At 38.0% G+C, this 56,308-nt stretch carries 59 protein-coding genes, 11 tRNA genes and 1 rRNA gene (1 of these 71 cut by a window edge); 47 read left to right on the top strand and 24 right to left on the bottom strand.

Annotated elements, in window-relative coordinates; genetic code table 11:
* The 21 genes from DV415_RS07485 to iscX all read left to right on the top strand — a co-directional run.
* Positions 1-165, top strand: partial view of a cytochrome ubiquinol oxidase subunit I gene (locus tag DV415_RS07485; RefSeq protein WP_114909404.1) — the 3' portion only. Its footprint begins 1,401 nt before the window's first position; 165 of the gene's 1,566 nt are visible here — the last part of the coding sequence; the start codon falls outside the window, past its left edge; its stop codon occupies positions 163-165.
* 14 nt (positions 166-179) lie between these two features.
* Positions 180-1,316: a cytochrome d ubiquinol oxidase subunit II gene (cydB, locus tag DV415_RS07480; protein ID WP_005645224.1), complete on the top strand. Its 1,137-nt coding sequence runs from the start codon at positions 180-182 to the stop codon at positions 1,314-1,316.
* Positions 1,317-1,426: 110 nt separating this feature from the next.
* Positions 1,427-1,720, top strand: a complete 294-nt coding sequence (ybgE, locus tag DV415_RS07475) for a cyd operon protein YbgE (RefSeq protein ID WP_005630082.1) — start codon at positions 1,427-1,429, stop codon at positions 1,718-1,720.
* A 78-nt stretch (positions 1,721-1,798) separates the two neighbouring features.
* The gene (gene ybgC / locus DV415_RS07470) at positions 1,799-2,209 is read left to right on the top strand and encodes a tol-pal system-associated acyl-CoA thioesterase (RefSeq protein ID WP_118790802.1); all 411 of its coding nucleotides are present in this window, start codon (positions 1,799-1,801) and stop codon (positions 2,207-2,209) included.
* 17 nt (positions 2,210-2,226) lie between these two features.
* Positions 2,227-2,913 (top strand): protein TolQ, encoded by a 687-nt coding sequence (gene tolQ, locus DV415_RS07465; protein WP_005626973.1) that lies wholly within the window; start codon positions 2,227-2,229, stop codon positions 2,911-2,913.
* A gap of 64 nt (positions 2,914-2,977) precedes the next feature.
* Entirely contained in the window at positions 2,978-3,397 is a 420-nt protein-coding gene (tolR, locus tag DV415_RS07460; RefSeq protein ID WP_005634116.1) for a colicin uptake protein TolR, read from the top strand.
* Positions 3,398-3,411: 14 nt separating this feature from the next.
* Positions 3,412-4,575, top strand: coding sequence for a cell envelope integrity protein TolA (gene tolA / locus DV415_RS07455; RefSeq protein ID WP_118790801.1), 1,164 nt, complete (start codon positions 3,412-3,414; stop codon positions 4,573-4,575).
* Between the two features lie 41 nt (positions 4,576-4,616).
* Complete coding sequence (tolB, locus tag DV415_RS07450) at positions 4,617-5,900, top strand: Tol-Pal system beta propeller repeat protein TolB (RefSeq protein ID WP_065245853.1); 1,284 nt, start codon at positions 4,617-4,619, stop codon at positions 5,898-5,900.
* 25 nt (positions 5,901-5,925) lie between these two features.
* Positions 5,926-6,387, top strand: a complete 462-nt coding sequence (gene pal / locus DV415_RS07445) for a peptidoglycan-associated lipoprotein Pal (RefSeq protein ID WP_005626966.1) — start codon at positions 5,926-5,928, stop codon at positions 6,385-6,387.
* Between the two features lie 153 nt (positions 6,388-6,540).
* Positions 6,541-6,616, top strand: a tRNA-Lys gene (locus DV415_RS07440).
* 23 nt (positions 6,617-6,639) lie between these two features.
* Positions 6,640-6,715 (top strand) — tRNA-Lys (locus tag DV415_RS07435).
* A 116-nt stretch (positions 6,716-6,831) separates the two neighbouring features.
* Positions 6,832-7,551: a tRNA (cytosine(32)/uridine(32)-2'-O)-methyltransferase TrmJ gene (gene trmJ / locus DV415_RS07430; protein ID WP_118776286.1), complete on the top strand. Its 720-nt coding sequence runs from the start codon at positions 6,832-6,834 to the stop codon at positions 7,549-7,551.
* Between the two features lie 56 nt (positions 7,552-7,607).
* The gene (gene iscR, locus DV415_RS07425; protein WP_118776285.1) at positions 7,608-8,057 is read left to right on the top strand and encodes a Fe-S cluster assembly transcriptional regulator IscR; all 450 of its coding nucleotides are present in this window, start codon (positions 7,608-7,610) and stop codon (positions 8,055-8,057) included.
* A gap of 78 nt (positions 8,058-8,135) precedes the next feature.
* Complete coding sequence (locus DV415_RS07420) at positions 8,136-9,350, top strand: IscS subfamily cysteine desulfurase (RefSeq protein WP_118776284.1); 1,215 nt, start codon at positions 8,136-8,138, stop codon at positions 9,348-9,350.
* A gap of 57 nt (positions 9,351-9,407) precedes the next feature.
* Positions 9,408-9,791 carry a Fe-S cluster assembly scaffold IscU gene (gene iscU, locus DV415_RS07415; RefSeq protein ID WP_005626962.1) on the top strand — a complete coding sequence of 128 codons (384 nt, stop codon included), beginning with the start codon at positions 9,408-9,410 and terminating at the stop codon, positions 9,789-9,791.
* Positions 9,792-9,844: 53 nt separating this feature from the next.
* On the top strand, positions 9,845-10,168 hold the full coding sequence (gene iscA, locus DV415_RS07410) for an iron-sulfur cluster assembly protein IscA (protein WP_005626961.1): 324 nt from the start codon (positions 9,845-9,847) through the stop codon (positions 10,166-10,168).
* A gap of 12 nt (positions 10,169-10,180) precedes the next feature.
* Entirely contained in the window at positions 10,181-10,702 is a 522-nt protein-coding gene (gene hscB / locus DV415_RS07405; protein ID WP_053466234.1) for a Fe-S protein assembly co-chaperone HscB, read from the top strand.
* Between the two features lie 30 nt (positions 10,703-10,732).
* Positions 10,733-11,419 (top strand): DUF2625 domain-containing protein, encoded by a 687-nt coding sequence (locus tag DV415_RS07400; RefSeq protein WP_118790800.1) that lies wholly within the window; start codon positions 10,733-10,735, stop codon positions 11,417-11,419.
* A gap of 18 nt (positions 11,420-11,437) precedes the next feature.
* Positions 11,438-13,297 carry a Fe-S protein assembly chaperone HscA gene (hscA, locus tag DV415_RS07395; protein ID WP_118790799.1) on the top strand — a complete coding sequence of 620 codons (1,860 nt, stop codon included), beginning with the start codon at positions 11,438-11,440 and terminating at the stop codon, positions 13,295-13,297.
* Between the two features lie 40 nt (positions 13,298-13,337).
* Positions 13,338-13,679 (top strand): ISC system 2Fe-2S type ferredoxin, encoded by a 342-nt coding sequence (gene fdx, locus DV415_RS07390; RefSeq protein ID WP_005629440.1) that lies wholly within the window; start codon positions 13,338-13,340, stop codon positions 13,677-13,679.
* On the top strand, positions 13,679-13,873 hold the full coding sequence (iscX, locus tag DV415_RS07385; protein WP_005630102.1) for a Fe-S cluster assembly protein IscX: 195 nt from the start codon (positions 13,679-13,681) through the stop codon (positions 13,871-13,873). Before fdx ends, iscX begins: the two co-directional genes overlap by 1 nt.
* A gap of 49 nt (positions 13,874-13,922) precedes the next feature.
* Here the strand turns inward: iscX and DV415_RS07380 are convergent, their stop codons facing one another.
* The 6 genes from DV415_RS07380 to rlmN form a co-directional block, all read right to left on the bottom strand.
* A complete protein-coding gene (locus DV415_RS07380) occupies positions 13,923-14,537 on the bottom strand; it encodes a YfgM family protein (RefSeq protein ID WP_118790798.1) in 615 nt (204 codons plus the stop codon).
* A gap of 17 nt (positions 14,538-14,554) precedes the next feature.
* Positions 14,555-15,826: a histidine--tRNA ligase gene (gene hisS / locus DV415_RS07375; protein ID WP_118790797.1), complete on the bottom strand. Its 1,272-nt coding sequence runs from the start codon at positions 15,824-15,826 to the stop codon at positions 14,555-14,557.
* Positions 15,827-15,835: 9 nt separating this feature from the next.
* Positions 15,836-16,942 (bottom strand): flavodoxin-dependent (E)-4-hydroxy-3-methylbut-2-enyl-diphosphate synthase, encoded by a 1,107-nt coding sequence (ispG, locus tag DV415_RS07370; protein WP_118790796.1) that lies wholly within the window; start codon positions 16,940-16,942, stop codon positions 15,836-15,838.
* 11 nt (positions 16,943-16,953) lie between these two features.
* Positions 16,954-17,865 carry a RodZ domain-containing protein gene (locus DV415_RS07365; RefSeq protein WP_118790831.1) on the bottom strand — a complete coding sequence of 304 codons (912 nt, stop codon included), beginning with the start codon at positions 17,863-17,865 and terminating at the stop codon, positions 16,954-16,956.
* A gap of 70 nt (positions 17,866-17,935) precedes the next feature.
* Positions 17,936-18,478, bottom strand: coding sequence for a type IV pilus biogenesis/stability protein PilW (gene pilW, locus DV415_RS07360; RefSeq protein WP_005630116.1), 543 nt, complete (start codon positions 18,476-18,478; stop codon positions 17,936-17,938).
* A gap of 100 nt (positions 18,479-18,578) precedes the next feature.
* Positions 18,579-19,730 (bottom strand): dual-specificity RNA methyltransferase RlmN, encoded by a 1,152-nt coding sequence (gene rlmN, locus DV415_RS07355; protein WP_192879109.1) that lies wholly within the window; start codon positions 19,728-19,730, stop codon positions 18,579-18,581.
* Between the two features lie 246 nt (positions 19,731-19,976).
* On the opposite strand from rlmN, the gene DV415_RS07350 reads away from it, so the two are divergent.
* Positions 19,977-20,855 (top strand): D-alanyl-D-alanine carboxypeptidase family protein, encoded by an 879-nt coding sequence (locus DV415_RS07350; protein WP_118782430.1) that lies wholly within the window; start codon positions 19,977-19,979, stop codon positions 20,853-20,855.
* A gap of 92 nt (positions 20,856-20,947) precedes the next feature.
* Here the strand turns inward: DV415_RS07350 and DV415_RS07345 are convergent, their stop codons facing one another.
* Positions 20,948-21,412: a hypothetical protein gene (locus DV415_RS07345; RefSeq protein ID WP_118776275.1), complete on the bottom strand. Its 465-nt coding sequence runs from the start codon at positions 21,410-21,412 to the stop codon at positions 20,948-20,950.
* Positions 21,413-21,769: 357 nt separating this feature from the next.
* On the opposite strand from DV415_RS07345, the gene DV415_RS07340 reads away from it, so the two are divergent.
* Genes DV415_RS07340 through DV415_RS07325 form a run of 4 tightly spaced genes read left to right on the top strand, consistent with a single transcriptional unit; the run spans position 21,770 to position 25,231 of the window.
* Positions 21,770-22,651, top strand: coding sequence for a metal ABC transporter substrate-binding protein (locus DV415_RS07340; protein WP_118790794.1), 882 nt, complete (start codon positions 21,770-21,772; stop codon positions 22,649-22,651).
* Positions 22,651-23,571: an ATP-binding cassette domain-containing protein gene (locus tag DV415_RS07335; protein ID WP_118782428.1), complete on the top strand. Its 921-nt coding sequence runs from the start codon at positions 22,651-22,653 to the stop codon at positions 23,569-23,571. Before DV415_RS07340 ends, DV415_RS07335 begins: the two co-directional genes overlap by 1 nt.
* A gap of 3 nt (positions 23,572-23,574) precedes the next feature.
* Positions 23,575-24,423, top strand: coding sequence for a metal ABC transporter permease (locus DV415_RS07330; protein ID WP_118790793.1), 849 nt, complete (start codon positions 23,575-23,577; stop codon positions 24,421-24,423).
* Positions 24,416-25,231, top strand: a complete 816-nt coding sequence (locus tag DV415_RS07325; protein WP_118776272.1) for a metal ABC transporter permease — start codon at positions 24,416-24,418, stop codon at positions 25,229-25,231. The genes DV415_RS07330 and DV415_RS07325 overlap by 8 nt, the downstream gene beginning before the upstream one ends.
* A gap of 351 nt (positions 25,232-25,582) precedes the next feature.
* Here DV415_RS07325 and DV415_RS07320 read toward each other — a convergent pair whose 3' ends face one another.
* Both DV415_RS07320 and rnhA read right to left on the bottom strand, forming a co-directional pair.
* Positions 25,583-26,629, bottom strand: coding sequence for a porin (locus DV415_RS07320; RefSeq protein ID WP_114909382.1), 1,047 nt, complete (start codon positions 26,627-26,629; stop codon positions 25,583-25,585).
* A gap of 263 nt (positions 26,630-26,892) precedes the next feature.
* Positions 26,893-27,357 (bottom strand): ribonuclease HI, encoded by a 465-nt coding sequence (rnhA, locus tag DV415_RS07315; RefSeq protein ID WP_118790792.1) that lies wholly within the window; start codon positions 27,355-27,357, stop codon positions 26,893-26,895.
* 60 nt (positions 27,358-27,417) lie between these two features.
* Here rnhA and dnaQ point away from each other — a divergent pair, with 60 nt between their 5' ends.
* The 3 genes from dnaQ to DV415_RS07300 all read left to right on the top strand — a co-directional run bounded on the left by dnaQ (position 27,418) and on the right by DV415_RS07300 (position 28,452).
* Positions 27,418-28,188, top strand: a complete 771-nt coding sequence (dnaQ, locus tag DV415_RS07310) for a DNA polymerase III subunit epsilon (protein ID WP_118790791.1) — start codon at positions 27,418-27,420, stop codon at positions 28,186-28,188.
* 87 nt (positions 28,189-28,275) lie between these two features.
* Positions 28,276-28,352: transfer RNA gene (locus DV415_RS07305), tRNA-Asp, on the top strand.
* Between the two features lie 23 nt (positions 28,353-28,375).
* A tRNA-Asp gene (locus DV415_RS07300) sits at positions 28,376-28,452 on the top strand.
* Between the two features lie 133 nt (positions 28,453-28,585).
* Here DV415_RS07300 and DV415_RS10485 read toward each other — a convergent pair.
* The gene (locus tag DV415_RS10485) at positions 28,586-28,645 is read right to left on the bottom strand and encodes a hypothetical protein (RefSeq protein WP_371316042.1); all 60 of its coding nucleotides are present in this window, start codon (positions 28,643-28,645) and stop codon (positions 28,586-28,588) included.
* A gap of 225 nt (positions 28,646-28,870) precedes the next feature.
* On the opposite strand from DV415_RS10485, the gene der reads away from it, so the two are divergent.
* On the top strand, positions 28,871-30,385 hold the full coding sequence (gene der, locus DV415_RS07295) for a ribosome biogenesis GTPase Der (protein ID WP_118790790.1): 1,515 nt from the start codon (positions 28,871-28,873) through the stop codon (positions 30,383-30,385).
* Positions 30,386-30,464: 79 nt separating this feature from the next.
* On the opposite strand, the gene DV415_RS07290 is transcribed toward der, so the two are convergent.
* From DV415_RS07290 to udk, 4 genes are read right to left on the bottom strand one after another with little or no spacing between them, the layout of a single operon-like run.
* Positions 30,465-31,655, bottom strand: coding sequence for a sugar transporter (locus DV415_RS07290; protein ID WP_118790789.1), 1,191 nt, complete (start codon positions 31,653-31,655; stop codon positions 30,465-30,467).
* Positions 31,655-32,830, bottom strand: coding sequence for a hypothetical protein (locus tag DV415_RS07285; protein ID WP_118790788.1), 1,176 nt, complete (start codon positions 32,828-32,830; stop codon positions 31,655-31,657). The genes DV415_RS07290 and DV415_RS07285 overlap by 1 nt, the downstream gene beginning before the upstream one ends.
* 3 nt (positions 32,831-32,833) lie before the next feature.
* A complete protein-coding gene (gene dcd / locus DV415_RS07280) occupies positions 32,834-33,421 on the bottom strand; it encodes a dCTP deaminase (RefSeq protein WP_046939517.1) in 588 nt (195 codons plus the stop codon).
* An 8-nt stretch (positions 33,422-33,429) separates the two neighbouring features.
* The gene (gene udk, locus DV415_RS07275) at positions 33,430-34,068 is read right to left on the bottom strand and encodes a uridine kinase (RefSeq protein ID WP_192879108.1); all 639 of its coding nucleotides are present in this window, start codon (positions 34,066-34,068) and stop codon (positions 33,430-33,432) included.
* 165 nt (positions 34,069-34,233) lie between these two features.
* Between udk and DV415_RS07270 the strand changes: the two genes are divergently transcribed.
* From DV415_RS07270 to DV415_RS07245, 7 genes are all read left to right on the top strand, one after another.
* Positions 34,234-35,274, top strand: a complete 1,041-nt coding sequence (locus DV415_RS07270; RefSeq protein WP_005630149.1) for an ABC transporter substrate-binding protein — start codon at positions 34,234-34,236, stop codon at positions 35,272-35,274.
* Between the two features lie 123 nt (positions 35,275-35,397).
* Entirely contained in the window at positions 35,398-36,432 is a 1,035-nt protein-coding gene (locus DV415_RS07265; protein WP_118790787.1) for an ABC transporter substrate-binding protein, read from the top strand.
* Positions 36,433-36,495: 63 nt separating this feature from the next.
* Entirely contained in the window at positions 36,496-38,553 is a 2,058-nt protein-coding gene (locus DV415_RS07260) for an ABC transporter permease (RefSeq protein WP_192879107.1), read from the top strand.
* A 24-nt stretch (positions 38,554-38,577) separates the two neighbouring features.
* A complete protein-coding gene (fbpC, locus tag DV415_RS07255) occupies positions 38,578-39,627 on the top strand; it encodes a ferric ABC transporter ATP-binding protein (protein ID WP_118794469.1) in 1,050 nt (349 codons plus the stop codon).
* A gap of 243 nt (positions 39,628-39,870) precedes the next feature.
* Positions 39,871-40,068, top strand: coding sequence for a hypothetical protein (locus DV415_RS10135; RefSeq protein ID WP_153063410.1), 198 nt, complete (start codon positions 39,871-39,873; stop codon positions 40,066-40,068).
* A 37-nt stretch (positions 40,069-40,105) separates the two neighbouring features.
* Positions 40,106-41,542, top strand: coding sequence for a hypothetical protein (locus DV415_RS07250; protein WP_118794468.1), 1,437 nt, complete (start codon positions 40,106-40,108; stop codon positions 41,540-41,542).
* Positions 41,543-41,665: 123 nt separating this feature from the next.
* Positions 41,666-41,869: a YadA-like family protein gene (locus DV415_RS07245; protein WP_118790784.1), complete on the top strand. Its 204-nt coding sequence runs from the start codon at positions 41,666-41,668 to the stop codon at positions 41,867-41,869.
* Between the two features lie 86 nt (positions 41,870-41,955).
* Here DV415_RS07245 and DV415_RS07240 read toward each other — a convergent pair whose 3' ends face one another.
* Positions 41,956-43,272 (bottom strand): NCS2 family permease, encoded by a 1,317-nt coding sequence (locus DV415_RS07240; RefSeq protein WP_118790783.1) that lies wholly within the window; start codon positions 43,270-43,272, stop codon positions 41,956-41,958.
* 233 nt (positions 43,273-43,505) lie between these two features.
* Between DV415_RS07240 and DV415_RS07235 the strand changes: the two genes are divergently transcribed.
* Positions 43,506-44,036: an inorganic diphosphatase gene (locus DV415_RS07235; protein ID WP_005630160.1), complete on the top strand. Its 531-nt coding sequence runs from the start codon at positions 43,506-43,508 to the stop codon at positions 44,034-44,036.
* A 118-nt stretch (positions 44,037-44,154) separates the two neighbouring features.
* Here the strand turns inward: DV415_RS07235 and DV415_RS07230 are convergent.
* The 5 genes from DV415_RS07230 to DV415_RS07210 all read right to left on the bottom strand — a co-directional run bounded on the left by DV415_RS07230 (position 44,155) and on the right by DV415_RS07210 (position 45,862).
* A tRNA-Lys gene (locus tag DV415_RS07230) sits at positions 44,155-44,230 on the bottom strand.
* 50 nt (positions 44,231-44,280) lie between these two features.
* Positions 44,281-44,367: transfer RNA gene (locus tag DV415_RS07225), tRNA-Leu, on the bottom strand.
* Positions 44,368-44,371: 4 nt separating this feature from the next.
* Positions 44,372-44,447 (bottom strand) — tRNA-Gly (locus DV415_RS07220).
* A gap of 154 nt (positions 44,448-44,601) precedes the next feature.
* The gene (gene pgsA, locus DV415_RS07215) at positions 44,602-45,159 is read right to left on the bottom strand and encodes a CDP-diacylglycerol--glycerol-3-phosphate 3-phosphatidyltransferase (protein WP_118790782.1); all 558 of its coding nucleotides are present in this window, start codon (positions 45,157-45,159) and stop codon (positions 44,602-44,604) included.
* A 100-nt stretch (positions 45,160-45,259) separates the two neighbouring features.
* Positions 45,260-45,862: a peroxiredoxin C gene (locus tag DV415_RS07210; RefSeq protein WP_005625599.1), complete on the bottom strand. Its 603-nt coding sequence runs from the start codon at positions 45,860-45,862 to the stop codon at positions 45,260-45,262.
* A gap of 137 nt (positions 45,863-45,999) precedes the next feature.
* Here DV415_RS07210 and metC point away from each other — a divergent pair, with 137 nt between their 5' ends.
* Entirely contained in the window at positions 46,000-47,187 is a 1,188-nt protein-coding gene (gene metC / locus DV415_RS07205) for a cystathionine beta-lyase (RefSeq protein WP_118790781.1), read from the top strand.
* Positions 47,188-47,235: 48 nt separating this feature from the next.
* Here metC and DV415_RS07200 read toward each other — a convergent pair whose 3' ends face one another.
* The gene (locus DV415_RS07200; RefSeq protein ID WP_118790780.1) at positions 47,236-47,829 is read right to left on the bottom strand and encodes a hypothetical protein; all 594 of its coding nucleotides are present in this window, start codon (positions 47,827-47,829) and stop codon (positions 47,236-47,238) included.
* A gap of 146 nt (positions 47,830-47,975) precedes the next feature.
* Between DV415_RS07200 and mpl the strand changes: the two genes are divergently transcribed.
* The gene (mpl, locus tag DV415_RS07195) at positions 47,976-49,337 is read left to right on the top strand and encodes a UDP-N-acetylmuramate:L-alanyl-gamma-D-glutamyl-meso-diaminopimelate ligase (RefSeq protein ID WP_118790779.1); all 1,362 of its coding nucleotides are present in this window, start codon (positions 47,976-47,978) and stop codon (positions 49,335-49,337) included.
* Positions 49,338-49,444: 107 nt separating this feature from the next.
* Positions 49,445-49,951, top strand: a complete 507-nt coding sequence (locus DV415_RS07190) for a DUF2301 domain-containing membrane protein (protein WP_118790778.1) — start codon at positions 49,445-49,447, stop codon at positions 49,949-49,951.
* 47 nt (positions 49,952-49,998) lie between these two features.
* Here DV415_RS07190 and znuA read toward each other — a convergent pair whose 3' ends face one another.
* From znuA to mltA, 3 genes are all read right to left on the bottom strand, one after another.
* A complete protein-coding gene (znuA, locus tag DV415_RS07185; RefSeq protein WP_118790777.1) occupies positions 49,999-51,009 on the bottom strand; it encodes a zinc ABC transporter substrate-binding protein ZnuA in 1,011 nt (336 codons plus the stop codon).
* A gap of 178 nt (positions 51,010-51,187) precedes the next feature.
* Positions 51,188-51,958, bottom strand: a complete 771-nt coding sequence (tcdA, locus tag DV415_RS07180; RefSeq protein ID WP_192879106.1) for a tRNA cyclic N6-threonylcarbamoyladenosine(37) synthase TcdA — start codon at positions 51,956-51,958, stop codon at positions 51,188-51,190.
* A complete protein-coding gene (mltA, locus tag DV415_RS07175; protein WP_118790775.1) occupies positions 51,958-53,070 on the bottom strand; it encodes a murein transglycosylase A in 1,113 nt (370 codons plus the stop codon). The genes tcdA and mltA overlap by 1 nt, the downstream gene beginning before the upstream one ends.
* Positions 53,071-53,256: 186 nt before the next feature.
* Between mltA and DV415_RS07170 the strand changes: the two genes are divergently transcribed.
* From DV415_RS07170 to DV415_RS07145, 6 genes are all read left to right on the top strand, one after another.
* Positions 53,257-53,333, top strand: a tRNA-Met gene (locus tag DV415_RS07170).
* A 130-nt stretch (positions 53,334-53,463) separates the two neighbouring features.
* Positions 53,464-55,599, top strand: coding sequence for a bifunctional 23S rRNA (guanine(2069)-N(7))-methyltransferase RlmK/23S rRNA (guanine(2445)-N(2))-methyltransferase RlmL (gene rlmKL, locus DV415_RS07165; protein WP_118790774.1), 2,136 nt, complete (start codon positions 53,464-53,466; stop codon positions 55,597-55,599).
* 148 nt (positions 55,600-55,747) lie between these two features.
* Positions 55,748-55,824: transfer RNA gene (locus tag DV415_RS07160), tRNA-Arg, on the top strand.
* 26 nt (positions 55,825-55,850) lie between these two features.
* Positions 55,851-55,926: transfer RNA gene (locus DV415_RS07155), tRNA-His, on the top strand.
* A gap of 21 nt (positions 55,927-55,947) precedes the next feature.
* A tRNA-Pro gene (locus DV415_RS07150) sits at positions 55,948-56,024 on the top strand.
* 175 nt (positions 56,025-56,199) lie between these two features.
* Positions 56,200-56,308: ribosomal RNA gene (locus DV415_RS07145) — 16S ribosomal RNA — on the top strand; the annotation flags it as partial.

The following is a 56,308-nucleotide window of genomic DNA, read 5'->3' as shown; positions in this document are numbered from 1 at the left end:
GCGTCTCAGTTAAGTACTGGCGATTTATGGTTCTCTATTGGTTTAATTTGTGCGCTTTATCTTGCGTTCATTATTGTTGAGATGTATTTGATGTTTAAATATGCGCGTTTGGGTCCTAGTGCGTTAAAAACCGGCAAATACTACTTTGAACAATCATCTAAATAAGCAGGAGATGAATTATGATTGATTATGAATTTCTACGTTTTATTTGGTGGGTGTTAGTCGTTGTATTATTGATCGGTTTCTCTGTAACTGATGGATTTGATATGGGGGTGACCGCACTTTTACCTGTAACAGGTAAAAAAGAAGTGGAACGCCGTATTATGATCAACTCTATTGCCCCACATTGGGATGGTAACCAAGTTTGGTTGTTAACTGCAGGCGGCGCAGTATTTGCGGCATGGCCAATTGTATATGCAGTTTCATTCTCAGGTTTCTACATCGCTTTAGTATTGGTTTTAGCTGCGTTATTCTTACGCCCATTGGGTTTTGAATATCGTGCAAAAATTGATAACCCGACTTGGCGTTCTGTTTGGGATTGGGGACTATTCGCAGGTGGTTTTGTTCCATCATTAGTATTTGGTGTGGCTTTTGGTAATTTATTACAAGGTGTTCCATTCCATTTCAACGAATTGACTCAAGTAACTTATACCGGTTCATTCTTTGAATTATTAAATCCATTTGCATTATTGTGTGGTGTTATTAGCTTATCAATGCTTGTAACTCACGGTGCGAACTGGTTACAAATGAAAACAACCGAAGAATTACGTGATCGCGCTCGCTCAGTGAGCCAAATCGGTGCGATTGTGACTTTAATTGCATTTGTATTAGCTGGTGCATGGTTATACTTTAAAGAGGGTTATGTAGTAACGAGTGTAGTGGATCATTACGCGCCATCTTCTCCAATGAATAAAGAAGTTGCTGTTGAAACTGGTGCGTGGTTTAGAAATTTCAATGAAATGCCAATTCTTTGGATTTTCCCTGCATTAGCAGTAGTTGCTGCGCTATTAAATGCGGCATTTTCTAAAGCTAATCGTTGTGGTTTCGCATTCTTTTTCTCTGCATTAACAATGGCTGGTGTAATTATTACTGCAGCAGTATCTATGTTCCCATTTGTGATGCCTTCAAGCTCACACCCTGAACAGAGTTTGTTAATGTGGGATGCAACTTCAAGTGAATTAACATTAACGTTAATGTTGATTTTTGCACTCATCTTTGTGGCTATTTCTTTGGTTTATACCATTTGGTCTTATTCGAAGATGTTTGGTCGCTTAGATGCGAATTTCATTGATGAAAATAAACACTCATTATACTAAGGAGATTAATATGTTATATGTAATTTGGGTAGTGGGTGTGCTATTAGCTATATTTGCCAGTGCAAAATTAACCATTGGCAAAGAAAAAGCAGGAAAATTTGACGAGTAATATGATTCATTCACTCTATCAATTAATTAATAAGGGTTCGTTTCGAACCCTTTCATTTATTTTAGCGCTAGGACTAACAGCCGTATTTTTCTTTAATATTGATAATTTTTCAACGTTGTTACGAAATGATTCTCCTTGGTGGATTTTGATGATCTTTTGGGGATTGATTACGGTTTGGATTCATGGAATCGGATTTGAAATTAAAAGCGTAATTTGGAAACTAATTTTCTTACCTTATATCGCTTATATCATTATATTTATTAGTGCTGTAGAGCATTTTTATTTACGAGGATGATTTTTTTCTTCGGCATATTGCTTATCTAAAAAACAGGTTCTAAAATATCTGACCTATTGCGGTGGGCAAAGCTTAATAATGTCAGAAAAAACCTTCTATCTTTCCGTTCGAGTATATTATGAAGATACTGATGCTGGTGGCGTTGTGTATCATGCTCGTTATTTGCATTTTTTTGAGCGGGCTAGAACAGAATATTTGCGAGCGTTAAATTTTACGCAGCAAACTTTATTACAAGAACAACAACTCGCGTTTGTTGTCAAATCGCTCGCTATTGATTATTGCGTTGCGGCAAAATTGGATGATTTACTCACGGTAGAAACAGATGTCATAGAGATAAAAGGTGCAACAATCCTTTTTGAGCAAAGACTTATGCGTGATACGGTGATGTTATCAAAGGCTACAGTCAAGGTAGCCAGTGTTCATCTTGGCAATATGAAACCTGTGGCTCTTCCTAAAGAAGTAAAAGCTGCATTTTACAACCTAAAATAAACTTTTCGGAGTATGCAATGACTGCAGAATTGAATTTTTTAGATCTTTTTCTAAAAGCAAGTATTGTTGTTCAACTTGTAATTGTGATTTTGATTTCATTCTCAATTATTTCTTGGGCGATTATTATCCAACGTAGCCGAGTTTTAACGGCTGCTTTAAAAGAAGCGAATACTTTTGAAGACCGTTTCTGGTCTGGTGAAGATTTGAATAAGCTATATGAAGGATTATCAAATCGTCGTGATATTTTAACGGGTAGTGAGCAAATTTTCTTTGTTGGTTTCAAAGAGTTTTCTCGCTTGAAACAAGTGAATCCTGATGCGCCTGAGGCGATTATTAAAGGAACTACGCGAGCAATGAATCTTACAATGAATCGCGAAGTTGAAAGCCTTGAAAGCCGCGTACCATTTTTGGCTACAGTAGCTTCTGTTAGCCCTTATATTGGTTTATTCGGAACCGTTTGGGGTATCATGCACGCTTTTATGGCATTAAGTGGTGCTAAACAAGCAACTTTACAAATGGTCGCTCCTGGTATCGCCGAGGCATTGATTGCTACTGCAATCGGTTTGTTTGCTGCGATTCCAGCTGTAATGGCTTATAACCGTTTAAGTTTACGTGTGAATGCTATTGAACAGAATTATGGTAACTTTATTGATGAATTTACGACGATTTTACATCGCCAAGCTTTCGGCAAAGCACCACACTAAAATATAGAAAAAATACACCGCACTCTTTCGTTAAGTGCGGTGAAAAATAAGAGAGATTTGAATTATGGCTCGTCGTCAGCGTAAAGATATTAAATCTGAAATTAATATTGTCCCGTTTTTGGATGTATTGTTAGTGCTTGTGTTGATCTTTATGGCAACAGCACCAATTATTAGCCAAAGTGTACAAGTGGAATTGCCGGATTCAGTGCAAAGTCAAAATGTGTCTAATGAAGATAAAGTGCCGGTAATTCTTGAAGTTTCAGGGATTGGACAATATGCGATTTCTATTGGCGGAGAACGTCAAGAAGGGTTAACGGAAGAAATGGTGACACAGTTATCTCGACAAGAATTTGATAAAGATAATAACACACTATTTTTAGTGGGTGGAGCTAAGGAAGTTCCCTATGAAGAAGTGATTAAAGCACTTAATCTGCTCCACCTTGCTGGAATTAAATCTGTTGGTTTAATGACAAACCCAATTTAACTAAGTAGGTAACCGTGCAAAATAATCGACAAAAAAAAGGCGCAAATGCATTTGTTATTTCTATAGTGATGCACCTTGTTTTGTTTGGATTGTTGATTGTCAGCTCTTTCTACCATACAGTTGAAATTATGGGTGGTGGAGAAGGTGATGGTGATGCTATGGGGGCAGTAATGGTCGATACTGGCTCAGCAGCGCAAGAATGGGGTAGAATTCAACAACAGAAAAAAGGGCTAGCGGATAAACAGAAACGTCCAGAACCCGTTGTTGAAGAAAAACCGCTACAACCTAATCAAGAAGAGATTAAGCGTCAACAGGAAGTTCAACGACAAGAAGAGTTAAAACGTCAGCAAGAACAGCAACGTCAGCAAGAAATAAAAAAACAACAAGAGCAAGCTCGTCAAGAAGCGTTAGAAAAACAGAAACAAGCTGAAGAGGCAAAAGCTAAACAAGCGGCTGAAGCTGCAAAATTAAAAGCAGATGCAGAGGCTAAACGTTTAGCTGCAGCAGCAAAACAAGCTGAAGAAGAGGCGAAAGCTAAAGCGGCAGAACTTGCAGCACAAAAAGCAAAACAAGAAGCTGAAGCCAAGGCAAAAGCAGAGGCTAAAGCGAAAGCTGAAGCCGATGCAAAAGCTAAAGCAGCTGCTGACGCTAAGGCAAAAGCTGAAGCCGATGCAAAAGCTAAAGCCGCAGCTGATGCTAAAGCAAAAGCTGATGCAGAGGCGAAAGCTAAGGCTACTGCAGATGCTAAAGCTAAAGCGGATGCAGCAAAACGAAAAGCGGACCAAGCCAGTTTAGATGATTTCTTAAATGGCGGAGATATTGGTGGCGGTAGTGCATCTAAAGGCGGAAATGCGAATAAAGGTGGAACTCAAGGTAGCGGTGCTGCGCTTGGTTCTGGCGATGGTGGCAAAGTAGGAGATCAATACGCTGGAGTGATTAAGAAAGAGATTCAACGTCGTTTCTTAAAAGATCCAAGTTTTGCAGGAAAAGTTTGTCGTATTAAAATTCAATTGAGTCGAGATGGAACAATCTTGGGATATCAAAAAATTTCAGGCCCTGATGATATTTGTACAGCAGCATTAAGTGCGGTTGCTAGAACGAAAAAAGTTCCAGCTGCGCCATCAGATGAAATTTATGAAAAATATAAATCGCCAATTATTGACTTTGATATTCGATAATTCTTTAGAAAAATTTATTGTTAAATTTTAAAGGTAACAAAATGAAATTATTAAAACGTTTAGTGAGCGTATTAGCGATTGTACTTGCTGTTGCAAGCAATGCATTCGCAGATGATGAAGTTCGCATTGTAATTGATGAAGGGGTTGATGGTGCACGTCCTATAGCTGTTGTGCCGTTTGCCGGATCTGCACCAGAAGATATTAGCAAAATTGTTGCTGATGATTTACGTAACAGTGGTAAATTTAATCCTATTGCAGTGTCTCAGATGCCTCAACGTCCAACTTCAGCAGCTGAAGTAAATCCTGAAGCTTGGTCTAATATTGGAATTGACGCAATTGTGGTCGGACAAGTTGTTCCATCTGGTAATGGTTATAGTATTACTTATCAATTAATTGATACCGTTGGTGCATCAGGTACGCCAGGGGCGGTATTAATGCAAAATAGCTATACAGTGACAAATAAATGGTTACGCTATGGTGCTCATACTGTTAGTGATGAGGTTTTTGAAAAGTTAACTGCGATTCGTGGTGCGTTTAGAACTCGTATCGCTTATGTCGTGCAAAAAAATGGTGGTTCACAGCCCTATGAAGTTCGTGTTGCAGACTACGATGGCTATAATCAATTTATCGTAAATCGTAGCTCTCAACCAATTATGTCACCAGCTTGGTCTCCAGATGGTCAACGTTTAGCATATGTATCTTTTGAAAATAAAAAATCACAACTTGTTGTACAAGATTTAAATTCTGGTGCTCGCAAAGTGATGGCTTCTTTCCCTGGACATAATGGTGCTCCTGCATTCTCTCCAGATGGTTCACGTTTAGCCTTCGCCTCTTCACAGGATGGCTCATTAAATATTTACGTGATGAGTTCTCACGGCGGCGCTCCGACTCAATTAACTCGTGGTGCAGGTAATAATACAGAACCATCTTGGTCTCCGGACGGTAGCTCAATTTTATTTACATCCGATAGAAGTGGTTCACCACAAGTTTATCGTATGAGTGCAAACGGTGGTGGTGCAACACCGGTTGGTGGTCGCGGTAGTGCACAAATTAGCGCTGATGGCAAAACCCTTGTGATGATTAATGGAAACAATAATGTTGTTAAACAAGATCTCACATCTGGTGCATCAGAAGTACTTAGTACCTCTTTCTTAGGCGAAAGTCCAAGTCTTTCACCAAATGGAATTATGATTATTTATAGTTCTACACAAGGCTTAGGAAAGGTGCTACAATTAGTTTCTGCAGATGGTCGCTTCAAAGCGAGCCTTCCAGGAAGTAATGGCCAAGTGAAATTTCCTGCTTGGTCGCCATACTTAACTAAATAAAGAAAACTCATTGAGGAGAAATCTAATGAACAAATTTGTTAAATCATTATTAGTTGCAGGTTCTGTAGCTGCATTAGCTGCTTGTAGTTCATCTAACAACGATGCTGCAGGCAATGGTGCAGGCCAAACTTTTGGCGGTTACTCTGTTTCTGATCTTCAACAACGTTACAACACCGTATATTTCGGTTTTGACAAATACAACATCGAAGGTGAATACGTTCAAATCTTAGATGCACATGCAGCATATTTAAATGCAACTCCAGCTGCTAAAGTATTAGTAGAAGGTAACACTGACGAACGCGGTACACCAGAATACAACATCGCGTTAGGTCAACGTCGTGCAGATGCAGTTAAAGGTTATTTAGCTGGTAAAGGTGTTGATGCTGGTAAATTAGGCACAGTATCTTACGGTGAAGAAAAACCTGCAGTATTAGGTCACGATGAAGCTGCATATTCTAAAAACCGTCGTGCAGTGTTAGCGTACTAATTCTTAGTATTTCTAATGCCTGAAAAACAGGATCCATTTTTATTGGATCCTGTTTTGTTTTCATCGTTTGTAATTTAATCAATTAGCTTGAAACAATGAATTTATTCTTTTGATTCTAAAATAAATGCGCTATCATTAGTTCATCAACACAGTGGGTCGTTAGCTCAGTCGGTAGAGCAGCGGACTTTTAATCCGTTGGTCGAAGGTTCGAATCCTTCACGACCCACCACTCTCTGATTTAGTTGTCCAGTTGGGTTGTTAGCTCAGTTGGTAGAGCAGCGGACTCTTAATCCGTCGGTCGAGAGTTCGAGCCTCTCACAACCCACCATTCTTATTTTTATTATTCATCTCTAATATTTTAAATTTCTTTAACTTTCTTAAATTCTTGACTATTTTTAGCGGTTATTGTGGTAGAATATCCTTAAATTTTAGTCGGGCATCATTATGTTGGAAAATATTCGTATTGTTTTAATTGAGACTTCGCATAGCGGTAATATTGGTTCTGCTGCTAGAGCAATGAAAACAATGGGATTGACCCAGCTTTGTCTTGTTTCACCAAAATCTGTTGATGAACAATCTTATGCTCTTTCAGCTGGCGCAGAAGATATTGTAAAAAATGCTAGAGTTGTCGATAGTTTTGATGAAGCCGTCGATGATTGCTCTTTGGTGATTGGAACAAGTGCTCGTTTACGTCATTTACAAAGTACCTTGATCGAGCCTCGAGAATGCGCGGAGAAAGTTGTAGCGCATGAAGGCAAGATAGCTATTGTGTTTGGTCGTGAACGTATTGGATTAACGAATGAAGAGTTGTTGAAATGTCATTACCATTTGAATATCCCAGCTAATCCTGATTATTCTTCTTTAAATTTGGCAATGGCGGTACAGTTGGTAAGCTATGAATTGCGCATGGCATTTTTAGCTCAAGATAAGAAGGAAAATTCACTTTCTTTAATAGAACAAAACTATCCAACCGCAGAACAACTCGCTTATTTTTTTGACCATACTGAGCGTGTATATCAGTCACTCGGATTCATTCAAAATCAAGGTGTTATACATAAATTAAAGCGTTTATATTATCGCGCTCAACTTGAAAAAAATGAATTAAATATTTTAAATGGCATGCTAAGTGCGGTCGAAAAACGAATTGATCTTGATTTAGATTAATTGACTGATTTAGTAGGATATGTAAATATTGCAACATCACTTTTTAGGAACACTTTATGAAACTTACATCGAAAGGTCGTTATGCAGTCACTGCGGTTTTAGATATCGCTTTAAATGCAGAAAAAGGTCCTGTGAGCCTTGCAGATATTTCTGAACGTCAACATATTTCGTTATCTTATTTAGAACAACTTTTTGCTAAATTACGTCGTGATGGATTAGTAAAAAGTGTTCGTGGACCTGGTGGAGGTTATCAGCTAGGTTTACCAAGTGATCAAATTTCAGTGGGAATGATCATTTCAGCGGTAAATGAAAATATTCATGTGACAAAATGTCTTGGTCGTGGAAATTGTCAAAATGGCGTAGAATGTTTAACTCATACATTGTGGGAAGATCTGAGTAATCGCATTGAAAGTTTTCTCAATGAAATTACTTTGGCTGAATTGGTGAGTAAACGTGAGTCAAAACGCCAAACTCATAGCGATTTTGAGAATTTAATTAATTGTTAATCAATAAAGGAAAGTAGTCCGTACAGTGCAAAATGCATTAAAAGTGCGGTCAAATTTAGAATGATTTAGGAGTGAAAAATGAAATTACCTATTTATTTAGACTATGCAGCAACTTGTCCTGTGGACGAGCGTGTTGCAAAAAAAATGATGGAATTTTTAACCATTGACGGTATATTCGGTAACCCAGCTTCTCGCTCGCATAAATTTGGTTGGCAAGCAGAAGAAGCGGTTGATGTGGCTCGTAATCAAATTGCGGATCTTATTGGTGCCGATTCTCGTGAAATTGTGTTTACTTCTGGTGCGACAGAATCAGATAACCTTGCAATTAAGGGTGCTGCGCATTTTTACCAAACTAAAGGCAAGCATATCATCACTTGCAAAACCGAGCATAAAGCCGTTTTAGATACTTGTCGTCAATTAGAGCGTGAAGGTTTTGAAGTGACTTATTTATCACCCGAGTCTGATGGTTTAATTGATTTAGAGAAATTTAAAGCCGCACTTCGTCCCGATACTATTTTAGTTTCAATTATGCATGCCAATAATGAAATTGGCGTGTTGCAAGATATTAAAGCTATTGGTGAGCTTTGTCGTGCAAATAAAACGATTTTCCATGTGGACGCAACTCAAAGTGTGGGCAAGGTTGCGATTAACTTGGAAGAGTTGCCAGTTGATTTATTATCTATGTCTAGCCATAAACTTTATGGACCTAAAGGTATTGGTGCGTTATACGTTCGTCGTAAACCACGTATTCGTTTAGAAGCGATTATTCATGGTGGTGGTCATGAGCGCGGAATGCGTTCAGGTACATTACCTGTCCACCAAATCGTGGGAATGGGCGAGGCTTATCGAATTGCAAAAGAAGAAATGGCAACAGAAATGCCACGTTTAAAAGCTCTTCGTGATCGTTTATATAATGGCTTAAAAGATATTGAAGAAACCTACGTAAATGGCTCAATGGAGCACCGTTTAGATAGTAATTTAAATATTAGCTTTAACTATGTTGAAGGTGAATCTTTAATGATGGCATTGCGTGATATTGCAGTATCTTCTGGTTCTGCTTGTACATCAGCTAGCTTAGAGCCGTCTTATGTATTACGTGCACTTGGTTTAAATGATGAATTGGCACATAGTTCAATTCGTTTCACACTTGGTCGTTACACCACTGAAGAAGAAATTGATTATACAATTAATTTAGTAAAAGGTGCGGTGGAAAAACTTCGTGCATTATCGCCATTATGGGATATGTTTAAAGAAGGCATCGACCTTAGTACAATTGAGTGGTCAGCTCACTAGGATTTAACTGCTATTATTAAATGGCGTTTCTCAAGGATTTAAAAAAGGAAAGTTAAAATGGCTTATAGCGAAAAAGTAATCGATCATTATGAAAATCCGCGCAATGTGGGTTCTATGGATAAAAAAGATAGCAATGTTGGTACTGGCATGGTGGGGGCGCCAGCTTGTGGCGATGTAATGCAGTTACAAATTAAAGTAAATGATAACGGCATTATTGAAGATGCAAAATTCAAGACTTATGGTTGTGGTTCTGCTATTGCATCTAGCTCATTAATTACCGAATGGGTGAAAGGTAAATCTTTAGAAGAAGCAGGTGCTATCAAAAATAGCCAAATTGCAGAAGAGTTAGAATTGCCACCAGTGAAAGTACACTGTTCCATTTTAGCAGAAGATGCAATTAAAGCGGCAATTGCTGATTACAAATCCAAAAAAGGCGAATAATATGAAAAAGTGCGGTCGGTTTTGACCGCACTTTTAGTGGTTTTGGGGGATATATGAGTATTACATTAACAGAAAAAGCCGCTCAACGAGTGAAAGCTTTTTTGGATAATCGTGGCAAAGGTATTGGTTTACGTTTAGGTGTTAAAACATCAGGCTGCTCTGGCTTAGCTTATGTGCTTGAGTTTGTTGATGTCTTAAATGAAGAAGATCAAGTTTTTGAACAACATGGTGTGAATATTATTGTCGATCCAAAAAGCTTAGTTTATCTCAATGGTATTGAGTTGGATTATGTGAAAGAAGGCTTAAATGAAGGCTTCAAATACAATAATCCAAATGTAAAAGAATCTTGTGGCTGTGGTGAAAGTTTCCATGTTTAAGGTAATAATCTGATGTTAAATCCTTTTCAAATTTTTGATTTACCTGTTGATTTTCAGTTAGATGAGAAGGCGCTAAATACACGTTATTTAGAATTACAAAAGGCTCTACATCCTGATAATTTTGTATCAAGTAGTGCGTTAGAACAACGCGTTGCGATGCAAAAATCCACCGAAGTGAATGATGCCTTAAAAACGTTAAAAGACCCAATTTTACGAGCAGAAGCTATCATTGCTCTTAATACGGGTGAACAGATAGATCTTGAACAAAAAAGTACGCAAGATGTGGCGTTTTTAATGCAACAGTTACAGTGGCGAGAACAACTAGAAGAACTTGAAGATCAGAAAGATGAAGAAGCATTAAATGCTTTTGCAAAAGAAATTAAACAAGAAACTCAGTTATTATTGACCGCACTTTCTGAGAGTCTGACATCCCAACAATGGACGAAAGCATCTCAACTGTGTGATAAATTACGTTTTACTCGTAAGCTTTCTGAAGAAATTGAACGTGTAGAAGAACGCCTTTTTGAACTGTAATAGATCTATATCTCAATATCCCTTGATATTATGCAAACTCTCGAACAACTAATATCTCCAGACAACTCTGTTTGGCCTATACTTTCCCAATGGATTGAAAGTGCACGTAATCATTGTTATGTCATTAAAAAAGATCAATCAAGTGCAGAACGTGAACTTTTTACCATGCAAATGCCAACATCATCACCAATGGGGGCTGTGATTTATGAAACAGGTGGAATTTTAATTCATTATGGTTGGTTGCGTATTTTAGGTTCAGGAAGTTTTAAATTACCGCGTGGATTGATGGATTGGAATTTTAGTAAGTCTTTTAGTCAGTCTGGTGAAAAACCAAAATATTTATTGGTTGCAGATGATGTGATAGGCGGTTACTTTGCATTAAATGGTGGTTCGTTAGGCGATAACCTTGGCAAAATTTATTACTTTTCACCAAAAGATCTCACTTGGCATAATTTAAATTTTACTTATACAGAATTTTTAGCTTGGGCATTGAATGGTGATTTAGAGGCTTTTTATCAAGGTCTATTTTGGCAAAATTGGCAAGATGATGTGAAACAATTGGATGGTAATCAAATTTTTGTATTCTCGCCTGACTTAAGCGAAGAGATAAAAATAGCGATTGATAAACGTCAAAAGCACGAAGTCAATATTGAAACACATTACCAATCAAGCTTTGCAGAAAAAAATAAATTTGATTTGGCGTATTCCGTCGCATAACCAGTAGAAAAATAGCATATGGCATTATTACAAATTGCAGAACCCGGACAAACAGCTGCTCCGCATCAACATCGTTTAGCCGTTGGGATTGATTTGGGAACAACCAATTCTTTGGTTGCATCCGTGCGTAGTGGGCAATCCGTGATTCTTAATGATGAACAAGAGCGTAGTCTTTTACCATCAGTTGTTCATTATGGCGTTGAAGAAAAGAAAGTTGGTTTGGAAGCCTTTGAACAAGCCTCACTTGATCCAAAAAATACGGTGATTTCAGTAAAACGTCTAATTGGTCGTAGTCTTGCTGATGTTCAGTCTCGTTATTCTAGTTTGCCTTATGAATTTGTAGCGAGTGAAAATGGATTGCCTTTAATTGTTACGGCACAGGGCCCCAAAAGTCCAATTGAAGTATCTTCAGATATTTTATCGCATTTAAATCATATTGCAGAACAACGCCTTGGAGGTGAGCTTTCTGGGGTTGTGATTACGGTTCCAGCTTATTTTGATGATGCCCAACGTCAAAGCACTAAGGATGCTGCGCGTTTAGCTGGGCTAAATGTATTACGTTTATTGAATGAACCTACTGCAGCTGCAGTTGCTTATGGATTGGATAGCGGGCAGGAAGGGATTATTGCTGTTTATGATTTAGGTGGCGGTACATTTGATATTTCAATTTTACGCTTATCAAAAGGTGTGTTTGAAGTTCTAGCCACGGGTGGAGATACTGCGCTAGGTGGTGATGATTTTGATCATTTAATTGCAGATTGGGTCGTTGAACAAACCAAACTAAAACCACAAACCCCAAATCAACAGCGCGAACTGATAACCCTTGCGAGCCGAGCCAAAATTGCTTTAAGTACTGAGAAAAGTGCGGTCATTTCTTGGCAGAATTTTTCAGTAGAAATTTCACGAGAACAATTTAATGCGTTGATTCATTCGCTTGTAAAACGTTCATTGCTAACTTGTCGCCGAGCTTTGAAAGATGCCAACGTTGAATCTGAAGAAGTGCAAGCTGTGGTGATGGTTGGTGGTTCAACTCGAGTGCCATATGTACGAGAGCAGGTTGGTGAGTTTTTTGGTAAAACACCACTTACTTCCATTGATCCAGATAAAGTTGTGGCACTTGGTGCCGCAATTCAAGCGGATATTTTAGTCGGTAATAAAACTGATTCTGATATGTTGTTGCTCGATGTCGTGCCGCTTTCTTTAGGCATTGAGACGATGGGTGGATTAGTGGAAAAAATTATTCCACGTAACACAACAATTCCTGTAGCTCGTGCACAAGAGTTTACTACTTTCAAAGATGGCCAAACAGCAATGACCGTTCATGTTGTACAAGGCGAACGTGAGCTGGTAGATGATTGTCGTTCTTTAGGGCGTTTTACTCTACGAGGTATTCCAGCGATGGCTGCGGGTGCCGCTCATATCCGAGTGACTTATCAAGTCGATGCAGATGGTTTATTAAGTGTGACTGCAATGGAAAAATCGACAAAAGTGCAGGCATCAATCCAAATTAAACCTTCCTATGGTTTAACTGATGAAGAAGTGACAGCAATGATTAAATCTTCTTTTGATAATGCGCAAGAGGATTTACAAGCTCGCGAATTAGCTGAGCAACGAGTGGAAGCGGATCGTGTGATTGAAAGCGTAATTGTTGCGTTACAAGCAGATGGGGCTGAATTGCTGAGCACAGAAGAATTTCATCATATTGAAAGTGTGTTAAAACAATTAATGGATGTAAAACAAGGTTCAGATCGTGATGCAATCGCGCAAGGAATTAAAGCCTTGGATATTGCTACCCAAGAATTTGCAGCACGTCGAATGAATGTATCGATTAATAAAGCTTTGACTGGCAAAAATTTGTCAGATATTGAAAAACCGTAAAAGTGCGGTCAGATTATTAAATAATTTTGAGGAAAGTGTTATGCCAAAAGTGATTTTTTTACCTAATGAAGAATTTTGTCCCGAAGGTATGGTTGTTGATGCCGCGGCAGGTGATAACTTATTAGAAGTTGCCCACAATGCAGGAGTAGAAATTCATCATGCTTGTGATGGCTCCTGTGCTTGCACAACCTGCCATGTCATTATCCGTGAAGGTTTTGACTCTCTAAATGAAACGAGTGATCAAGAAGAAGATATGCTGGATAAAGCTTGGGGATTAGAAATGGATAGTCGTTTATCTTGCCAATGTGTAGTGGGAGACGAAGATCTTGTAGTAGAAATTCCGAAATATAACATTAACCATGCCAATGAGGCCGCTCACTAATGAAATGGACTGATGCCCAATTAATTGCAGAGGAACTTTATGATCGTAATCCAGATTTAGATCCAAAAACAGTTCGTTTTACTGATTTACATAAATGGATTTGTGAACTTGAAGATTTTGATGACGATCCTAATAAGTCAAATGAAGCAATTCTTGAAGCAATTTTATTGAAATGGTTGGATGAATTTGAATAATCAGAAATTTGATTGAAAAATACCCGCACTTTGGTGCGGGTATTATTTTTTAAAGGTTGTTTAATTTCATTTTTGCCATTTGTTGTTCTAATTGGCTACCACTTTGTTGTGCTTGCTCAAAGCTGTTTTTGGCCGCAACTTTATCTCCTTTCGCGACTTGGATGTCGCCGGTTAAAATTGCTTTACGAGCATTAAAACTTTCACCCTTCACTTGATTTAAGGTGGTTAATGCATTGTCTAATTGACCCAATTGAAATTGTACAGCACTGAGACGTAATGCAACAATAGATATTAATACTTCATCTTGAGATTGGGTTAATGCTTGATTTAAGTTTGCTTCTGCTGCTGCAAAGTCTTGTTTCTCTGTCGCTTTTTTCGCTTCATCTAATAAAGCAAATACAGCGTATGCAGTTTTGCTGTTAGCTTGCACAAATTGTTCTATATTTGCTTTTTTAGCTTGTTCATCTTGTTGTGCAGAATAGATTAACGCATCATACTGTGCCGAAGCTTGAGCGATTTGTTCTGCTTGGTGCGCTTGCCAATAACGCCATCCAAACATACCACCAACCCCTAAGATAAAAGCGACAATAATTGTTTTGCCATTTTCTTTCCACCAGTCTTTCAACTGGTTAATCTCTTGTTCTTCTTCAATAGAATAAGCCATGTTTTTCCCCTTTTAAATTAAAATTGAGTTTGAATATAGTCGATTACATTCACTAAATCTAAGGTTTGCTGATCTGCGCCACCTTGCAAGTGTTTAATAACGACTTGTTTATTTTGTACTTCGCTTTCGCCGATAACTAATGCCAATGTTGCACCAGATTTATCTGCACGTTTAAATTGTTTTTTGAAATTACCGCCAGAGCAGTGCAACATCGTATTTAAGTGCGGTAATTCTGAGCGTACTTTTTCCGCTAATTCAAAAGCGGCTAATGTTGCGCCTTCACCTTGATAAACAACATAAATATCCACCGCACTTTTCACAGGAATATTTGGATTAACTTCTTGCACCAACAAGACTAAACGTTCTAATCCCATCGCAAATCCGATGCTCGGTGTTGCGTGTCCGCCAAGTTGTTCCACTAAACCGTCATAACGACCGCCACCACATACAGTACCTTGTGCGCCAAGAGCAGAGGTTACCCATTCAAATACAGTTTTGTTGTAATAATCTAAGCCACGCACGAGTTTAGGATTAATTTCATATTGAATACCCACTGCATCTAATAATGAACATAATTGTTCAAAATGCTCACGGCTTTCGTCATCTAGATAATCAAGTAATTTTGGCGCGTTATCTAATACTTTTTGTAATTCTGGATTTTTGGTATCCAAAATACGAAGCGGATTTTTTACCAAGCGATCTTTTTCTTCATCGCTCATTAAATCTTGATGGTTTTCTAAGAATCCAACCAAAGCTGAACGATAATTTGCGCGTGCTTCTAAAGAACCAATTGAGTTAAGTTGAAGTGTAACATGTTGATCGATACCTAACGCTTTCCATAAACGATAGGTAAGCATGATTAATTCTGCATCGATTTCTGGATTCGCAATACCAAATACCTCAACACCTGCTTGATGGAATTGACGGTAACGACCTTTTTGTGGACGTTCATGACGGAACATTGGCCCCATATACCACAAGCGTTGTTCATTGTTATAGATCCAACCGTGTTCAATGGCGGCACGCACGCAACCTGCAGTGCCTTCAGGGCGTAAGGTTAATTGTTCATCGTTATCCCAAAATGTGTACATCTCTTTTGAAACAACATCTGTTACTTCACCGATTGCACGAGCGAATAATGGTGTACTTTCTACAACTGGCATACGCACTTCGGAATAACCGTAGTTGTTTAATACTTGGCGTACTTGCGCTTCAATCCATTGCCATAATGGAGATTCAGTAGGGGAGCAATCGTTCATTCCACGAATTGCTTGAATAGTTTTAGCCACGAGCTTTCCTTAAATAATTCTGTTTTTTGGATCTTGTTGTGCGACTTTTGCACGAATTTTTGCTTCTAATTGGTTAACAATATCTTCGTTATCAAAGCGTTCTTTTTGGCGTTCGCCATTAAGATAATAACCGCTTTTTTTGTTACCGCCGGTTACTCCGAGATCAGATACGAGCGCCTCGCCTGGACCATTCACTACACAGCCGATAATTGATACATCCATTGGTGTAATAATATCTTCAAGGCGTTGCTCTAACGCATTTACTGTACCGATTACATCAAACTCTTGGCGAGAGCAGGTTGGGCAAGCAATGAAGTTAATTCCTCTTGAACGAATCCGTAAAGATTTCAAAATATCAAAACCGACTTTGATTTCCTCTACAGGATCTGCCGCCAAAGAAACGCGCAGCGTATCGCCAATTCCCTCAGCTAATAACATTCCTAAACCCACCGCAGATTTTACCGCACCTGCACGCGCACCACCCGCCTCTGTAATCCCTAAATGCAATGGCTGTTTGATAGATTTAGCAAGTAAACGATAAGCTTCTACCGCTAAGAAGACATCGGAGGCTTTTACACTCACTTTAAATTGATCGAAGTTAAGACGATCTAGAATTTCTACATGACGTAGCGCTGATTCTAATAATGCTTCTGGTGTTGGCTCGCCGTATTTTTCTTGCAGATCTTTTTCTAAAGAGCCTGCGTTTACGCCGATACGAATCGGAATATTTTTGTCACGAGCACAATCAACAACGGCACGGATGCGATCCTCACGACCAATATTGCCTGGATTGATACGTAAACAATCTACTCCATATTCTGCGACTTTTAGCGCGATACGGTAGTCGAAATGAATATCTGCTACGAGAGGGACATTCACTTGCTGTTTAATTTGTTTAAATGCTTCTGCAGCATCCATTGTTGGAACGGATACGCGAACGATATCTGCACCAACACGTTCTAATGATTTAATTTGAGCAACTGTCGCTTCCACATCAGTGGTGCGAGTATTTGTCATTGATTGCACGGCAATTGGCGCATCACCACCAACTGGTACATTTCCCACATAAATTTTTGTCGATTCACGACGCTTAATGCTTGGTTGAAAAGCTGACATCTTTTTCCTTATTAAGGTTGTGAAAGTTTGAATTTTGCAATGCGGCCATCCACTTTGAGTGGATAATTTTCGCCTTTATAGGTGATCCGTACATTACTTGGTGCGCCAACAATTAATGAAAACTCATCTCCATTAAAAGTTAATACTTCACCTTTTTTGTACTCTTTTTGTGCTAATACTCGGCGATTTTTATCTTTTACGCTGAGCCAGCTCGTATTGTTTAAAATTTCTACAATCAAGTCTCCTTTCACAGTAGGAGCCGCTGGAGAAATTGATGGATTTTCTACCGCACTTTGAGTGTCTGAAACTGATTTTTCATCGTTTTTTGTTTGTGAAACAGCATTTTCTTGTGCTATTTCTGGTAACACATTATTTGTTATTTCTACTGGTTGTGAGACAGGTGCTATTGTTTCTGATGCAGTTTTATTACTTTCTTCTGTTGTCACAAGAGCTGCGGCTGGCTGATTGTTTTCGGTAGAAGCAACATAGCTTTGTACTAAGTCATCACGTTCTTGGTTATTTTGCTGATAACTTTGCCACCACCAAAGTCCCGTCATGCCAAGGACTAAAATAAGTACAATGATAGATAAACGTCCGACCCAACGAGAGTGCGATGAATATTGATTGACTTCACGAGTTGAACGAGCATTTTTACTCAGATCGTTTTTATCATTTTCTGCAAATGTAATATTTTCCCATACAGAATCAGGTAAGCGTAAGAACTTGGCATAGCTACGCACATAACCTTTTACAAAGATTGCAGGGGTAGATTTTTGAATAAATTCGTTGTTTTCAAGTTGTTGTAATATGGAAGGACGTAGCGCAATTTCTTTGGCGACGTCTTCGAGAGAAAGATTCAAGTTTTCACGTGCTTGGCGAAAAATCTCACCTGGTGAAAGTTCTTGCTCAGTTGTTGGATTCATAAATTCAATCAAATAATATGCGATAAACAAGGGCTAAATTTTAAAGTCCAACGCTTGATTTGGCAATGCTTTATTTGAAGGTATTAAATTTTTCCGCTCGTTTACTATCAGTTTGTCGCAATTTTTGTAATGCTTGTTGATAAATATCCATTTTTTGAGAGGAATAAGCACAAAGAGCCATATTTTCAAATGTATCTGCTTGATGATAATAATTAGGTGAATTCAGCGCGAGTTGAAATTGCTGCTGAGCTTGTTCAAATTGCTTTTGACGACATAAAAATGTGCCAAAATTATTATGTAAGTCTCCCTGTTGATTATTGAGTTTTAAAGCTATTTCATATTCACGATGTGCGTTCTCGATTTCCCCTTGTTGTTGATAATAATGCGCAAGCGCTGAATGCACGAGATAGTAATCTTTATCGTGTTGAAGTGCTTTATCTAAGTTGATTTTGGCTAGTTGAGGATTACCTTGTTGAAGGTAGCCGAGAGCAAGTTCTACGCGAGCTTTAGCTGCAGATTGTTGATTGAAATCTTGAATTGTTGATTGAGAAACGCAAGCAGAAAAAATGAAAGGGAAAATAACCGCACTGAGTTGTTTACTTATTGTTTGCATTTTTTCTCCTTTTAACTGGGGAGGAAGAAATATTTAATATGCTTTAATTTGTATGAAAACATAGGGCATGTGAACTTGATTAATTCACATGCCTAGAATATTAATTAACTTCTGTCACCCCAATATTTTGTCCAAATTGGCGTTTCATTGCCGTACGTTTAGTACGATCGATAACATCTCCAGCTAATTGTCCGCAAGCCGCATCAATGTCATCTCCACGAGTTTTACGAATAATCACGGTAAAACCATATTCCATCAAGGTTTTTTGGAAGCGGTCAATACGCGTATTCGAGCTTTTTGCATAAGGTGCTTCTGGGAACGGATTCCATGGAATTAAATTAATTTTACAAGGCGTATTTTTTAATACTTCTGCAAGTTGATGAGCATGTTCAACGCCATCATTTACATGATCGAGCATAACATATTCAATCGTCACTTTGCCGTGATTCGCATTTGATACACTCAAATAACGATTTACCGAGTCAATCAACATTTTGATATTATATTTTTTGTTGATTGGCACAATTTCATCACGCAGTTCATCGTTTGGGGCATGTAATGAAATAGCCAAAGCCACATCGATCATTTTGCTCAAATTATCTAGTGCCGGCACAACGCCAGAAGTTGATAAAGTGACACGACGTTTTGATAAACCGTAGGCAAAATCATCTAACATAATTTCCATTGCGGGAACAACGTTAGCGATATTTAATAAGGGTTCACCCATTCCCATCATTACCACATTGGTAATTGGTCTAATGCCTGTCACTCCAAAGTTGCCAATAATTTTAGAGGCTCTCCAAACTTGGCCGATAATTTCTGAAACCGTTAAATTGCGATTAAATCCTTGTTGAGCCGTTGAACAGAAGGTACAAGCTAAGGCACAGCCAACTTGGGAAGATACACAAAGCGTCGCGCGATCTGCTTCGGGAATATACACGGTTTCAACTTGTTGTTCACCTACTTGCATTGCCCATTTTATCGTGCCATCGGCTGAACGTTGTTCAACGGCAACTTCTGGGGCTTTAATTTCTGCAACAGCTTTAAGTTTTTCACGTAATTTTTTATTAATGTTTGTCATATTGTCGAAGTTATCTTCGCCAAAATGATAAATCCACTTTACTAACTGATCTGCTCGGAATGGTTTTTCGCCGAGTTCTTTAAAAAATTCGCGCATTTGTTGGCGCGTTAAATCCATTAGATTAATTTTTTTAGCTGGTGCATCTGATTGCACAGACAATAATTCTGACATTTTAGCCTCGTTATTACACATTATGGCGATAGCGTTGTGCTGGTGTTTTTATCAAAAACTCACAACGAAAAATTCGCAATTAAAAAATGAACGGCGATTGTACAGATTTGTCACTGCATAATCTAGCGGAATTGAAAAATGATGGAAAATATCACCGCACTTTTTTGCGATCTAGATCGCAAATATTTCCAATTACAGCGTAAAAAGTGCGGTAAAATGTAAGCCTATTTTCTAAGGTGACTAATAATGTTTAAAAAAGCTTTATTTATTTTTTCTTTGTGTCCTTCTTTTGCGGGGGCACAGTCTTATGTTGTGTATGATTTTACGCATAATCGAGTGTTGGAAAGCCATGCGCCTGATAGCGTTCAGCCCATTGCGTCTGTAACGAAATTAATGACGGCGAACGTGTTTCTAGAAAATAATACAAATCCTAATTGTACCATTGCGATAACCAATGACGATCGTGATTACATTAAAGGTACAAGCACGAAATTGCCGATGAATGTTCCGATGGCTTGCAGAGAATTATTAAAGGCGATGCTTGTGCATTCTGATAACTATGCCGCTCATGCGCTTTCTCGTGCTGCAGGAATGAGCAGAATACAATTTATTCATAAAATGAATGAAAAAGCTCGCCAATTAGGCATGTATTCTACTCGTTTTCATGATAGTTCTGGTTTATCGAGTAGCAATATCTCTAGTCCTATGGATTTAGTTAAACTTGCTAAACATTCCTTGAATAAACCTGAAATTAGACAACTATCCAATATCAGTGCTACGAATATTCAAGCTGGAAGACATAGTGTATTAATGAAAAATACAAATAAATTAGTGCGTGATGAAATTTTTGATGCGGTAGTAAATAAGACAGGATACATCCGAGAATCTGGTTATAACCTTGTTTTTATCAATAAACGCCCATGTAAAAGTTCCACCATCGGTGTAATTAGTCTCAATAATTCTTCTTCTGCATATCGTTCTAGCTTTACTAAAAACAAATTAGAAAAATACGGTTGTACTGCATTGAATGGACGAACCATTCATGATGTTGAAGGCGAGGCACAATATGAAGATGGCTATGATGAAGAAGGCTTTAATACGCTAATTCAGAAATTATCAAAATAATGTCCATAAACATAAAAAATGCGAGATAACAGTTTGTTTTATCTCGCGTTTTTTAGTTGATTTAAATAGAAATTAGAAGAATAAATCTTGCGCTATTTCTCAGTTTGAGCTTGTTGATTCGCCTTATTAGCCGCATCTTCCGCTTCTTTCGATAATTGGAGTGAAAGCGCAGAAGCAGCTTTGGATTCTTCAGATAATTTTAGGGCTAACTCTGCAGCAGCATTAGATTCGTCCATTTTTTGTTTAGAAAGTTTTTCAGCCTCTTCACCACCTTGACTTAACACAGTCTGTGCCTCTTGCTGTTTTTGCATTGCTACTTTTACAGCTTCATTGGCTTGAACGGATTTATCTTGAGCAACTTTAGCAGTGTCAATCGCTTTTTGGGATTTTTCTAGTGCGATCTGTTTGTAGTTTATCGATATTGGTTGTTGAGCAGGTTGCTCTACCGATATTTTAGTTTGTTCAGTTGTTTTAGTTTGCTCTGTCATTTTAGGCTTATCATCACAGGCAGTTAAGACTATTGCTGAACTTAATACTAACCAAAATGCTTTTTTCATGTATTATCCTCAAAAGATGAATTTATAATAGCCGTTGCATTCTAGACTTAATTTTAGAAAAAGTCATTCTAGTGATAGAAAAATATTTGTACTTTTATAGGAATAGCCAAATTAATAATAAATGCAAAACCTTTTGAAAATTTAGCTTATCACGATGACATAACACTTAAAAACATAGGGAAAATCTATCTCACTTTTTGTTATGCTTTCAAAACCACAATAATTTTAATGTTTGATAATCATTTTTATTTGAAAGGCGTAATAAAAATAGTATTATTACCAATGATGAATGATTGTTGAGCAGTTGAGCGATTATTCAGGCATCCAACCTCTATTACTTTTTTATAAGGACATCTTATGCGAAATTCATTAAAAATTATGACCGCACTTGCACTTGGTTTGTTTGCAATGCAGGCTAATGCAAAATTCAAAGTCGTCACCACCTTCACCGTGATTCAAGATATTGCACAAAATGTGGCAGGTAATGCAGCTACAGTGGAATCTATCACCAAACCCGGTGCTGAAATTCATGAATATGAACCTACGCCAAAAGACATTGTAAAAGCGCAATCTGCTGATTTAATTTTATGGAATGGTTTAAATTTGGAACGTTGGTTTGAACGTTTCTTCCAAAATATTAAAGATAAACCAGCCGTGGTGGTGACAGAAGGTATTCAACCATTGTCTATTTATGAAGGTCCGTATAAAGATGCGCCTAACCCACATGCGTGGATGTCGCCATCTAATGCATTAATTTATATTGAAAATATTAAAAATGCATTGGTGAAATACGATCCACAAAATGCAGCAGTGTACGAAAAAAATGCCGCTGACTATGCTCAAAGAATTAAACAACTTGATGAGCCACTTCGTGCAAAATTAGCACAGATTCCAGAAGAACAGCGCTGGCTTGTGACAAGTGAAGGTGCTTTCAGTTATTTGGCGAAAGATTACAACTTAAAAGAAGGTTATTTGTGGCCAATCAATGCTGAACAACAAGGCACACCACAACAAGTGCGTAAAGTGATTGATTTAGTTCGTAAAAACAATATTCCTGTTGTGTTTAGTGAAAGTACAATTTCACCAAAACCAGCACAACAAGTAGCGAAAGAAAGTGGCGCAAAATACGGTGGTGTATTGTATGTTGACTCTCTTTCTGCGAAAAAAGGCCCTGTGCCAACTTATATTGATTTGCTTAACGTCACTGTATCAACCATTGTTAAAGGATTCGGAAAATAATGGACTCTTTCTCGACATCAATTTGGGTTAATGATGTAACTGTTCGTTACAACAATGGCCACACAGCTATTCACAATATGACGTTCTCATTAAACAGTGGAACTATTTGTGCATTAGTGGGTGTAAATGGAAGTGGCAAGTCCACATTGTTTAAAAGCATAATGGGGCTTGTGAAGCCACAACAAGGTGAAATCAAACTTTGTGATCTGCCAATTTCCCAAGCACTGAAACGTAATTTAGTTGCTTATGTTCCACAATCTGAAGAAGTAGACTGGCAATTTCCTGTGTCAGTGTATGATGTCGTGATGATGGGGCGTTATGGGTATATGAATTTCCTTCGTATCCCTAAAGCGATTGATAAACAAAAAGTTCAAGAGGCGATGCAGCGAGTGAATATTGAACATCTTGCGCATCGTCAAATTGGTGAGTTATCTGGCGGGCAGAAAAAACGCGTGTTTTTGGCCCGCGCTTTAGCACAACAAAGTCCCATTATTTTATTAGATGAACCTTTCACTGGCGTTGATGTGAAAACTGAAAATGCCATTGTTGATCTTCTTCAACAGCTTCGAGAAGAAGGTCATCTTATTCTTGTCTCAACTCATAACTTAGGTTCTGTTCCTGATTTTTGTGATCAAGTGGTGATGATTAATCGTACGGTGATTGCAGCAGGGAAAACGGAAGATACCTTTAACCAACATAATTTGGAAATTGTGTTTGGTGGGGTATTACGCCATATTAAATTGTTGGGTGAAGATTTGCATAATGATGAAGATAAACGTGCTGTTACCGTCTTGACGGATGATGAAAAAGCCGTTGTATTCTATGGTGAAACTAAACAAGATCCACCGGCACCAACAACAAAGGATTGCCATTTTGAAGACTGTCCTTGTAAAAGTGCGGTCAAAAAAGAGAAGGATTAAGGCATGTTAGCATTATTATTAGAACCTTTCTCTTATGATTATATGCTTAAGGCGATGATCTTGAGCACGGCAGTTGGTGGGATTTGTGCTTTTTTGTCTTCATATTTAATGCTTAAAGGCTGGTCTTTGATTGGCGATGCGCTTTCTCATTCGGTTGTGCCTGGTGTCGCGATAGCTTATGCCTTCTCCTTACCTTATGCCGTTGGTGCATTTTTTGCTGGAATTTTAGCCGCACTTTCCATTCTTTGGATTAAATCCATTTCTAAACTGAAAGAAGATGCCGTTATCGGTTTTATTTTTAGCACTTTCTTTGCATTAGGTCTATTGATCATTTCTTTAAATCCAACCGCAGTAAATGTGCAAAGCATCATTTTAGGCAATATTTTAGGTATTGCTGATGAAGATATTTATCAAGTGGCAATTATCATCGGTGTTTGTTTAGTATTGCTTTTATTATTTTGGAAGGATTTACTGCTGATTTTTTTTGATGAAACACAAGCGATTACAGTCGGTCTTTCTCCATTATTTTATAAAATTTTATTTTTCACATTATTGAGTGCTTGTGTGGTTGCTGCCTTGCAAACTGTCGGCGCGATTTTAGTGATTGCGATGGTCGTTACCCCAGGTGCGACAGCATATTTACTCACAGATAAATTCAAAACCTTGTCTATCATCGCTATTATTTTAGGGGCAGTGACAAGTTTTGTTGGGGTCTATATTAGCTATTATTTAGATGGTGCTACTGGCGGTGTGATTGTCACATTGCAAACATTATTATTCTTGGCTGCTTTCTTATTTTCACCAAAATATGGCTTACTCACTCGTAATAAAAAGGCGGTAGAAAATGTTTGATTGGATTTTAGAACCGCTACAATTTGAGTTTATGCAAAATGCCTTATTGACCGCATTGATTGTTTCAATTATTTGTGCGTTACTTTCTTGCTATTTAGTCTTGAAAGGTTGGTCGTTAATGGGCGATGCGATTTCTCATGCGGTGTTGCCTGGTATTGTACTTGCTTATTTGGCAGGAATCCCTTTAGCGATTGGCGCATTTTTTTCAGGCATTTTTTGCTCGCTTGGTGTGGGATATTTAAAAGAAAATAGTCGCATAAAAGAAGATACTGCAATGGGCATTGTATTTTCTGGTATGTTTGCCATTGGTCTTGTTATGTTCACCAAAATTCAAACAGAACAGCATTTAACACATATTTTGTTTGGTAATGTATTGGGTGTAAGTCATCAAGAGCTTATTCAAAGTGCGGTCATTTCTGCGATAATTTTTTGTATGATTGTCTTTAAACGTAAAGATTTTTTGCTTTATTGTTTTGACCCAAGTCATGCTCGTGTTGCAGGTCTTTCTCCAAAGATTTTACATTATGGCTTATTAATGCTGCTTGCTTTAACCATTGTAAGCACGATGCAAGTAGTAGGTGTTATTTTGGTGGTGGCAATGTTAATTGCACCGGGAATTACCGCACTTACGCTCACCAAATCTTTTGATAAAATGTTATGGATTGCTATTGTCAGTTCCATTACATCAAGCCTAATTGGCGTAATATTGAGCTATCATTTTGATGCGTCAACAGGAGCTTGTATTATTCTGCTGCAAGCTGTGTTTTTTGTCGTGGCATTAACCTATAGCAAAATTAAAACAAGATAATTTCCCTTCTTTTAAAAACGGTACAAGTCATGTTTGTGCCGTTTTTATTCAATGAAATATTCTTTTAACTTCCACAAGGTATTTATTTTATATAAGTCATTCTTTATCTTATTTTCCTCATGATTTTCAAAATCTTCTTTAGCTGAATTTTGTGGTATCTCTTATTGAATAGATATTGTGAGGATTTAACGTAGAGAAAAATCAAAATGAATAACTATAAAATAACGTCACATACTTTGTAATTCCTATCGGCCTTAAATATTTTAAACAACTTTAGATTGTTTTATTCGATTTTAGAACAAACAAAAAGGCGAACCTTTCGATTCGCCTTCATAGTTTCTAATTGTTTAATTAGAAGAATACACGGATACCTACACCGATAGCTTTGTCTTTAACTTTAGAGCCTTCAACATAAGAACCATTAGCGTCGTACCCTTTACCAACTTGGTATTTTCCTTCTACATAAGTTAATACTTGTTTATGAAGTTTATGACCTACGCCAAGTAAGAAACCGTGGACTTTAGCTTTTGAACCATTATGTTCTTTTTCTTGCTCATATTTGTAGTTACCATATACGTTGGTTAAATCAGTAACTTGATATTGGAAACCTGGAGATACATAGAATCTCTTAGTATTTTGATTCATTTCTTTTTCTTTCGCATAACCGCCATCAAGAGATACGATTGCACCACCGAAATCATAACCCAAGGTAGTTAAGAAACCATCTACATGATGTTTTTGAGAAGTTGCTGATTTATAGTTAGTACGACCATAACCGAATTTAGCAATAATGCCATCTTCATAGGCAACGCCAGCTTGGAAACCATTTTCAAGAGTATTAGTTACTACTTCATTATTTTGGCGTTGGTTTGCAAATAAGTAGTCAGCACTAATTACTAAATTATCAATACCTTTGTAAGCATAGCGAACTACAGAATCACCTTCGGTTGGAAGGTACGCATCTTTATCGATAATGCCATAGGTGTAATCGTTAGCTGTGCTTAAAGAGTCTGCAGTGGTTACTTGGCGACCAAATGTAACTTCACCACGTTCTTTGTGACCTAAACCAACGAAAGCGCGTTTAGTACCTAAAGCTCCAAAGCCATCGTCTTTAGCGCCATTGCCTTGTTTACCATCAAGACGAACTTGTAAGTAACCCAATGCATAGTAGCCGCTATCTAAATTATGTTTAACTTTAACTTCTAAACGAGAGCCTGCATTTCTTAAGCCTGAGTGGGTGTGTTTATTTGCTTCTCCACCTTTATTAGTTTTTTCTAAAATAAGACGAAGAGAACCACCAATTTCAACTTTAGTTCCTTCGTTATCGTAAACTACTGCTGCGTTCGCTGCTGAAGCTGCGAATGCACCGATGATTAATGCTGCAAGTGTTTTTTTCATAATTTGTATTCCTTATGGTTGTTTACTATCTATGATTGAACTCTTTTCATATAAGATTGTCCAACCGCCTAAATAGACATGGCGAATCATTGCAAATTCGCATTTTGATGTCAACTCTCCAAAATTTTAATTTTCTTGAAATCTGATCTAGATCACATTTTTTGTATATTTTTGTCTGTTTTTTGTTCTTTTTTTGAGGTTTAAGTATCGTCTATAAATATTTTTAGGTATTGGGGAATAGGATGGTATATCTGTTTTCTATATTATTCTTCCATGTAGCCAATATCTTCCTGTGTTGGATTTTCTGCCCCTTTTTTTGCTAATTCATCGCATATTTCATTTTCTCTGTGTCCGGCATGACCTTTTACCCATTGCCAATTAATTTTATGACGTTGGATGGATTCATCTAAGGCTATCCATAAATCTTGGTTTTTTACAGGCTTTCCAGAACTTGCTTTCCAATTATTTTTTTTCCAGTTAAAGATCCATTTTGTTATACCATTTTTCATATATTGGCTATCACTATAAAGCGTGATCAAGCAAGGTTCTTTTAAGGCATTTAATGCTTCAATAACAGCGCGTAATTCCATTCGATTATTGGTGGTTTTGAAATAGCCTTTGGAGAGTGTTTTTTCATGTTGTTTATAACGCAATACGGCACCAATTCCGCCCGCACCTGGATTACCTAAGCAAGATCCATCAGTAAAAATTTCAATCTGTTTTTGCATAACAAAAAGGTTGTTGTGTAGAATGACAAGTATTTTAATGGAAAGAGATAGGTTGAACAAATGATTAATCCCAATCGCCAAATTGTATTAGATACTGAAACTACAGGTATGAATCAGCTTGGCGCACATTATGAAGGACACTGCATTATTGAAATTGGTGCAGTTGAATTAATAAATCGTCGTTACACAGGTAATAATTTCCATATTTACATTAAACCAGATCGCCCCGTTGATCCTGATGCGATTAAAGTTCATGGTATTACTGATGAAATGTTAGCGGATAAACCCGAATTCAAAGACATTGCTCAAGAGTTTTTGGATTATATTAATGGTGCGGAATTGCTTATTCACAATGCACCCTTTGACGTTGGATTTATGGATTATGAATTTCGTAAACTCAACCTCAATGTGAAAACTAACGATATTTGTTTGGTGACAGATACGCTACAAATGGCGCGTCAGATGTATCCTGGAAAACGTAATAATTTGGACGCACTTTGTGATCGTTTAGGTATTGATAATAGCAAACGTACTTTGCACGGTGCGCTACTGGATGCCGAGATCTTGGCGGATGTTTATTTGATGATGACGGGGGGACAAACAAATTTATTCGATGAAGAAGAATCTGTTGAGTCTGAAGTTATCCATGTTGTGCAAGAAAAAGCGGCGGAAGAAATAAAAAGTGCGATGGATTTTGCGTACAATTTAAAATTACTTCAACCCACTGACGATGAGCTACAAGCGCATTTAGAATTATTAAAGATGATTAATAAAAAAAGTGGAAATAATTGTCTTTGGGATAAACGCTTTGGCAATGATAATGTGCATTAATCGTTTGGAATTTAAGCAGGTAAGTAAAATTTAATAAAAAAAGATTGACGAGATTTATGTTCGTCATTATGATACGCACCACTTAGCGGAGTGGTAGTTCAGCTGGTTAGAATACCTGCCTGTCACGCAGGGGGTCGCGGGTTCGAGTCCCGTCCATTCCGCCAATTTAAAATGAATATCTTATCTCGGAGTGGTAGTTCAGCTGGTTAGAATACCTGCCTGTCACGCAGGGGGTCGCGGGTTCGAGTCCCGTCCATTCCGCCAATTAAGATAAATAAAGATAGCACCTAACGGTGCTTTTTTTGTATCTGAAATTTGCTTATCCTTGACAAAAATAAAGTAAACTTTTAAGATTTGAAGAACTAGGGAGCTGCATACTCCCTAGTATGTCGTGTTATTAGTAAGTCGGTAAACTCACTAATAATAGTAGTACGACAAGGATAATGAGTTTAATCATTTTCTTATCCTCTTCAAACGTTGCGAAAAAGCGCAACACTCGCTTTCAAGCTGGGTCCTTGAAAGCGAGATTATTATAACGTTAAGTTATAGATAAATAAACAGTGTTTAGAAAGCCATAGGATTGTATCCTGTGGCTTTTTCTTTTCTTTATGAAATCATTTTTTACCAATCCTTTAACTTCCGATATAATAGCCGTCATTTTTGACAAAATAAGAGATTTTTTATGGCAACTCCAGTTGTGGCCCTTGTAGGTCGCCCGAATGTGGGAAAATCCACATTATTTAATCGCCTTACTCGTACAAGAGATGCGTTAGTCGCTGATTTTCCTGGTTTAACTCGTGATAGAAAATACGGCCATGCTCATATTGCTGGCTATGAGTTTATTGTTATTGATACTGGCGGTATTGATGGAACCGAAGAGGGCGTAGAAGAAAAAATGGCGGAGCAATCTTTGCTTGCTATTGATGAAGCCGATATTGTTCTTTTTCTTGTAGATGCTCGTGCAGGTTTAACGGCAGCTGATATTGGTATTGCCAATTACTTACGTCAACGTCAAAACAAAACGACGATTGTGGTGGCAAATAAAACCGATGGTATCGATGCGGATTCTCATTGTGCTGAATTTTATCAGCTAGGTTTAGGGGAAATTGAGCAAATCGCAGCTTCACAAGGTCGTGGTGTTACTCAATTAATGGAACAAGTGCTTGCACCGTTTGCGGAACAAATGGAAAACGCCGATGAAAATAACCGCACTTCTGAGGAGGAACAAGACGAATGGGAACAAGAATTCGATTTTGATTCAGAAGAAGATACGGCATTAATTGATGATGCGTTAGACGAAGAACTTGAAGAAGAACAAGATAAGAATATCAAAATAGCCATTGTAGGTCGTCCAAATGTGGGTAAATCCACTTTAACCAATCGTATTTTAGGTGAAGATCGTGTGGTGGTTTACGATATGCCAGGCACGACACGCGACAGTATTTATATTCCAATGGAGCGTGATGGGCAGCAATATACGTTAATTGATACGGCTGGTGTGCGTAAGCGTGGTAAAGTGCATTTAGCTGTTGAAAAATTCTCCGTGATTAAAACCTTACAAGCGATTCAAGATGCTAATGTTGTGTTGCTGACTATTGATGCGAGAGAGAACATTTCTGATCAGGATTTATCTTTACTCGGCTTTATTCTAAATGCTGGTCGTTCTTTGGTGATCGTCGTAAATAAATGGGATGGTCTAGATCAAGATGTGAAAGACCGGGTGAAATCTGAACTTGATCGTCGTTTAGATTTTATTGATTTTGCGCGCGTGCATTTTATTTCTGCATTGCACGGCAGTGGTGTGGGTAATCTTTTTGATTCGATTAAAGAAGCCTATGCTTGTGCAACTCAAAAAATGACGACTTCGCTTTTAACTCGTATTTTGCAAATGGCAACGGACGAGCATCAACCCCCGATGATTGGTGGTCGTCGCATTAAATTAAAATATGCTCACCCAGGCGGTTATAATCCACCAATTATAGTGGTTCACGGTAACCAAATGGATAAATTACCCGATTCTTATAAACGTTATTTATCTAATTATTATCGTAAGAGCTTGAAAATTATTGGTTCACCGATTCGTCTTCTTTTCCAAGAAGGCTCAAACCCATTTGCAGGACGCAAAAATAAACTCACTCCGAACCAATTGCGTAAACGTAAACGTTTGATGAAGTTTATTAAGAAAGCGAAACGTTAAATGTGAGATAAATAAAACTTAGACAGATTTAACCGCACTTTTAAAACTCTTTTTGGAGAACTAAAGTGCGGTTATTTTTTTATTTGTTTTGCAGAAGAAAGGTATGGCGATATTTTAAGTGCGTTGTAATAAAAATAATAAAACCGATTAAACCTAATGCTGTGCCCGTATAACCAATTTCGTTTAATCCTAAATAGGTTGTCGCAAGGTTTCCAAATAATGCGCCTGCGCCAATTCCTGCATTGAAAATGCCCGAGTAAATAGCCGTGGCAACATCTGTTGCATCTGGCGCAAGTTTTAGTACGCGCATTTGTAGAGATAATCCGATACAAGAAATGCCAATCCCCCAAATAAATACAAGACTGAACATTGCTATTATTGTTTCGGTAGAAAAGAGGAGTACCAGGAGGGACAACATCAATAAACTCATCGAAACAACAATAAATTTTGTGGGCGCAAGTCGGTAGAATCTGTTAAATAATAAACTTGCGGCAATACCTGAGAAACCAAAAACTAATAATACAGCCGTGGCAAAATTTGGATCCAAGTGCCCGACATCAATCATGAATGGTTCGATATAAGTATAAGCAGTAAAGTGTGCTGAAATCACGATTGCCGTTGTTACATAAAGCCAAAGTAATAATGGGCGTTTAGCAAGCAAGGGTAAACTTGCAATAGAGCCTGCATTTTTACTGGGTAAATTTGGCAATAGTCGAATAATTAAAAACATGATAGATAATGCCAGTACCGCAATAATACCAAAAGTGACCCGCCAACCGACGAGCTGTCCGACAATTCGCCCAATCGGTAAGCCTAAGATGGTGGCAAGTGCGGTGCCGATAGCGAGCATTCCTAATGCTTGAGTTTTCTTGTGTTTAGGTGCGATGCGCATCACAAGTGAAGCGGTAATTGACCAAAACACCGAATGGGCTAATGCAATACACATTCGAGCGAGAAGTAATATCCAAAAATTCCAAGCAATGACCGATAAAATATGCCCAACAATAAATATAATGAAAAGCTTGATAAGCAGGCTTTTACGTTCCATATTGCCTGTAGCGAGCATCGCAGGCAGAGACATAATTAGTACCGTCCAAGCATAAACTGTCATCATTAAACCAGTATCAGCAGTTTGCATATTAAAACTTTGTGCAATATCGCTTAACATTGCAACGGGTATAAATTCTGTAGTATTAAAAATAAATCCTGCGCAAGCCATAATAAGCACACGCCACGATTGAATTTTTTCAGCTTTTAAATATAACGACATTAACGTAACTTTTCTTTAATCGCATCAATTAATTGATGGCGGAATTTCTTCGTAAAATTAATTTTATATTGTGGTGAACTGCAGTTACCAAAAAAATTGATTGGTAGTGTCAAATTTTGATAGCGTTGATCCGTAGAATGTAAATTGATATTTGCATTACATTCCATTCGATTTAAATCAATGATGCCATTTCCAAGCCCCAAAAGTGCGGGTGTTTTTAAATCGATTTTTTCAGCAACGATTTGATTTTGTTGGAGAAATAATTGTAAGTAAAATTGTTCAAAGCGAGTATTTAACTCTTTGTTTTTTAACAAATCATTGTTGTAATTAATCGGGAAATATTGTGCCACCATATCCAATAGATTTACACCAAGAATTTCTCCATTTTGCGCTAAAAAATTTAATTTGCCTTGAATAAGCGCAGAAGATGAAAAGCTGAAATCAAGATTAAAATCGGCGTGTCCACTTAACATTTCTGGCAAATTTAACAGCGTGAATAAGCGTTTAACAGGGAAATATTTACCCGAAAAATTTACCGCACTTTGGTTGCCAATTTGTTGATATTTCAATATGGCTAAACAATCGTTATCGCATTGTGGTTTTATATAAGTCGCCATTTGTTGCTGGGCTGTGTGGGTTTCAATATAACCGATAGGCTGATTATTTAGGTTTGCATCTACAAATTGAAGTAGGGCTGATTCTGATGTTGAGAAGTCTAAATTTGCTTTATGGAAAGAAAAATGGAAAGTTTTTGTTTTTCCATAAATAGGTTTGTTAAATTCAATGCGAATATGGCTTTCACCATTCAACATTACTTTTTGGGATAAAAGTTGATGTAAGGAAAACGGAGCTAAATCCATTGAGATATTTGCTCTGTTTTGTGCGTTTTGATTTAGAGTGATTTGTTGAAGATTAAGTGAGTGAAGTTTTGCGTTGCCATAAAAAAGAGGCAAAAAATTAAGTTTAGCTTCAAGTTCTTGAACTGAAAATTGCGTAGTTTTTATATTTTTAAGAGAAAGTGCGGGTGGAAATAGAGATAAATTGACGGATTGAACCGCAATATTTTGTTGTGCTAGTTGTTCACCGATGGAACTTTGTACTCGATAAAGTTGGATATACAAAAAAGAAAAGATCGCCAAAGCGACGATCCCTACGCTAAGCGCGAACTTTTTCATTGATTATTCCTTATCTTCGTCAATACGACTCGCAACCGCACTTTGTTGATTTTTATATTTTGCATCTTTGCGGCTACTGTATGGTCGTTTCGCTTCGCCACTTAATATTTCAAAGCTTAATGCACCAATCACCATATTTGGACGTAATGCTAATGGTAATTTCCCTGAATTATAAAATTCCAGCACGATTTTTCCTTCCCAACCTGGATCAATACGGTGTGCAGTGACGTGTACCATTAAGCCTAAACGCGCTAAAGAAGAGCGACCATCTAACCAACCGATAATATTGGCGGGTAATTTTACGGATTCAAGTGTGGTTGCTAACGCTAAAGTACCTGGATGTAAGAAAAATGCTTCGCCTTCAGGCACAATAATTTCATCGCTCATTACCGATTCAAGCTGGGCGGAGACTTCTTCTTTCGGGCCGCTTAAATCAATGAAAGGCGCGGAATGCTCACGAAATACGCGGAAAGAATTACCCAAGCGAACATCAATCGTCGCACCGTTGATTTTGTCATTATTTGGACGAGGAGTTAAAGAAATAATGCCATCATCGAGATAGCGTTCAATATCAGTATCGCAAAGACGCATAAAATTTCCTATTTTTGATTCAATAAATGAAGGATTTGAGCTTTTAACATATTGATTGCAATACGGTTTTTCCCGCCACGAGGAATGACAATATCTGCATATTGTTTAGATGGCTCAATAAATTGTAAGAACATTGGGCGCACGGTTGCACGATATTGATCAATAACCGATTGTAGGGAACGACCACGCTCTTCCATATCACGTTGTAAACGGCGAATAAAACAAATGTCTAATGGCGTGTCCACGAATACGGAAATATCCGCAAGTTGACGAACGCGTTCATCAGTAAGCAGTAAAATCCCTTCTAAAATCACAATACGTTTTGGTGTAAATGTTGTGGTTTGACCTGTACGAGTATGATCAACATAGCTATAAACAGGCACATCAACCGTTTTGCCTGATTTTAAATCTTTTAAATGTTGAATGAGCAAATCGCGATCCATTGAGTTTGGATGGTCGTAATTTGTTTTTATGCGTTCGCTCATTTCTAAATGGCTTTGATCTTTGTAGTAACTGTCTTCGGCAATAATTCCAATTTCTTGGCAGCCTAATTCATTACAGAGTTCTTTGTGAACGGTAGAGGCGATAGAACTTTTGCCTGATGCGGATGCGCCAGTGATGGCGATGATGATACAAGAATCTGACATAATTGTGTTTTGATGTAAGGGAAATTTTGGCAATTATAAAGAAAAGTGCGGTGAATTTCACGTTTATTTTTTCACTTGACTTTTAAAAACTGTGAGCTTCATCACGGTATTACTTCCTCTTTTCGAGTAGGATTCAAACATTCTATCCAATAAGGAGTATTTATTATGAAGTTCAACAAAATTTCTCTTTCTGTCTCTGCCGCACTTTTAGCTGCAGGCTTGGCTATTTCTGGTTCTGCTAATGCTAAAGGTCGTTTAGTGGTGTACTGTAGTGCAACCAATATTTTGTGCGAAACCACCACGAAAGCGTTCGGCGAAAAATATGATGTGAAAACATCCTTTATTCGTAATGGTTCAGGCAGTACTTTTGCCAAAGTTGAAGCTGAAAAAAATAACCCTCAAGCGGATGTTTGGTTCGGCGGTACCTTTGACCCTCAAGCTCAAGCTGCAGAATTAGGGTTAATTGAGCCTTATAAATCCAAACACATTGATGAAATCGTAGAACGTTTCCGTGATCCTGCGAAAACGAAAGGTCATTATGTTTCCTCAATTTATATGGGGATCTTAGGTTTTGGTGTGAATACTGAACGTTTGGCAAAATTAGGCATTAAAGAAGTGCCGAAATGCTGGAAAGACCTAACCGATCCACGCTTAAAAGGCGAAGTTCAAATTGCAGACCCTCAAAGTGCGGGTACCGCTTACACAGCATTGGCAACTTTCGTCCAATTATGGGGTGAAAAAGAGGCGTTTGAATACTTAAAAGCCTTGCATCCTAATGTTTCTCAATATACCAAATCGGGTATTACGCCATCACGTAACTCTGCACGCGGTGAAGCAACAATTGGGGTAGGTTTCTTACATGATTATGCATTAGAAAAACGCAATGGTGCACCATTAGAATTAGTCGTGCCTTGCGAAGGAACCGGTTATGAGTTAGGTGGCGTGAGTATCTTAAAAGGTGCGCGTAATATTGATAATGCAAAATTATTCGTCGATTGGGCGTTATCAAAAGAAGGTCAAGAATTAGCTTGGAAACAAGGGGATTCTTTACAAATCTTAACTAATACGACCGCAGAACAATCACCAACTGCATTTGATCCAAATAAACTCAAATTAATCAATTATGACTTTGAAAAATACGGTGCAACAGAACAACGTAAAGCCTTAATTGAAAAATGGGTACAAGAAGTTAAATTAGCGAAATAGCGCTGAATAAGTGCGGCAAAAAATACAGAAGTTTTTGACCGCACTTTTTCGTATTTTTAATGTGATTTCGTTTTCCCTCTAAGAGATTGCAAAACTTTCATTCATAAGGGAGTTATAAGTCAGATGAAACTATCAAAAATCGCAGTAACCTTGTCTGGTGTGATGCTAAGTGGATTAGTGTTAAGTAATCCATCTTTTGCAAAAGGACGTCTAGTCATTTATTGCAGTGCGCAAAATACGATGTGCGAGCAAGAAGCGATGGCATTTGAGAAAAAATTTGATGTTAAAACAAGTTTTATTCGTGGTGGCACTGGAACCATTTTAGCAAAAATTGATGCTGAAAAAGATAATCCACAAGGCGATGTTTGGTATGGTGGAACAATGGATCCTCATTCTCAAGCAGGAGAAATGGGCTTGTTGGAACCTTATAAATCATCCAATCTTCCTCAGATCGTAGAACAATTCCGTGATCCAGCCAAAATGAAAGGGAATTATTCTTCGGCAATATATTTAGGCATGTTAGGTTTTGGTGTGAATCCAGAACGTTTGAAAAAATTGAATTTACCTATTCCAAAATGCTGGAAGGATTTAGCTAACCCAATTTACAAAAATGAAATTCAAGCCGCAGATCCACAAAGTTCTGGTACAGGTTACACTCAGCTAGCCACTTATATGCAACTTTGGGGAGAAGACGAGGCGTTTAAATTCTTAAAAGAGTTGAATAAAAACGTATCGCAATATACCAAATCTGGTAATACGGCAACACGTAATACAGCGCGTGGAGAAACGGCAATTGGCATTGGTTTCTTACACGAATATTCTTTAGAAAAAGCGAAAGGTGCGCCAGTAGAATTAGTCGTACCTTGTGAAGGGACTGGCTATGAAATTGGTGGCGTGAGTGTTATTAAAGGTGCGCGTAATTTAGATAATGCTAAACTTTTTGTTGATTGGGCATTATCCAAAGAGGCGCAAGAATTAACTTGGCAAAAAGGTGAGGCGTATTCCATTTTAACCAACACCACTGCACAACAATCGCCTTATGCGTTAGATTTCAAATCTATTAATTTAATTAACTATGATTTTGATAAATACGGTGCGACTGATTTACGTAAACGCTTAATCACAAAATGGGTTGATGAAGTAAAATTAGCCAAATAATGATGTCACTAACGAAGTGATATGTCGTATATCGCTTCGTTTTTTTACCTTATGCGAGGTTGTATGAACGCAAAAAAACTTTCCATAATGCATTCTGCTTATTTTTGGATTATTTTATCCTTATTGGCGTTTGCGCTCCTGCCTTCCAATGCACTTGATTACGGTTTGTTTGAAAGTACTTCAGATGAATATTTAGATGCAATGGGCTGGGCTTCTTTCAATTTAACTTGGGCTTGGTTCCTGCCCGTTATTGTGTATGGTGCTTTGCCGTTATTTAGATTGCCACAGCAAACCCAAGCAAAAACAGAGCTATTTTTGACCGCACTTTCTGTACTGTTTATGTTTATTAGTGCGACGGTGTGCAAAATCAGCATGGGTTATTCTGTGATTGTGTTGCTTGTGGGATATACCGCATTAGCAACACTTTCATTGGCAAAACTAAAAGTGATGCAAGGTGATAAGTTTATCATCGCTTCTTTGCTTTGCATTATCTTGCTCATTTTCTTCTTTATCGTTTATCCAACATTGGCGATTTTCGTTTCAATGTTTTATGACGGTGACACGTTTGCGCCACAGCAAGTGATGCGAATTTTAACGCAGAGCTATATTGTTCGCGTGATTACTAATTCTCTTTTCTTATCGGGCTTTGTGGGCATCGTTTCTACTGTATTTGGTTTAGCCTTTGCGCTTTATACTACGCGTATCGCTCGTAGAACGGCATTTATCGGAAAAATTTTCTCTATTTTGCCAATTGTTACACCACCATTTGTTGTAGGATTAGGGGTAACTTTAATGCTTGGCCGTTCTGGTTATGTAACCGAATTTTTAAGTGAATATTTTGGTTTTTCCAATCATAACTGGCTTTATGGTTTTAATGGGATTGCGATTGCGCAAATTCTCGCTTTTGCTCCGATTTCTTTTATGATTTTAGACGGCGCATTAAAATCAGTTCATCCTTCAATTGAAGAAGCCTCTTATACGTTACGAGCCAATCGCTATCAAACTTTTTATAATATTATTTTCCCATTGTTACGCCCCGCATTGGCGAACTCATTTTTAATTGTATTTATCCAATCGCTTGCAGATTTTAGTAATCCATTGGTATTGGGTGGTAGCTTTGATGTGATTGCAACACAGATCTATTTCTATATTGCGGGTTCACAATTAGATTACGCATCAGCAAGTACCTTAGGTTCAATATTATTAATTTTCTCTCTAGCGATTTTTATCATTCAATACATTTGGATTGGTAACCGCTCTTATGTCACCGTTTCAGGTAAATCTTATCGTGGTGATGTGCAAGATCTTCCAACTGGTTTGAAATATACCATCATTGGTATGCTTGGATTCTGGGTGATCTTTAATATGGCGCTTTACGGAAGTATTTTCTACGGAAGCTTCACTGTAAACTGGGGCGTAGATTACACTTTAACCTTGAAAAACTATGCCATGTTATTCGGGCAAGGATTGAGCGATGGCGCGTGGCCGTCACTAATCAATACCTTAATCTATGCAGGTATTGCCGCACCATTAACCGCATTCTTTGGATTATTGATTGCGTACATTGTGGTGCGTAAAGATTTCCAAGGTAAAAAATCCCTTGAGTTCTTAACCATGCTTTGTTTTGCCGTGCCGGGTACAGTGGCGGGGGTGTCTTACATTTTAGCCTTCAACAATGCACCGCTTTATATTACGGGTACTGGCATTATCGTGATTATTTCAATGGTTATGCGTGACTTACCAATCGGTATGCGAGCAGCGATAGCTGGGTTAGGTCAGCTTGATAAATCTCTTGATGAAGCATCGCTTTCTTTAAAAGGGAGTTCGTGGAAAACCTTATGGTATATCGTCTTGCCATTACTAAAACCAGCATTGCTTTCAGCGCTTGTTACCAGTTTCGTTCGTGCAATGACGACAGTAAGTGCAATTATATTCTTAGTGACAGCAGATACTCGGGTTGCAACAGCTTATATCCTAAATCGCGTTGAAGATGGTGAATACGGTGTTGCTATTGCGTACGGCTCAATCTTAATTGTTGTCATGATGGCAATTATTTTATTCTTCGACTGGATTGTAGGTGATACACGTATCTCTCGTTCTAAAGCGAAAAAAATGAATTAACTCGTTAAGTTGTAGGTAAATATTATGAGTAATAATGATTTCTTAGTATTAAAAAATATCACCAAAGCATTTGGTAAAGCCGTCGTCATTGATAATTTAGATTTAACGATCAAGCGTGGCACGATGGTGACATTGTTAGGGCCGTCAGGTTGTGGCAAAACTACCGTATTGCGTTTGGTTGCGGGGTTAGAAAATCCAACATCAGGTCAAATATTTATTGATGGAGAAGATGTAACAAAATCCTCTATTCAAAATCGAGATATTTGTATCGTTTTCCAATCTTATGCGCTCTTTCCGCATATGAGCATTGGTGATAACGTGGGCTACGGCTTAAAAATGCAGGGCGTTGGCAAAGAAGAGCGTGCTCAACGTGTAAAAGAGGCTTTAGAGTTGGTGGATTTAGCTGGGTTTGAAGACCGTTTCGTGGATCAAATTTCTGGCGGTCAACAACAACGTGTTGCATTGGCTCGTGCTTTGGTATTGAAACCAAAAATCCTATTGTTTGATGAACCATTAAGTAATTTGGATGCAAACTTACGTCGTTCAATGCGTGAAAAAATCCGTGAATTGCAACAACGTTTAGGCATTACCTCGCTTTATGTGACACATGACCAAACAGAGGCATTCGCTGTATCTGATGAAGTTATCGTTATGCATAAAGGTAAAATTATGCAAAAAGCGCCAGCGAAAGAGCTTTATCTCCGACCAAATTCTTTGTTCTTAGCAAACTTTATGGGTGAATCCAGTATTTTCGATGGAAAATTAGAAAATGGTATGGTGGATATTAATGGCTATCATGTATCTTTAAAAGATGCTGCACAGTTTAATTTACCCGATGGTGAATGTTTAGTAGGTATTCGCCCAGAAGCAATTTATCTTGCTGCAGAGGGCAGCGATGCTCAACGTTGTGAGATTAAAAGTGCGGTCTATATGGGCAACCATTGGGAAGTCGTCGCAAACTGGGCAGGAAAAGATTTATTGGTGAATTGTAAGCCAGAGGATTTTAATGCCGATTTAAAACAAGCTTATGTCAATTTATCTGATCACGGTATTTTCTTATTGAAAAAAGAGTAGTGCGGAACATAAAGTGCGGTGAAATTTCACCGCACTTTTATTGTTTCTGTTATCGAATGCTTTGGTCAAAATAGTTAAATTAAATTTCCTACAAATTAAATTATAAAGTCATCATTAATATTTTTATGGAAAAGTGCGGTGAGATTTTACTGTGTTTTTTAGTTTGCTTTTACTCACTTATAAGAGTAGGCTAATGCTCATTTATTCCCCATTAAACATCAACAAACATAATAAGGAGTCTATATGAATACCGATTGGCGGAAAAATAAACGAATAAGCAAAAATATTTTTACATTATTCAAATCTAAATCAAAACATTGCAATCAAGAAATTTCTTATACATCATCTGCCTGCCTGCCTGCCTGCCTGCCTGCCTGCCTGCCTGCCTGCCTGCCTGCCTGCCTTAGCAGTATCTTCCGTTCTCTTATTTTCAACAAATAGTTTTGCGGCAGATTCTGATCCTGTTACAAAAGCTGAATTGTCTAGTGCTAAAAAAGATTTAGAGCGGAACATTGATTCTGCTAGGATTAGTTTTGTTAGTATTAATCATACTCATGCCGATCTAGGCAATGGTAATAACTCTTATAACGATAGTGCAAAAGGAACAGATTCAATTGCAGTAGGAAAGCTAGCATCTACCAAAGAGGGGGCTGATGCAAGTGTAGCTATTGGTGTTGCAGCAACCACAGAAAAACCACTCGGTATTGCAATAGGTGTTGCATCAGAGAGTAAAAGTGAACAAGGAATAGCTTTAGGTGGGTGGGCAAAAGCAAGTGGAAAATTAAATGCTATTGCAATAGGTACACAAGCAAAGGCGATGAATTCAGGAAGCCAAGCGATAGGTCAATTATCTAAAGCTGAAGGGGAATATTCTCAAGCTTATGGAGATCGAGCTGAAGCTTATGATGTGAATGGAGTCGCTATAGGTAGTTCATCTCGTGTTTCAGGTGATAACTCTGTTGCTTTGGGAGCATTTTCTTACGTAGGTGAGAAAAATACTGTTCCCCCAGCAGATAGTGCAACCCCACGTTTTCATACACACCAAGATAAAGAATATTCAATCATTCATCCAACCAATAAGAAAAAATATAACTATGGAATCGCTCTTGGTGCTCTTTCAAAAGTATTTGGTAGTCAAGGCATTGCTGTTGGAGGGGAAGCGCATGATCATGTTTCCCTTGCAGTAGGTTCTTCAGCTGTTGCACAAGGACATTTTTCAACTTCAATTGGTGCATTTGCTATAACGAAAGAGCGTGATGCCATTTCATTAGGACATGTTGCTCAGGCTAATAAACTAGGTTCAGTTTCATTGGGGCATGACGCAATATCAAATGTTGAAAGTGCGGTAGCTTTGGGAGAAAACTCTTTGGCAGATCGAAGCCTTGATGATCTTAAAAGTATTGGTTATGACCCTTTGAATAAAAGGGTAAAGATGGATTCAGATGGTTCAAATAAGGAATTTGTTTTTGATACCGATGCTGACAAAACTAGATATACTCAGCTTTCACAAGAGCTCATTGAATTAAAAAAGGAAGCTAATAATCTTGAAACTGAGTTTGCAAGTATTGTGAATGAAAAAAATAAAGCTAATCTTTCTAGTGAGGAAGAGAGGGATATTGAGCAGCGTTTAAACCAAAAATCAGATGAACTGGATAAAAAGTTATCTGCAATAAAATCAAAAGAGCATGAAAAAAATAAATTAGTTTCAGTATGGCGTGCTACAGCAGGAGCTGTATCAGTAGGAGATCATGATATAGGCATAACTCGCCAAATCACTAATCTGGCTGCAGGTAGTGAAGATACTGACGCGGTAAATGTGGCACAGTTGAAAGCTTTGGAAAAAGCCCAAAAAGAAATTTCTGGGAAGATAAATCAAAATGATCAAACTATGCAACAACTTGATCGCAATGTCTAAACAAATACCCAAAGCATTCAATCGCTTGATCGTAATGTTCAAACAAATACCCAAAGCATTCAATCGCTTAATCGTAATGTTCAGAAAATAGATAAAGATTTACGTGCGGGTATTGCTGGAGCAATGGCTATTGGTGGGTTATATCAGGCATCTGTTGCGGGAACAAAGACGATCTCGGCGAGCGTAGGGAGCTTTAAAGGTCAAAATGCTGTGGCGGTAGGCTATTCACGTTTATCTGATAAAGGAGCAATAGGCGTAAAATTTAATGCTTCATTAACATCCACTGGCGATGCTGGCGTTAGTGCAGGTATTGGATATACTTGGTAGTACACACTAAAAAGTGCGGCGGAATTTCACCGCACTTTTGTAATTAAAATTAAGGGGAATGCTTTTCCCCTTTCTTATTTCTGTTACTAAATCGCCCAACCGCCTGCATAGAATGCAACGAGTACGATAGCAATAATCACGGTTCCTGCATTTAAGCGTTTAATATCGCCACTCACGATTCTTCCAATCACTAATACCGCAAAACCTAACATAATGCCTGTTACGATGTTAGCAGTAAGTACGATAAATACTGCGCAGATTAATCCGCTCATCGCGCCAACGAAATCATCGAAATCTAATTTGCTTACATTGCTTAACATTAATAAACCAACATACATTAATGCTGGGGCAGTTGCGTAGCCTGGCACTAAGAAAGCTAATGGTTGGAAGAAAAGCATTAATAGGAATAACACCCCAACAACGATAGCAGTAATACCTGTTTTACCGCCTGCTGCTGTTCCTGCTGCTGACTCAATATAAACGGCAGCTGGTGCTGTACCGAATAAACCTGAGAATAAGCTACTGATTGAGTCTGAAGTTAAAGCTTTACCGCCATTGATAATTTGACCATCCTTATCAAGCAAGTCGGCTTGACCTGCAACTGCGCGAATAGTGCCTGTTGCATCAAATACGGCGGTCATCACTAAAGCAAATACGACAGGCAAAATTGCCGGTTGTAGTGCGCCCATAAAGTCTAATTGTAAGAAAAGAGAATTTTCACCAAAGGTTGGCATTTTGAAAATCTCTCCGCCAAATTTTACATTTGGATCAAAAATTAAACCTACGATAGTAATAGCGATAATTACCCATAAAATACCGCCTTTAATTTTCATTTTTTCAAAGCCGATAATGAGTGCTAAACCAATTAAGGACATCATGACTGGGAATGAGGTGAAATTGCCTAATTTTACTGGTAAGCCAGCTTGGTTGCTGACGACTAAACCAACGCCGTTTGCCGCAATTAAAAGTAAAAAGAGTCCGATACCAATGCCTGCTCCGTGAGCGATACTAGATGGTAAATTACGTAAGATCCATGCACGGATACCTGTGGCAGAAATTAAGGTAAACACAACCCCCATTAAGAATACTGCACCTAGCGCAACAGGAATGGCGACCTTTTGACCGATTACTAAGCTAAATGCTGTAAAAGCAGTAAGAGAAATTGCACAACCAATTGCCATTGGTGCATTTGCCCATAAGCCGATTAAGATAGAGCCTAACCCTGCAACTAAACAGGTGGCAATAAAGACAGATTCCGCAGGAAAACCTGCAGCACCTAGCATATTGGGTACCACGATGACAGAATAAACCATTGCTAAGAACGTGGTTAAACCCGCGATAATTTCTTGACGAACAGTTGAACCACGTTGCTTGAGCTCAAATGTTTTTTCTAAAGTTGGCATAGTGTTCCTTAAAGTTGAGTAAAAATTTGAAGTGAATAAGGTGCGCTATTTTACATCATAAAAATGAGAAGTAAACGTTTGCGTGAGTTTTGTTTAGGATAAAGTGCGGTCAAAATTATGAATAGTTATGAAATAATCTATTTGCTGATTTTCTCTACAAATGAGACTGCGAGTCAGCAGAAAAACTGCTATACTTGTCGCGTTTTTTAACTTGATGAAATGAAGGAAACAAAATGGCTGATTTTAATCAAATTTTAACGCCAGGCGATGTAGATGCTGGCATTATCAATGTAGTAAACGAAATTCCAGAAGGTAGTTGCCATAAAATCGAATGGAACCGTAAAGTTGCGGCATTCCAATTAGATCGTGTTGAGCCAGCAATTTTTGCAAAACCAACTAACTATGGCTTCATTCCACAAACTTTAGATGAAGATGGCGATGAGTTAGATGTGTTATTAATCACTCGTCAACCATTAGCAACAGGCGTATTCCTTGAAGCTAAAGTAATTGGTGTCATGAAATTTGTTGATGATGGCGAAGTGGATGACAAAATCGTTTGTGTTCCTGCAGATGATCGTGATACAGGAAATGCGTACAATTCATTAGCAGATTTACCGGCAAACTTAATTAAACAAATTGAGTTCCATTTCAATAACTATAAAGCGCTTAAGAAACCTGGCTCAACGAAAGTAACGCATTGGGGCGATGTAGAAGAAGCGAAAGAAGTGATTCGTGAGTCTATTAAACGTTGGAATGAGCGTTAATTAATAAACACATTTGATTGTAAGAGTCCCTGATTCTTTGAGTCGGGGATTTTTTTATAGTAAATTTCAGGAATTGAGATAATAAAAAACACCTCTCGGTGCTTACTTTATTTTTAAGTGGTGGGTCGTGAAGGATTCGAACCTTCGACCAACGGATTAAAAGTCCGCTGCTCTACCGACTGAGCTAACGACCCAATTAGATGATTTTAAAGTAAATTTTAAAATCTTTTGATTGGTGTTTAAATGGTGCCCGAAGCCAGACTTGAACTGGCACGCCTCGAAAGGCGAGGGATTTTAAATCCCTTGTGTCTACCGATTCCACCACTCGGGCAAATTGGAGCGGGAAACGAGGCTCGAACTCGCGACCCCGACCTTGGCAAGGTCGTGCTCTACCAACTGAGCTATTCCCGCATTTGTCACTAATCAGCATTGCTGCGTGACAACGGGGCGTATTTTACGGTTTTATAGTCTTGTGTCAAATGAAAAAATAAAAAAAAACTTTGTTTGATTAAAAATAAGACAAAATAATAAAAGTACGGTAGAAAATACCGCACTTTATCCAGAATTAGAGTTTGAGGTCATCTAGTAGGCTACCTTTTGCTGCCTGTAAATATTGGATCATTGACCATACAGTTAAAATGGCTGCGATGTAAAGCAAGATTATAGCGGCAATTTCCATATAGTTATTGTAACGCCATAATAATCCGCCTAGGGCTAACATTTGGGCTGTTGTTTTCCATTTTCCCCACCAAGAGACAGCGACTTTACTACGCTCTCCGAGTTCTGCCATCCATTCACGTAATGCAGAAATTATAATTTCGCGAGAAATCATAATAATGGCAGGAATCGTAATCCAAAGAGAGTGTTGGTATTCAACGATGAGAACCAAGGCTGTGACAACCATTACTTTATCCGCAACAGGATCTAAAAAGGCGCCAAATCTTGTAGTTTGCTTCCATTTACGAGCCAAATAACCATCAAGCCAATCAGTAACACCTGCAATAAAGAATATGAATGTAGTAATAAAAGGGGAGGATTCGATAGGTAAATAAAATGCAATCACGAAAAACGGAATCAGGATTACGCGAAACATCGTTAGGAAAATAGGAATATTAAATTTCATAGAAATGAACCGCTCTTGGTGTTAGAGATACGCCTATTCTAAAGTATCTAAGACTATAAAAAAAGCCACATTATGTGGCTTTCTTGTAAATAATTACGGATTAAAGTTTATCAGCGTTTTGTTTTAAGTATTTTGCAACGCCTTCAGGGTTATCTTTCATCCCTTCTTTACCTTTTTCCCATTGAGCAGGGCAAACTTCACCGTGATCTTCATGGAATTGTAATGCATCAACCATACGTAACATTTCATCGATATTACGACCTAATGGAAGATCGTTTACTACTTGGTGACGAACGACGCCATTTTTGTCGATTAAGAATGAAGCGCGTAATGCAACGCCTGCTTCAGGATGTTCAATACCGTATGCTTGAGCGATTTCGTGTTTTACGTCTGCCGCTAATGCATATTTAACTTGGCCGATACCACCATTTTCAGTTGGGGTGTTACGCCATGCATTGTGAGTAAATTGAGAGTCGATAGAAACACCAACTACTTCTACGCCACGTTTTTTGAATTCTTCATAACGGTGGTCAAATGCGATTAACTCAGAAGGGCAAACAAAGGTAAAGTCTAATGGGTAGAAAAAGATTACTGCAGCTTTTCCAGCAATGTGTTTTTTAAAGTTGAAGTTATCAACGATTTCGCCATTGCCTAATACAGCAGATGAAGTAAAATCTGGTGCTTGACGGGTTACTAATACCATAGTCATAATTCCTATATAAAGTTAAGTTGAAGTTTTGCCACACAAAATAGCGACGCGATTCTATTTGAAACGCCGACATTTTTATACTCGATTTTATCTATTAAAGCAATTAATCTTATCTAAAATAAGGTGGAAATATGCAACAACACAATCTATCAACAACATTTGTCCATGCAGGGCGTAAAAAACGTTTTTCACAAGGATCTGTAAACCCCGTTTTACAGCGAGCTTCTTCATTAGTATTTGACAGTATTGAAGATAAAAAACACGCTACTCAACATAGAGCAAAAGGCGAATTATTTTATGGCAGAAGAGGGACGCTAACACATTTTGCTTTACAAGATTTAATGTGTGAAATGGAGGGAGGCGCAGGCTGTTATCTTTATCCTTGTGGTGCAGCAGCAGTAACTAATTCGATTCTTTCTTTTGTAAAAACTGGCGACCATGTGTTAATGAGTGGTGCAGCTTACGAGCCAACCCAAGATTTCTGTAATATTGTGCTGAAAAAAATGCAGATCGATACAACTTATTACGATCCTCTTATTGGTGCAGATATTGCAACGCTTATTCAACCGAATACGAAAGTACTTTTCTTAGAAGCACCGAGTTCTATTACAATGGAAATTCCCGATATTCCGACTATTGTGAAGGTTGCAAGAAAGATGAACCCTAATATTGTGATTATGATTGATAATACTTGGTCGGCAGGTGTTCTATTTAAAGCGTTAGAGCATGATGTTGATATTTCTATTCAAGCGGGTACGAAATATTTAGTGGGGCATTCAGATATTATGATTGGTACTGCCGTTGCGAATGCGCGAACTTGGGATCAGCTTAGAGAACATTCCTATTTAATGGGGCAAATGGTGGATGCAGATTCTGCTTATACGACCGCTCGTGGTATTCGTACATTGGGTGTACGATTAAAACAACATCAGGAAAGCAGTATTAAAGTAGCAAAATGGTTGAGTGAGCAACCAGAGGTAAAAACTGTGTACCATCCAGCCTTACCAAGTTGCCCTGGTCATGAATTCTTTTTACGGGACTTTAGTGGTAGCAGCGGTTTATTTTCTTTTGAATTAACTAAGCGATTGACATCAGAACAAGTCTCAAATTTCATGGATCATTTTCAACTGTTCACTATGGCTTATTCATGGGGAGGATTTGAGTCTCTAATTCTTTGTAATCAACCAGAAGAAATTGCACATATTCGTCCAAATATTAAACGTAACCTTACAGGTTCGTTAATTCGTGTGCATATTGGCTTTGAAGATGTAGATGAATTGATTGCAGATTTAAAAGCTGGATTTGAGCGAATTGCCTAAAAGTGCGGATAAAAAAATGCCTGTTTTACACAGGCATTTTTTATAGGATTATTTTTGCTCTGACACTAGGCCAACTTTCGAACCGTCAGAAAAATGTACTGAAGTCCCGATAATATCTACTTGGATATTTTTTCCTTGCTGTAAGTGTGGACGAATTTGCGAAAGCACGGCTTCTTCAGTTGTTGATAATGTTACTGTTTCGCTAGCTTTTGGTGCAATTGTTTTTCCAAATTGTAATGCTGGAAGATTTGCTACATAGAATGGTTGATTATTTTCTTTGTAAATAGTGAGCCATTGTGCTTCTGAAATTGCTTTATCGCTTAAATTTATAATTTCATAAGTAATAGAAAAGGATTTTAAATCATCAGTAACAGAAACATTAGTAACTTTTATGTTTGCAACTTTTTGAAATTCTGCATTAGCTTGAGCAACTAATTCATCTATTTTTATTTGAGCCTGTTGTTCTGATTGGGTTGTTGCTGATTGTGTTGTTTCTGTTGCGGGTTGAGCTTTTTCTACTGCTGGTTGAGTTGTTTTTACTGCAGTTTTTTCAGCTTGTTTTGGCTCTTTATCGTTACAAGCGGTTAAGGCAATAGAGCTTGCGATGATAGTTGCGAAAAGAAAAGACTTATTAAATTTCATTGTTTATTCCTGTTGAAGTGGTTAAATAGTGGTTCAGTGGCGTTAATTATAGATCATATAGTTTGGTATGACTGTCTTTTCTTTTGAAAGTTCATAGAAGTTGTTTTATCATATTTTTCGTTTTCCTTAATCAACAGAGAAGCACAATGAAACATATTCATATCTTAGGTATTTGTGGCACATTTATGGGCGGCGTGGCGATGATTGCTAAACAAATGGGCTATCACGTGACGGGGTCTGATACTAATGTTTACCCTCCAATGAGCACTTTTTTAGAAGAGCAAGGCATCCAGATTATTCCAAATTATGATGTTGCACAATTACAACCTGCGCCTGACATGGTAATTATTGGTAATGCAATGAAACGTGGTAATCCTTGCGTAGAATATGTGTTGGAAAATAATTTGAAATACACATCTGGTCCTCAATGGTTGCATGATCATTTATTGAGAGATCGTTGGGTATTGGCGGTTTCTGGTACTCATGGAAAGACAACTACAACAGGCATGTTAACGTGGATCTTAGAACAAAATGGCTTAAAACCAGGATTTTTAATCGGCGGAATTGCCGGTAATTTTGGCATTTCAGCTCGTTTAGGAGATAGCCCTTATTTTGTTATTGAAGCCGATGAATATGATACAGCTTTCTTTGATAAACGTTCGAAATTTGTCCATTATAATCCTCGTACACTTATCGTAAATAACATTAGTTTTGACCATGCAGATATTTTTGATGATCTCAAAGCGATCCAACGCCAATTTCATCATATGATTCGAACTATTCCAGCCAGTGGCTTGGTATTAAGTTCTGCGAGTGAACAAAGTGCAAAAGAAACTTTGGCATTGGGATGTTGGTCGCAACAACAATTTTTAGGCAAAGATAATGAGTGGTTTGCTGAGCGTATTACAAATGATGCCTCACATTTTGCAGTTTTCCATCATGGAGAGAAAGTGGCAGAGGTAAAATGGAATGTAGTGGGACAACATAATATGCATAATGCTTTAATGGCGATCGCTGCTGCTCATCATGCAGGTGTGGCTATTGAAGATGCGTGTAAAGCATTGGGATCTTTTGTAAATGCTAAACGTCGTCTAGAAGTAAAAGGCGAAGTTAATGGCATTACAGTTTATGATGATTTTGCTCATCATCCAGAAGCTATTCTTGCTACGCTAACTGCTTTGCGAGATAAAGTGGGCGGTGGTGTGCGAATTCTTGCAGTGCTTGAACCTCGTTCTAACACAATGAAAATGGGTGTTCATAAAGATGAAATTGCGCCTGCACTTGGCCGAGCTGATGAAGTGTTTATGCTTCAACCAGAACAACTTCCTTGGGAAGTGGCAGATATTGCAAACCAATGTGTACAACCTGCCTATTGGCATGCAAATTTAGATCGATTAGTGGATATGATTGTCGCTGAGGCCCAACCTACAGATCACATTTTGGTGATGTCTAATGGCAGTTTTGGTGGCATTCATCAAAAAATTCTTGATAAGCTTAAACAGAAATAATCAAAGTGCGGTTAATTTAGAAAATGTTTTTAGGTTGACCGCACTTTTTATTGAGTTGACGTAACATCTATTTTTAATTTGTAATTTATAAAAGGAATCTTTGTAGAATGGCTGATCCACATATTAAATCCCCGATGGATTTTTTAGATAATCTGACTATCATTATTTATCGCACTGGCTTTGTGATAGCGGCGCTTGCTATTCTTGCCATGAGTTGGTATCCAGATTTATCACTCACCTTTATATTAATTGCGGCAACTTGCAGTGCCTCTTCATTACATATTTATCTGAAATCTTTCCGATTGCTTTTTCAATTTGCTACTTGGATAGGATTACTGTTTTATATTAATCATTATCCCGCTTTGGCCCTTGGCGGTGCGTTACTTACTTTAGGTGGTTTGTGTTTTAAAGAATATTTTTGTTTCCGCGTACCTTTGCTAAATTTGCAGCCGATATTTGTGGCTTGCTTGTGGTTTTCGTGGGTGTTAAATAATCTTATTGCGCTACGAATTTTTTCTATTATTTCTGGCGTATTACTTTTAGTTTTAGCGATACAAAAATGGCGAATGCCTTTGCATTTTGATATTGGAGATAAAACTAAATATCAAATTTAGAAAAGAAAATGACCGCACTTTTATGTGCGGTCATTTTTTTGAAAAGTTTATTTAGCTAAACATTCCATGTAACTATCTGCGGTAGATTGCAAGAATGTTGCATAAGAATTTTTGCCTAAATTGACTTTATCGCCAATTGGATCGAGTTGTCCTACATTGACTTTAGTATTTTGTGCTAAAGATTCAATCACTTTCGGTGTAAATTGTGGTTCTGCGAATAAGCAATTTACTTTATGTTCTGCGATTTCTTCTTTAATGTGAGCTAAAGTTTTTGCACCTGGCGCAACTAATGGATTGATGGTGAAGTAACCCGTTTGTTTTAAACCATAAGCATCGTTGAAATAACCGTAAGCATCGTGGAAAACGTAGAAACCTTTATCTTTAACGTTCGCCAGTTGTGCTGTGATTTTTTCAGCTTGTTCTGCCAAAGTGCGGTTAAAATCTGAAAGATTTTGAGCAATCAAATCTTTTTTATCTGGGAATTGTGCAGTTAATTTATCCGCTACTTTTTGTGCAACAATTTTGCTGATAGCTGGAGAATACCAAACATGCCAGTTTGTTGTTAAACCTTCGTCATGATCATGGTGATCGTGGTCATGGTCGTGATGTTCATGCTCGTGCTTATGATCATGGCCGTGTTCATGTTCATGTTCGTGTTTGTGCTCATGCTCATGTTTATGATCGTGATCGCCATCTTCATGGAAATGCTCGTGGTGAGCTTTACTTAATAAAGGTTCAACATCCGCAAGATCGGCAATGGTAATCACTTTTTTACGTTCAATTTGGCTAATTGGCTTGTCTAAAAATGAATCAACGTCTTCACCAATCCATACAACTAAATCTGCAGATTTTACTTTTTGAATATCAGATAATTTCAAATTGTAATCATGCGGAGAGGCTCCAGCAGGAACAAGGACTTGTGTACCCGTTACGCCATCTGCAATAGATGAAACAATAAAGCCTAAAGGTTTTACTGATGCCAATACATCAGCATTCGCCATCATTGGCGCACTTAAAAGTGCGGCAGAAATGGCGCTAATTTTTAAAAGTTTTTTCATATTTCTGTTTCCTTACTTGTTGGTAATAATTCTCAAAGGGAAAAAGAGTACGCCTTTTTATATAAATTGCAACGATTTTATAGAGCACGTGAGGGGAAAATTTTTCATTTTCAAAGTAAATAGGTTTCATTCGATAAAAAATGCACATTTGTGATCAATGTGCATTTTCAAGAGGTGATTAAGATTTTTTCTTTAGTAATTTATCTATTACACGAGACACCGCAAAAAAACCAAAGGTTGCCGTAATCATCGTGGCTGCACCAAATCCGTTTGCGCAATTCATTGTGGCAGAAATAGAACAGCCTTCAGTCATTTGTGGGAATATTAAAGGTTGTGTTGAAAATACCGCGTCGATACTAAATTTACGCTTTGGATTTTGGCTAAAATTGTAATCCTTGCGTAAAATTGACCGCACTTTGGCGAGGAGCGGATCCTGAATGGTTTTACTGAGATCGGCAATTTGAATTTGGGTTGGATCAGTTTGACCGCCAGCACCACCAATAGTAATCACGTTAATTTTGTTACGTTTACAATAAGCAATTAGCGACGCCTTAGTTTTCACATTGTCAATGGCATCGATGACATAATCATAGCCTCGATTGAGATAATCCGATTGATTCTCTGGCGAGATAAAATCATCAATAATATTGATGGTACATTCTGGGTTAATTAATTTTACTCGCTCTGACATGACTTCAGTTTTTAATTTACCGATTGTGCCGCTCATTGCAGGAAGTTGGCGATTGATGTTCGTGACGCAAATATCATCCATATCAATTAATGTGAGTTCGCCAATGCCAGATCGTGCTAAGGCTTCAACAACCCAAGATCCGACACCGCCAATGCCAATCACGCAAATATGGGCTTGGCGTAAGCGCGCAAGTCCATCAGGTGTATAAAGTCGACCGATACCGCCAAATCGCTGTTCATAATTGTCCACTGGTGCCATTATTGTAACACCCATACTCGGCCATAGTGTTTTGATAATCCTGCAATATGACCTGCTTGATCACCAATGCCACGATATAAGTCAAAGTGGTGGCCTTTCACCGCACCGCCCATATCAAGTGCAACCATTAAATGCAATTTGTGTGTACCAAGCCAGTTTCCGTTATTATCAATGTCAGGCACTTCGACTAAAAGAACAGTACCAGATGGTACAACGCTACGATCTGATGCTACTGATGCCATTGGTACAAGTGGTACGCCTGCAGAACCTTTTACTTTGCCACTTGGATCATTTTTGAAGAATACATAAGAAGAATTACGTTCTAACAAACTTTGTACGCGAGAGGGATGGCGATTGCCCCATTCACGAATTGCTTGAATAGACATTTTCTCTTTTGGTACTTCACCATCTTCTACTAATAAACGCCCAACGGCGGTGTAGGGAAAGCCATTTTGTCCTGCATAAGCGAAGTAATTAAGGTTGCCATCACCAAAATCTACATAACCGCTGCCTTGCACCCCAAGTAAAAAGTTCTCTAACATGGAATCACTATATGCTAATTCTAATCCTTGACCCGCTAATGCACCGGCATAGATTTGCGCTCGGCTAAAACGTTTATTTGCTGGCATACGATAAATTGGATTTTGGAATTGATCTTGTGGTGAACGGCGTGCATGAAGGACAGGAGAGTAGTAGCCTGTCATCAAAACATTTTGATATCCATCGAACCCACGCATAATTTGCGGGTTAATACCAAATTTAGAAAGCTCACTTACATTGGCACCAGAAAGTACCCAATTCGTAATTTTTTCATAGTTGCCATAGAAACGATCAGATAGTTTGCTTGAATAACTTTGTACATTCGAAAGTTGCGTTAAAAAATCACCCTGATTAATGACCGCACTTTGGTTTTCAACTTGAGAAACTGGCATAAACACAGCTTGTTGATAATTACGACCCGAATATTTCGCACCAAATTGTTGAGGATCGCTGCCATTTGAGGTGGTGGGAATTTGAGTTTTTGTTGTATTAGAAGAACCACAGGCAACTAAAAGTGCGGTTGTCACTGCAATAGAAAATGTTTTTAATGAGAAAAATTTTCGAACTGACATTTTTAATCCCAAAGTAAGCTTAAATAAGGCTGCATACGCTATCAAAAATCCTTCAAAACGACCAGTGTTATTTAGTCAAGCTGATTAATAAAAACGCACATTGAACATTTTATTAACAAATGAAACATAAACTTTTGTTTAATTCTTGCAAAAAAATATTAATAGCGTATAGTGCACCACATCAGACGCGGGGTGGAGCAGCTTGGTAGCTCGTCGGGCTCATAACCCGAAGGCCGTCGGTTCAAATCCGGCCCCCGCAACCAACAAATTCTAAAGCCCTGATTTAATAAAATCAGGGCCTTTCTTTTTACGGTTTAACTCGCTATGATGATCTCAATTAGATCATCTTTTTCTATGCTATAATCCCTCAAAATTTTCAAAACCGGTACCTAAATGAAACAATTATTTGCAACGACTTCTCGTGGCTTTGAAGAATTATTAAAAGTTGAACTCACTGAACTTGGCGCACAAGAGGCAAAAGTGGTTCAAGGTGGCGTTCATTATCAAGCTGATGACGAAACTTTATACCGCACTTTGCTTTGGTCACGCCTTGCTTCACGCATTTTATTTCCTTTGATTGAAACCAAAATTTACAGTGATTTGGATCTTTATGTGGCTGTTTCAGGCTTTAATTGGTTAGCGCAATTTGATGAACGAGTTACCTTCTTTGTTGATTTTAATGGAACCAACCAGGAAATTCGTCATACTCAATTTGGTGCAATGCGCGTTAAAGATGGAATTGTCGATTACTTTGAACGTCAAGGTAAAACTCGCCCTGATGTAGATAAAATTCAGCCGGACGTACGTATTCATGCTTATTTGAATCGTGAAAATTTAGTGATTTCTTTAGATTTAAGTGGGGAAGCATTACATTTGCGAGGCTATCGTGAAGATGCAGGTCAAGCGCCTTTACGTGAAACTCTAGCTGCAGCGATTGTTATGCGTTCAGGTTGGCAAGCGGGTTCTCCATTAGTAGATCCAATGTGTGGTTCAGGTACTCTTTTAATTGAAGCAGCACAAATGGAAGCCAAAATTGCACCGCAACTTTATCGTTTACATTGGGGATTTGATTTTTGGAAAGCGCATAATCAATCTGCTTGGGAAAAAGTAAAAAATGAAGCGATTGAATTAGTAGAAGAAAAACAAAGTGAAATTCAACCGCACTTTTATGGATTTGACCTCGATCACCGCGTATTAAAAAAGGCGCAGAAAAATGCACAAAATGCAGGCGTTTCACATTTAATTAAATGGCAACAAGGTGATGTTGCAGCGTTAAAAAATCCTCGTTTAAATGAAGTCGGTACGGTTATCTGTAATCCACCTTATGGTGAACGTTTAGGAACAACACCAGCTTTAATCGCGCTCTATTCTGTATTTGGGCAAAGACTTAAAAAAGAATTTTGCGGTTGGAATGTTTCTGTTTTTAGTAGCGAATCCACATTGCTTGATTGTTTGAGAATGCGTGCCAGCCGACAGTTTAAAGCAAAAAATGGCCCACTAGATTGTGTGCAGAAGAATTATCAAGTTTCAGAACGAAAATCTGACGAGATTACAGCTGAAAATGAACTGGAATTTAACCGCACTTCGGAGGTGGCAACCGATTTTGCTAATCGATTACAAAAAAATATTAAGAAAATTAGTAAATGGGCAAAGCAACAAGGATTAGACGCTTATCGTTTATATGATGCCGATTTGCCTGAATATAATTTAGCCGTCGATCGTTATACTGATTACATTGTTGTGCAAGAATATGCAGCGCCGAAAAATATTGATGAAAATAAAGCGCGTCAACGTTTATTAGATGCGGTTACTGCAACTTTGCACGTTACAGGTGTCGAAACAAATAAGTTGATCCTTAAAGTTCGTCAGAAACAAAAAGGTACCAACCAATATGAGAAATTAGCCAATAAAGGTGAATACTTTTATGTAAATGAATATGGCGCGCAACTTTGGGTAAATTTGACAGATTATTTAGACACTGGCTTATTCTTAGATCACCGTTTAACAAGAAAAATGATTGGAGAGTTGGCAAAGGGTAAAGATTTCTTGAACTTATTTGCTTATACTGGCTCAGCAACTATTCATGCAGCACTTGGTGGTGCTAAATCGACAACTACCGTTGATATGTCCAATACTTATCTTAATTGGGCGGAGCAAAATCTTATTTTGAATGATATTGAAGGTAAACAACATAAATTGATTCAAGCAGATTGCCTTCAATGGTTAGAAAAATGTGATCGTCAATTCGATTTGATATTTGTGGATCCACCGACGTTTTCAAATTCTAAACGTATGGAAGAGAGTTGGGATGTTCAACGAGATCATGTGAAATTGATGAGCAATCTAAAACGAGTTTTGTCGAATAATGGCACAATTGTTTTTTCGAATAATAAACGTGGATTCAAAATGAATTTAGTTGCGTTGGAAGAATTAGGTTTAAGTGCGGTAGAAATTTCGCATAAAACGTTACCTCTAGATTTTGAACGTAATAAACAAATTCATAATTGTTGGATGATTCAACATATATAATGATTTCCCAAGTTGTAAAAATAGTCGAAAAAATAGTGAATTTTAAACAAACTGAATAAAAAACTATCGCTCAAACATTTTTTTTCAAAAAGTGCTAGACAAGGTTTTGTTAAATCATTAATATACGCCTCCGCAACGACGCAATAACGCGTTCGTAGCTCAGTTGGATAGAGCGTTGGCCTCCGGAGCCAAAGGTCGCAAGTTCGAATCTTGTCGAGCGCGCCAGGTCAGTGCAACAACAACTTTTAATGGTGGCTATAGCTCAGTTGGTAGAGCCCTGGATTGTGATTCCAGTTGTCGTGGGTTCGAATCCCATTAGCCACCCCATCTTATCTTTATAAGATCTGACGGCGAGTAGCGCAGCTTGGTAGCGCAACTGGTTTGGGACCAGTGGGTCGTAGGTTCAAATCCTATCTCGCCGACCACTTTATTTTGCTCTTTAACAATCTATCAGACAATCTGTGTGGGCACTTGTTGATTGACTTGTTTTAAAATATTTTTAATTTTGAAGTCTTAATAGGTGCTTAACTGAAAATTCATAATTACTTTTTTAAGTAGTGTCTTATTTATAGCTAAGCAGTATATTGAGCGATTGAACTTGAATTGAAGAGTTTGATCATGGCTCAGATTGAACGCTGGCGGCAGGCTTAACACATGCAAGTCGAACGGTAGCAGGAGAAAGCTTGCTTTCTTGCTGACGAGTGGCGGA

The organism is Haemophilus haemolyticus (genome assembly GCF_003490595.1).
In the GTDB taxonomy this organism is placed as follows: domain Bacteria; phylum Pseudomonadota; class Gammaproteobacteria; order Enterobacterales; family Pasteurellaceae; genus Haemophilus; species Haemophilus haemolyticus_L.
This window is presented reverse-complemented; position numbering and strand designations above follow the sequence as displayed.

Excerpts from the sequence above, each read along its gene's own strand:
- rlmKL (WP_118790774.1), top strand. The coding sequence starts at position 53,464 with ATGAAACAATTATTTGCAACGACTTCTCGTGGCTTTGAAGAATTATTA.
- fbpC (WP_118794469.1), top strand. The coding sequence starts at position 38,578 with ATGAGTAATAATGATTTCTTAGTATTAAAAAATATCACCAAAGCATTT.
- DV415_RS07335 (WP_118782428.1), top strand. The coding sequence starts at position 22,651 with ATGGACTCTTTCTCGACATCAATTTGGGTTAATGATGTAACTGTTCGT.
- pgsA (WP_118790782.1), bottom strand. The coding sequence starts at position 45,159 with ATGAAATTTAATATTCCTATTTTCCTAACGATGTTTCGCGTAATCCTG.
- iscX (WP_005630102.1), top strand. The coding sequence starts at position 13,679 with ATGAAATGGACTGATGCCCAATTAATTGCAGAGGAACTTTATGATCGT.
- DV415_RS07245 (WP_118790784.1), top strand. The coding sequence starts at position 41,666 with ATGGCTATTGGTGGGTTATATCAGGCATCTGTTGCGGGAACAAAGACG.
- rlmN (WP_192879109.1), bottom strand. The coding sequence starts at position 19,730 with ATGTCAGAATTATTGTCTGTGCAATCAGATGCACCAGCTAAAAAAATT.
- DV415_RS07340 (WP_118790794.1), top strand. The coding sequence starts at position 21,770 with ATGCGAAATTCATTAAAAATTATGACCGCACTTGCACTTGGTTTGTTT.
- pal (WP_005626966.1), top strand. The coding sequence starts at position 5,926 with ATGAACAAATTTGTTAAATCATTATTAGTTGCAGGTTCTGTAGCTGCA.
- DV415_RS07265 (WP_118790787.1), top strand. The coding sequence starts at position 35,398 with ATGAAACTATCAAAAATCGCAGTAACCTTGTCTGGTGTGATGCTAAGT.
- cydB (WP_005645224.1), top strand. The coding sequence starts at position 180 with ATGATTGATTATGAATTTCTACGTTTTATTTGGTGGGTGTTAGTCGTT.
- DV415_RS07290 (WP_118790789.1), bottom strand. The coding sequence starts at position 31,655 with ATGTCGTTATATTTAAAAGCTGAAAAAATTCAATCGTGGCGTGTGCTT.
- DV415_RS07350 (WP_118782430.1), top strand. The coding sequence starts at position 19,977 with ATGTTTAAAAAAGCTTTATTTATTTTTTCTTTGTGTCCTTCTTTTGCG.
- DV415_RS07400 (WP_118790800.1), top strand. The coding sequence starts at position 10,733 with ATGCAAACTCTCGAACAACTAATATCTCCAGACAACTCTGTTTGGCCT.
- iscU (WP_005626962.1), top strand. The coding sequence starts at position 9,408 with ATGGCTTATAGCGAAAAAGTAATCGATCATTATGAAAATCCGCGCAAT.
- DV415_RS07260 (WP_192879107.1), top strand. The coding sequence starts at position 36,496 with ATGAACGCAAAAAAACTTTCCATAATGCATTCTGCTTATTTTTGGATT.
- dnaQ (WP_118790791.1), top strand. The coding sequence starts at position 27,418 with ATGATTAATCCCAATCGCCAAATTGTATTAGATACTGAAACTACAGGT.
- DV415_RS07365 (WP_118790831.1), bottom strand. The coding sequence starts at position 17,865 with ATGAATCCAACAACTGAGCAAGAACTTTCACCAGGTGAGATTTTTCGC.
- DV415_RS07320 (WP_114909382.1), bottom strand. The coding sequence starts at position 26,629 with ATGAAAAAAACACTTGCAGCATTAATCATCGGTGCATTCGCAGCTTCA.
- DV415_RS07345 (WP_118776275.1), bottom strand. The coding sequence starts at position 21,412 with ATGAAAAAAGCATTTTGGTTAGTATTAAGTTCAGCAATAGTCTTAACT.
- der (WP_118790790.1), top strand. The coding sequence starts at position 28,871 with ATGGCAACTCCAGTTGTGGCCCTTGTAGGTCGCCCGAATGTGGGAAAA.
- iscR (WP_118776285.1), top strand. The coding sequence starts at position 7,608 with ATGAAACTTACATCGAAAGGTCGTTATGCAGTCACTGCGGTTTTAGAT.
- DV415_RS07285 (WP_118790788.1), bottom strand. The coding sequence starts at position 32,830 with ATGAAAAAGTTCGCGCTTAGCGTAGGGATCGTCGCTTTGGCGATCTTT.
- tolR (WP_005634116.1), top strand. The coding sequence starts at position 2,978 with ATGGCTCGTCGTCAGCGTAAAGATATTAAATCTGAAATTAATATTGTC.
- ispG (WP_118790796.1), bottom strand. The coding sequence starts at position 16,942 with ATGTCAGCTTTTCAACCAAGCATTAAGCGTCGTGAATCGACAAAAATT.
- trmJ (WP_118776286.1), top strand. The coding sequence starts at position 6,832 with ATGTTGGAAAATATTCGTATTGTTTTAATTGAGACTTCGCATAGCGGT.
- DV415_RS07210 (WP_005625599.1), bottom strand. The coding sequence starts at position 45,862 with ATGGTATTAGTAACCCGTCAAGCACCAGATTTTACTTCATCTGCTGTA.
- DV415_RS07240 (WP_118790783.1), bottom strand. The coding sequence starts at position 43,272 with ATGCCAACTTTAGAAAAAACATTTGAGCTCAAGCAACGTGGTTCAACT.
- tolB (WP_065245853.1), top strand. The coding sequence starts at position 4,617 with ATGAAATTATTAAAACGTTTAGTGAGCGTATTAGCGATTGTACTTGCT.
- DV415_RS07200 (WP_118790780.1), bottom strand. The coding sequence starts at position 47,829 with ATGAAATTTAATAAGTCTTTTCTTTTCGCAACTATCATCGCAAGCTCT.
- rnhA (WP_118790792.1), bottom strand. The coding sequence starts at position 27,357 with ATGCAAAAACAGATTGAAATTTTTACTGATGGATCTTGCTTAGGTAAT.
- DV415_RS10135 (WP_153063410.1), top strand. The coding sequence starts at position 39,871 with ATGAATACCGATTGGCGGAAAAATAAACGAATAAGCAAAAATATTTTT.
- znuA (WP_118790777.1), bottom strand. The coding sequence starts at position 51,009 with ATGAAAAAACTTTTAAAAATTAGCGCCATTTCTGCCGCACTTTTAAGT.
- DV415_RS07330 (WP_118790793.1), top strand. The coding sequence starts at position 23,575 with ATGTTAGCATTATTATTAGAACCTTTCTCTTATGATTATATGCTTAAG.
- hscA (WP_118790799.1), top strand. The coding sequence starts at position 11,438 with ATGGCATTATTACAAATTGCAGAACCCGGACAAACAGCTGCTCCGCAT.
- pilW (WP_005630116.1), bottom strand. The coding sequence starts at position 18,478 with ATGCAAACAATAAGTAAACAACTCAGTGCGGTTATTTTCCCTTTCATT.
- DV415_RS07325 (WP_118776272.1), top strand. The coding sequence starts at position 24,416 with ATGTTTGATTGGATTTTAGAACCGCTACAATTTGAGTTTATGCAAAAT.
- DV415_RS07420 (WP_118776284.1), top strand. The coding sequence starts at position 8,136 with ATGAAATTACCTATTTATTTAGACTATGCAGCAACTTGTCCTGTGGAC.
- tolQ (WP_005626973.1), top strand. The coding sequence starts at position 2,227 with ATGACTGCAGAATTGAATTTTTTAGATCTTTTTCTAAAAGCAAGTATT.
- hscB (WP_053466234.1), top strand. The coding sequence starts at position 10,181 with ATGTTAAATCCTTTTCAAATTTTTGATTTACCTGTTGATTTTCAGTTA.
- ybgC (WP_118790802.1), top strand. The coding sequence starts at position 1,799 with ATGTCAGAAAAAACCTTCTATCTTTCCGTTCGAGTATATTATGAAGAT.
- metC (WP_118790781.1), top strand. The coding sequence starts at position 46,000 with ATGCAACAACACAATCTATCAACAACATTTGTCCATGCAGGGCGTAAA.
- fdx (WP_005629440.1), top strand. The coding sequence starts at position 13,338 with ATGCCAAAAGTGATTTTTTTACCTAATGAAGAATTTTGTCCCGAAGGT.
- DV415_RS07270 (WP_005630149.1), top strand. The coding sequence starts at position 34,234 with ATGAAGTTCAACAAAATTTCTCTTTCTGTCTCTGCCGCACTTTTAGCT.
- iscA (WP_005626961.1), top strand. The coding sequence starts at position 9,845 with ATGAGTATTACATTAACAGAAAAAGCCGCTCAACGAGTGAAAGCTTTT.
- mltA (WP_118790775.1), bottom strand. The coding sequence starts at position 53,070 with ATGTCAGTTCGAAAATTTTTCTCATTAAAAACATTTTCTATTGCAGTG.
- ybgE (WP_005630082.1), top strand. The coding sequence starts at position 1,427 with ATGATTCATTCACTCTATCAATTAATTAATAAGGGTTCGTTTCGAACC.
- tcdA (WP_192879106.1), bottom strand. The coding sequence starts at position 51,958 with ATGGCACCAGTGGACAATTATGAACAGCGATTTGGCGGTATCGGTCGA.
- DV415_RS07235 (WP_005630160.1), top strand. The coding sequence starts at position 43,506 with ATGGCTGATTTTAATCAAATTTTAACGCCAGGCGATGTAGATGCTGGC.
- mpl (WP_118790779.1), top strand. The coding sequence starts at position 47,976 with ATGAAACATATTCATATCTTAGGTATTTGTGGCACATTTATGGGCGGC.
- udk (WP_192879108.1), bottom strand. The coding sequence starts at position 34,068 with ATGTCAGATTCTTGTATCATCATCGCCATCACTGGCGCATCCGCATCA.
- dcd (WP_046939517.1), bottom strand. The coding sequence starts at position 33,421 with ATGCGTCTTTGCGATACTGATATTGAACGCTATCTCGATGATGGCATT.
- DV415_RS07190 (WP_118790778.1), top strand. The coding sequence starts at position 49,445 with ATGGCTGATCCACATATTAAATCCCCGATGGATTTTTTAGATAATCTG.
- DV415_RS07380 (WP_118790798.1), bottom strand. The coding sequence starts at position 14,537 with ATGGCTTATTCTATTGAAGAAGAACAAGAGATTAACCAGTTGAAAGAC.